At 73.0% G+C, this 55,738-nt stretch carries 52 protein-coding genes, 1 tRNA gene and 1 pseudogene (1 of these 54 cut by a window edge); 25 read left to right on the forward strand and 29 right to left on the reverse strand.

The window, feature by feature from the left end; all coding sequences use genetic code 11:
• Positions 1-290 precede the first annotated feature (290 nt).
• Both ACFYUZ_RS31155 and ACFYUZ_RS31160 read right to left on the reverse strand, forming a co-directional pair.
• Positions 291-2,783, reverse strand: a complete 2,493-nt coding sequence (locus ACFYUZ_RS31155; RefSeq protein ID WP_389314851.1) for a BTAD domain-containing putative transcriptional regulator — start codon at positions 2,781-2,783, stop codon at positions 291-293.
• Between the two features lie 63 nt (positions 2,784-2,846).
• Positions 2,847-4,025: a low temperature requirement protein A gene (locus tag ACFYUZ_RS31160; RefSeq protein WP_389314853.1), complete on the reverse strand. Its 1,179-nt coding sequence runs from the start codon at positions 4,023-4,025 to the stop codon at positions 2,847-2,849.
• Between the two features lie 370 nt (positions 4,026-4,395).
• Here ACFYUZ_RS31160 and ACFYUZ_RS31165 point away from each other — a divergent pair.
• Both ACFYUZ_RS31165 and ACFYUZ_RS31170 read left to right on the forward strand, forming a co-directional pair.
• Positions 4,396-4,746 (forward strand): annotated as a pseudogene (locus tag ACFYUZ_RS31165) (DUF6755 family protein); the annotation flags it as partial.
• A gap of 42 nt (positions 4,747-4,788) precedes the next feature.
• Complete coding sequence (locus ACFYUZ_RS31170; protein WP_389314855.1) at positions 4,789-5,004, forward strand: hypothetical protein; 216 nt, start codon at positions 4,789-4,791, stop codon at positions 5,002-5,004.
• A gap of 19 nt (positions 5,005-5,023) precedes the next feature.
• Here the strand turns inward: ACFYUZ_RS31170 and mscL are convergent, their stop codons facing one another.
• The 6 genes from mscL to ACFYUZ_RS31200 form a co-directional block, all read right to left on the reverse strand.
• Positions 5,024-5,542 carry a large conductance mechanosensitive channel protein MscL gene (gene mscL, locus ACFYUZ_RS31175; RefSeq protein WP_389314856.1) on the reverse strand — a complete coding sequence of 173 codons (519 nt, stop codon included), beginning with the start codon at positions 5,540-5,542 and terminating at the stop codon, positions 5,024-5,026.
• A 126-nt stretch (positions 5,543-5,668) separates the two neighbouring features.
• Positions 5,669-6,178 (reverse strand): hypothetical protein, encoded by a 510-nt coding sequence (locus ACFYUZ_RS31180; RefSeq protein ID WP_389314858.1) that lies wholly within the window; start codon positions 6,176-6,178, stop codon positions 5,669-5,671.
• Positions 6,179-6,331: 153 nt separating this feature from the next.
• A complete protein-coding gene (locus ACFYUZ_RS31185; RefSeq protein WP_389314860.1) occupies positions 6,332-7,177 on the reverse strand; it encodes an S-methyl-5'-thioadenosine phosphorylase in 846 nt (281 codons plus the stop codon).
• Positions 7,178-7,257: 80 nt separating this feature from the next.
• A complete protein-coding gene (locus ACFYUZ_RS31190; protein WP_389314862.1) occupies positions 7,258-7,584 on the reverse strand; it encodes an FmdB family zinc ribbon protein in 327 nt (108 codons plus the stop codon).
• A gap of 68 nt (positions 7,585-7,652) precedes the next feature.
• Positions 7,653-8,933: an MFS transporter gene (locus ACFYUZ_RS31195; protein WP_389314864.1), complete on the reverse strand. Its 1,281-nt coding sequence runs from the start codon at positions 8,931-8,933 to the stop codon at positions 7,653-7,655.
• Positions 8,934-9,185: 252 nt separating this feature from the next.
• Positions 9,186-10,754 (reverse strand): potassium/proton antiporter, encoded by a 1,569-nt coding sequence (locus ACFYUZ_RS31200; protein WP_389315182.1) that lies wholly within the window; start codon positions 10,752-10,754, stop codon positions 9,186-9,188.
• 214 nt (positions 10,755-10,968) lie between these two features.
• Here ACFYUZ_RS31200 and ACFYUZ_RS31205 point away from each other — a divergent pair, with 214 nt between their 5' ends.
• A complete protein-coding gene (locus ACFYUZ_RS31205) occupies positions 10,969-13,716 on the forward strand; it encodes a penicillin acylase family protein (protein WP_389314866.1) in 2,748 nt (915 codons plus the stop codon).
• Here the strand turns inward: ACFYUZ_RS31205 and ACFYUZ_RS31210 are convergent, their stop codons facing one another.
• Complete coding sequence (locus ACFYUZ_RS31210; RefSeq protein ID WP_389314868.1) at positions 13,717-14,310, reverse strand: 5-formyltetrahydrofolate cyclo-ligase; 594 nt, start codon at positions 14,308-14,310, stop codon at positions 13,717-13,719.
• Positions 14,311-14,414: 104 nt separating this feature from the next.
• Between ACFYUZ_RS31210 and galU the strand changes: the two genes are divergently transcribed.
• The 7 genes from galU (at position 14,415) to ACFYUZ_RS31245 (ending at position 19,754) form a co-directional block, all read left to right on the forward strand.
• Positions 14,415-15,326, forward strand: a complete 912-nt coding sequence (galU, locus tag ACFYUZ_RS31215) for a UTP--glucose-1-phosphate uridylyltransferase GalU (RefSeq protein ID WP_389314870.1) — start codon at positions 14,415-14,417, stop codon at positions 15,324-15,326.
• 4 nt (positions 15,327-15,330) lie between these two features.
• Positions 15,331-16,698 carry a gephyrin-like molybdotransferase Glp gene (glp, locus tag ACFYUZ_RS31220; RefSeq protein WP_389314872.1) on the forward strand — a complete coding sequence of 456 codons (1,368 nt, stop codon included), beginning with the start codon at positions 15,331-15,333 and terminating at the stop codon, positions 16,696-16,698.
• A 59-nt stretch (positions 16,699-16,757) separates the two neighbouring features.
• Entirely contained in the window at positions 16,758-17,243 is a 486-nt protein-coding gene (moaC, locus tag ACFYUZ_RS31225) for a cyclic pyranopterin monophosphate synthase MoaC (protein WP_030690225.1), read from the forward strand.
• Between the two features lie 92 nt (positions 17,244-17,335).
• The gene (locus ACFYUZ_RS31230) at positions 17,336-17,806 is read left to right on the forward strand and encodes a molybdenum cofactor biosynthesis protein B (RefSeq protein ID WP_389315184.1); all 471 of its coding nucleotides are present in this window, start codon (positions 17,336-17,338) and stop codon (positions 17,804-17,806) included.
• The gene (locus ACFYUZ_RS31235) at positions 17,803-18,414 is read left to right on the forward strand and encodes a GNAT family N-acetyltransferase (RefSeq protein ID WP_389314873.1); all 612 of its coding nucleotides are present in this window, start codon (positions 17,803-17,805) and stop codon (positions 18,412-18,414) included. Before ACFYUZ_RS31230 ends, ACFYUZ_RS31235 begins: the two co-directional genes overlap by 4 nt.
• 136 nt (positions 18,415-18,550) lie before the next feature.
• Complete coding sequence (glpR, locus tag ACFYUZ_RS31240) at positions 18,551-19,585, forward strand: gephyrin-like molybdotransferase receptor GlpR (RefSeq protein ID WP_389314875.1); 1,035 nt, start codon at positions 18,551-18,553, stop codon at positions 19,583-19,585.
• 95 nt (positions 19,586-19,680) lie between these two features.
• A tRNA-Ala gene (locus ACFYUZ_RS31245) sits at positions 19,681-19,754 on the forward strand.
• A 103-nt stretch (positions 19,755-19,857) separates the two neighbouring features.
• On the opposite strand, the gene ACFYUZ_RS31250 is transcribed toward ACFYUZ_RS31245, so the two are convergent.
• Positions 19,858-20,337 carry a GNAT family N-acetyltransferase gene (locus ACFYUZ_RS31250; protein WP_389314877.1) on the reverse strand — a complete coding sequence of 160 codons (480 nt, stop codon included), beginning with the start codon at positions 20,335-20,337 and terminating at the stop codon, positions 19,858-19,860.
• A gap of 50 nt (positions 20,338-20,387) precedes the next feature.
• Between ACFYUZ_RS31250 and xth the strand changes: the two genes are divergently transcribed.
• Positions 20,388-21,191, forward strand: coding sequence for an exodeoxyribonuclease III (gene xth / locus ACFYUZ_RS31255; RefSeq protein ID WP_389314878.1), 804 nt, complete (start codon positions 20,388-20,390; stop codon positions 21,189-21,191).
• 151 nt (positions 21,192-21,342) lie between these two features.
• On the opposite strand, the gene ACFYUZ_RS31260 is transcribed toward xth, so the two are convergent.
• Together ACFYUZ_RS31260 and ACFYUZ_RS31265 are read right to left on the reverse strand one after the other, a co-directional pair.
• Positions 21,343-21,708, reverse strand: coding sequence for a hypothetical protein (locus ACFYUZ_RS31260; RefSeq protein ID WP_389314880.1), 366 nt, complete (start codon positions 21,706-21,708; stop codon positions 21,343-21,345).
• 629 nt (positions 21,709-22,337) lie between these two features.
• Positions 22,338-22,958: a MerR family transcriptional regulator gene (locus ACFYUZ_RS31265; RefSeq protein ID WP_389315186.1), complete on the reverse strand. Its 621-nt coding sequence runs from the start codon at positions 22,956-22,958 to the stop codon at positions 22,338-22,340.
• Positions 22,959-23,193: 235 nt separating this feature from the next.
• Here ACFYUZ_RS31265 and ACFYUZ_RS31270 point away from each other — a divergent pair, with 235 nt between their 5' ends.
• From ACFYUZ_RS31270 to ACFYUZ_RS31285, 4 genes are all read left to right on the forward strand, one after another.
• Positions 23,194-24,714: a flavin-containing monooxygenase gene (locus tag ACFYUZ_RS31270; RefSeq protein ID WP_389314882.1), complete on the forward strand. Its 1,521-nt coding sequence runs from the start codon at positions 23,194-23,196 to the stop codon at positions 24,712-24,714.
• Positions 24,711-25,628 carry an alpha/beta fold hydrolase gene (locus tag ACFYUZ_RS31275; protein ID WP_389314883.1) on the forward strand — a complete coding sequence of 306 codons (918 nt, stop codon included), beginning with the start codon at positions 24,711-24,713 and terminating at the stop codon, positions 25,626-25,628. The genes ACFYUZ_RS31270 and ACFYUZ_RS31275 overlap by 4 nt, the downstream gene beginning before the upstream one ends.
• Positions 25,625-26,515, forward strand: coding sequence for an SDR family oxidoreductase (locus tag ACFYUZ_RS31280; RefSeq protein ID WP_389314885.1), 891 nt, complete (start codon positions 25,625-25,627; stop codon positions 26,513-26,515). Before ACFYUZ_RS31275 ends, ACFYUZ_RS31280 begins: the two co-directional genes overlap by 4 nt.
• Before the next feature lie 109 nt (positions 26,516-26,624).
• Complete coding sequence (locus tag ACFYUZ_RS31285) at positions 26,625-26,810, forward strand: hypothetical protein (RefSeq protein ID WP_389314887.1); 186 nt, start codon at positions 26,625-26,627, stop codon at positions 26,808-26,810.
• A 68-nt stretch (positions 26,811-26,878) separates the two neighbouring features.
• Here the strand turns inward: ACFYUZ_RS31285 and ACFYUZ_RS31290 are convergent, their stop codons facing one another.
• Positions 26,879-29,017 carry an FG-GAP repeat domain-containing protein gene (locus ACFYUZ_RS31290; protein ID WP_389314889.1) on the reverse strand — a complete coding sequence of 713 codons (2,139 nt, stop codon included), beginning with the start codon at positions 29,015-29,017 and terminating at the stop codon, positions 26,879-26,881.
• 115 nt (positions 29,018-29,132) lie between these two features.
• On the opposite strand from ACFYUZ_RS31290, the gene ACFYUZ_RS31295 reads away from it, so the two are divergent.
• Positions 29,133-29,633: a GNAT family N-acetyltransferase gene (locus ACFYUZ_RS31295; RefSeq protein WP_225803021.1), complete on the forward strand. Its 501-nt coding sequence runs from the start codon at positions 29,133-29,135 to the stop codon at positions 29,631-29,633.
• 60 nt (positions 29,634-29,693) lie between these two features.
• Here the strand turns inward: ACFYUZ_RS31295 and ACFYUZ_RS31300 are convergent, their stop codons facing one another.
• Positions 29,694-32,999 carry a S41 family peptidase gene (locus ACFYUZ_RS31300; protein WP_389314891.1) on the reverse strand — a complete coding sequence of 1,102 codons (3,306 nt, stop codon included), beginning with the start codon at positions 32,997-32,999 and terminating at the stop codon, positions 29,694-29,696.
• 163 nt (positions 33,000-33,162) lie between these two features.
• Here ACFYUZ_RS31300 and ACFYUZ_RS31305 point away from each other — a divergent pair, with 163 nt between their 5' ends.
• Both ACFYUZ_RS31305 and ACFYUZ_RS31310 read left to right on the forward strand, forming a co-directional pair.
• Positions 33,163-33,735, forward strand: coding sequence for a TetR/AcrR family transcriptional regulator (locus tag ACFYUZ_RS31305; RefSeq protein ID WP_389314893.1), 573 nt, complete (start codon positions 33,163-33,165; stop codon positions 33,733-33,735).
• Positions 33,736-33,846: 111 nt separating this feature from the next.
• On the forward strand, positions 33,847-36,006 hold the full coding sequence (locus ACFYUZ_RS31310) for an MMPL family transporter (RefSeq protein WP_389314895.1): 2,160 nt from the start codon (positions 33,847-33,849) through the stop codon (positions 36,004-36,006).
• Positions 36,007-36,033: 27 nt separating this feature from the next.
• Here ACFYUZ_RS31310 and ACFYUZ_RS31315 read toward each other — a convergent pair whose 3' ends face one another.
• Positions 36,034-36,396 carry an SsgA family sporulation/cell division regulator gene (locus ACFYUZ_RS31315; RefSeq protein ID WP_389314896.1) on the reverse strand — a complete coding sequence of 121 codons (363 nt, stop codon included), beginning with the start codon at positions 36,394-36,396 and terminating at the stop codon, positions 36,034-36,036.
• Positions 36,397-36,563: 167 nt separating this feature from the next.
• Here ACFYUZ_RS31315 and ACFYUZ_RS31320 point away from each other — a divergent pair, with 167 nt between their 5' ends.
• The 6 genes from ACFYUZ_RS31320 to ACFYUZ_RS31345 all read left to right on the forward strand — a co-directional run bounded on the left by ACFYUZ_RS31320 (position 36,564) and on the right by ACFYUZ_RS31345 (position 41,605).
• Positions 36,564-37,586: an energy-coupling factor ABC transporter permease gene (locus tag ACFYUZ_RS31320; RefSeq protein WP_389314898.1), complete on the forward strand. Its 1,023-nt coding sequence runs from the start codon at positions 36,564-36,566 to the stop codon at positions 37,584-37,586.
• 1 nt (position 37,587) lies between these two features.
• The gene (gene cbiQ / locus ACFYUZ_RS31325; protein ID WP_389314900.1) at positions 37,588-38,352 is read left to right on the forward strand and encodes a cobalt ECF transporter T component CbiQ; all 765 of its coding nucleotides are present in this window, start codon (positions 37,588-37,590) and stop codon (positions 38,350-38,352) included.
• Complete coding sequence (locus ACFYUZ_RS31330) at positions 38,349-39,098, forward strand: energy-coupling factor ABC transporter ATP-binding protein (protein ID WP_389314902.1); 750 nt, start codon at positions 38,349-38,351, stop codon at positions 39,096-39,098. Before cbiQ ends, ACFYUZ_RS31330 begins: the two co-directional genes overlap by 4 nt.
• Positions 39,099-39,240: 142 nt before the next feature.
• Positions 39,241-39,738, forward strand: coding sequence for a hypothetical protein (locus ACFYUZ_RS31335; RefSeq protein ID WP_389314904.1), 498 nt, complete (start codon positions 39,241-39,243; stop codon positions 39,736-39,738).
• A 56-nt stretch (positions 39,739-39,794) separates the two neighbouring features.
• Positions 39,795-41,000, forward strand: coding sequence for a serine hydrolase domain-containing protein (locus ACFYUZ_RS31340; RefSeq protein ID WP_389314906.1), 1,206 nt, complete (start codon positions 39,795-39,797; stop codon positions 40,998-41,000).
• Positions 41,001-41,098: 98 nt separating this feature from the next.
• Positions 41,099-41,605, forward strand: coding sequence for a YbaK/EbsC family protein (locus ACFYUZ_RS31345; RefSeq protein WP_389314908.1), 507 nt, complete (start codon positions 41,099-41,101; stop codon positions 41,603-41,605).
• Between the two features lie 9 nt (positions 41,606-41,614).
• Here ACFYUZ_RS31345 and ACFYUZ_RS31350 read toward each other — a convergent pair whose 3' ends face one another.
• From ACFYUZ_RS31350 to ACFYUZ_RS31395, 10 genes are all read right to left on the reverse strand, one after another.
• Entirely contained in the window at positions 41,615-42,232 is a 618-nt protein-coding gene (locus ACFYUZ_RS31350; RefSeq protein WP_389314910.1) for a LysE family translocator, read from the reverse strand.
• 118 nt (positions 42,233-42,350) lie between these two features.
• Entirely contained in the window at positions 42,351-43,976 is a 1,626-nt protein-coding gene (locus ACFYUZ_RS31355) for a multicopper oxidase family protein (RefSeq protein ID WP_389314912.1), read from the reverse strand.
• Entirely contained in the window at positions 43,973-44,353 is a 381-nt protein-coding gene (locus ACFYUZ_RS31360; protein ID WP_389314913.1) for a hypothetical protein, read from the reverse strand. Before ACFYUZ_RS31360 ends, ACFYUZ_RS31355 begins: the two co-directional genes overlap by 4 nt.
• A 168-nt stretch (positions 44,354-44,521) precedes the next feature.
• Entirely contained in the window at positions 44,522-45,925 is a 1,404-nt protein-coding gene (locus ACFYUZ_RS31365; RefSeq protein WP_389314915.1) for an MFS transporter, read from the reverse strand.
• Positions 45,922-46,914: a hypothetical protein gene (locus ACFYUZ_RS31370; protein WP_389314917.1), complete on the reverse strand. Its 993-nt coding sequence runs from the start codon at positions 46,912-46,914 to the stop codon at positions 45,922-45,924. Before ACFYUZ_RS31370 ends, ACFYUZ_RS31365 begins: the two co-directional genes overlap by 4 nt.
• A complete protein-coding gene (locus tag ACFYUZ_RS31375; protein WP_389314919.1) occupies positions 46,901-47,230 on the reverse strand; it encodes a darcynin family protein in 330 nt (109 codons plus the stop codon). Before ACFYUZ_RS31375 ends, ACFYUZ_RS31370 begins: the two co-directional genes overlap by 14 nt.
• 2 nt (positions 47,231-47,232) lie before the next feature.
• The gene (locus ACFYUZ_RS31380) at positions 47,233-48,144 is read right to left on the reverse strand and encodes a TauD/TfdA family dioxygenase (RefSeq protein WP_389314921.1); all 912 of its coding nucleotides are present in this window, start codon (positions 48,142-48,144) and stop codon (positions 47,233-47,235) included.
• A 37-nt stretch (positions 48,145-48,181) separates the two neighbouring features.
• Positions 48,182-49,732, reverse strand: coding sequence for an AMP-binding protein (locus ACFYUZ_RS31385; RefSeq protein WP_389314923.1), 1,551 nt, complete (start codon positions 49,730-49,732; stop codon positions 48,182-48,184).
• Positions 49,729-50,361, reverse strand: coding sequence for a thermostable hemolysin (locus ACFYUZ_RS31390; RefSeq protein ID WP_389314925.1), 633 nt, complete (start codon positions 50,359-50,361; stop codon positions 49,729-49,731). The genes ACFYUZ_RS31385 and ACFYUZ_RS31390 overlap by 4 nt, the downstream gene beginning before the upstream one ends.
• 164 nt (positions 50,362-50,525) lie before the next feature.
• Positions 50,526-51,182, reverse strand: a complete 657-nt coding sequence (locus ACFYUZ_RS31395; protein WP_389314927.1) for a TetR/AcrR family transcriptional regulator — start codon at positions 51,180-51,182, stop codon at positions 50,526-50,528.
• A 301-nt stretch (positions 51,183-51,483) separates the two neighbouring features.
• On the opposite strand from ACFYUZ_RS31395, the gene ACFYUZ_RS31400 reads away from it, so the two are divergent.
• Complete coding sequence (locus ACFYUZ_RS31400) at positions 51,484-52,296, forward strand: SDR family NAD(P)-dependent oxidoreductase (protein ID WP_389314929.1); 813 nt, start codon at positions 51,484-51,486, stop codon at positions 52,294-52,296.
• Positions 52,297-52,318: 22 nt separating this feature from the next.
• Here the strand turns inward: ACFYUZ_RS31400 and ACFYUZ_RS31405 are convergent, their stop codons facing one another.
• From ACFYUZ_RS31405 to ACFYUZ_RS31420, 4 genes are all read right to left on the reverse strand, one after another.
• Complete coding sequence (locus tag ACFYUZ_RS31405; protein ID WP_389314930.1) at positions 52,319-53,191, reverse strand: MerR family transcriptional regulator; 873 nt, start codon at positions 53,189-53,191, stop codon at positions 52,319-52,321.
• A gap of 66 nt (positions 53,192-53,257) precedes the next feature.
• Positions 53,258-54,109, reverse strand: a complete 852-nt coding sequence (locus ACFYUZ_RS31410) for an EamA family transporter (protein ID WP_389314932.1) — start codon at positions 54,107-54,109, stop codon at positions 53,258-53,260.
• Positions 54,106-54,603 (reverse strand): YbaK/EbsC family protein, encoded by a 498-nt coding sequence (locus tag ACFYUZ_RS31415; RefSeq protein ID WP_389314934.1) that lies wholly within the window; start codon positions 54,601-54,603, stop codon positions 54,106-54,108. The genes ACFYUZ_RS31410 and ACFYUZ_RS31415 overlap by 4 nt, the downstream gene beginning before the upstream one ends.
• 54 nt (positions 54,604-54,657) lie before the next feature.
• Positions 54,658-55,738, reverse strand: partial view of a penicillin-binding transpeptidase domain-containing protein gene (locus ACFYUZ_RS31420; protein ID WP_389314936.1) — the 3' portion only. 557 nt of this gene lie beyond the right edge of the window; 1,081 of the gene's 1,638 nt are visible here — the last part of the coding sequence; its start codon lies beyond the right edge, outside the window; it ends in the stop codon at positions 54,658-54,660.

Consider the following 55,738-nt stretch of genomic DNA (forward strand, 5'->3'; position numbering starts at 1 on the left):
GGACGGGTGGGCACACGGGACGGCGCCCTTCGCGGCGCCTCCGCGTTCCGCGCCTGGACCCGCACCACTTTGTGCGGCGCGCATCCGGTGCGGGTCAGGGCGCGGGAGCCTCTGGCGCCGGCAGGGGCGCCGTTCCGTTGTGCCCACCCGTTCCGCCCCGGCGGAACGATTGCCCACAACGGGGGGCGCGGGGGTGGGCACCGCCCCGGCGGAACGCATGCCCACAACGGGGCGCGGAGGGGTGGGCACCGCCCCGGCGGAACGACTGCCCACAACGGGGGCGGGGGCGTTCACCCCGGTAGGCCCGCTCGGCGGGACGTGGTCGCCGCCCGCGCGCGGTCGGCCGCCGCCGACGCGGCGTCCCCGGCGGCCTCGTGGACGGCGGCACGGCGGTGGAGCAGGTCGACGACGTCCTCGGCGACCCCCAGCGACTCGAAGAGTTCCAGGGCCTCCGCGAGCAGGGGCAGCGGTTCGGCGGTGTGCGCCGCCAGCCCCTCCAGCGCGGTCGCCGTCCCCCACCGCTCCCCGAGCGCCCGGAAACCGGCGAGGGCCTCTACGAAGAGGGCCTTCGAGGACGTCAGATGGGCGTGGCCCACCTGGCCGAGGGCGCGGGCCCAGGGGTCGTCGCCCATGCGGAGGCCCTCCAGGGGCCCTATGGACGTCGACCAGAGGAAGGCCGTGTACGGCTGCCCGAGCGGAGCCGTACGCGCGACGAGGAACTCCCTGGCCCGGTCCACGTGTTCGCCCTCCCGGAGGCCCGCCGCGAGGACGCACAGCGCGTACTCCTCGCCGAGTTCCGCCGTCGGCTCCACCCGGTCGAGGAGCTCCGCGACCGGCGCCGCCACCCGGCCCCGCAGCCCGCGCAGCCACCAGTACGGGCTGAGCGCGGCCACCAGCCGCAGACCGTCCTCGGGCGTGCCGCGCCGCAGCGCCGCCCGCAGGTTCGCGTCCTCCGCGTCCAGCCGGGCCAGCCACTCCAGCTGGTCGGGCCCGCGCAGTTCGGGATCGGCCGCCTCGGCGAGTTCCCGGTAGTACGCGTGGTGGGCGGCGATCGCCGGGTCCCCGTCCGGGAGCCGCTCGGCGGCGTACGCGCGGATCGTCTCCAGCATCCGGTACCGGCCGTCGTCCCGTACCTCCACCAGCGACTTCTCCACGAGCGAGGCCAGCGGGCCCGGGCCCGCCCCGCACACCCGGGCCACCGCCTCCGCCGTCGCGCCGCCCCGGAACACGGAGAGCCGCGCGGCCAGTTCCCGCTCGTCCGGTTCGAGCAGCGACCAGCTCCACTCGACCACGGCCCGCAGCGTCCGGTGCCGCTCCGGCGCGGTGCGGTCCCCGCGCGACAGCAGTTCGAACCTCTCGCCCAGGCCGTCCGCCAGCTCCTCCACGGACAGGGTCCGCAGGCGGGCGGCCGCGAGCTCGACGGCGAGCGGCAGCCCGTCGAGGCCCGCGCAGAGCTCCGCCACGCGCGCGTGGCCCGTGAATCCGGGCCGGACCGCCGCCGCCCGCCGCACGAAGAGATCCTCCGCCGCGTCCGGCGCGAGCGCGCCGAGCGGCAGCAGGGACTCCCCGGTGATGCCGAGCGCCTCCCGGCTCGTCGTCAGCATCCGCAGCCCCGGGCAGGCGGCGAGCAGCCGCCGTACGAGGAGCGCCGTCTCCGCGACGACGTGCTCGCAGTTGTCCACGATCAGCAGCACCGGCCGCCCGGCCAGGGCCGTTTCGAGCCGCGCCGCGCCCCGCACGCCGAGCGCCGCCGCGAAGGCCTCGGCGACCTCGACCGAGACGGGGCCCGTCCGCCCGTCCCCGCCGGGCACCGGCCCCGCGCCCCCGACCGCCCCCAGGTCCACGAACCTCACCTCACCCGGCAGCCCCGCGCCCACCTCCAGCGCCAGCCGGGTCTTGCCCGCGCCGCCCGGACCCACCAGGGTCACCAGGCGCGCGGCCGTCACCAGGGCGGCCAGCCGCTCCCGTTCCCGTTCGCGGCCCACGAAGACCGTCAGCGGCGCGGGCAGCGGCGGGCACGCCCGGTCCGGGACGGTCGTCCCGCCCCGCAGCACCTCCAGGTGCGCGGCGGACAGCTCCGGCGACGGATCGGCCCCCAGCTCCTCGGCGAGTGCCGTCCGCACCTCCTCGTACACGGCGAGCGCCTCCGCCTGCCGTCCCGCCTCGGCGAGCGCCCGCATCTGCAGCCCGCGCAGCCGCTCCCGCAGCGGCTGCTCCCGCACCGACCGCTCCAACTCCCTTACGAGTGCGGCCGGGTCCCCGCCGACGGCCAGCTCGGCGGCCGCCCACTCCTCCACGGCGTCGAGCCGCAGCGCGTCGAGCCGGGCCGCCTGGCCCGCGGCGAAGGGCGCGTCCCGCACGTCGGCGAGCGCCGGCCCCCGCCAGAGCCCGAGCGCCTCCCGCAGCAGGCCGGCCGCGCGGCCGGGGTCGCCCGCCGCACCGGCCCGCGCGCCTTCCCGGGCGAGCGCCTCGAAGCGCAGGACGTCCACGTCCGTGGCGGGGTCGCCGACGGCCAGCCGGTATCCGGCGGCCGAGAACTCGACCGCGACGCCCGGCGGGAGGGCCCGGCGCAGCCGCGAGACCTGGGCCTGGAGCGCGCCCTGGGCACCGGCCGGCGGTTCGTCCCCGTACAGCCCGTCGAGGAGCCGCTCCACCGGGACGGTCCTGCCCGCGTCGAGGAGGAGCCGGGCGAGCAGGGCGCGGACCTTGGGGCCGCCGGTGGCGGGCACCGGGGCGCCGTCGGCGCCGGTGACCGCGAGCGGTCCGAGGAGGCGGAAGATCATGTGCGGATTGTGTCCCGGCGGACGGCCGCTCCTCCACCCTCCGGTCGCCGGGGCCCGCAGGCCTCAGGCCGCGGTCCTCGCGCGCGTGCGGGGGTTGCGGGCGGTCAGGGTGACCCCGACGGCGACCGTGACCGCCGCGACGAGCCCGGCCGCGAGGACGGCCCAGCGGCCCGCGAAAGAGCACATCAGGATCGCCAGCGACGAGACCGGCAGGACCAGCTGCTGGGCGATGCCGACCTTGAAGTAGCGGGCGTGCAGCAGCCACACCGACAGCAGGAACACGGCCGAGGGGATCGTCACGGCGGCGGAGGCGGCGAGGGTGGAGATGTGGGCCTTGCCCACGGCCTGCTCGACGGCGATCTCCAGGCCGGCCCCGACGGCGGCGGCCGACGCGAAGATCACGTAGTGGCCGTAGCCCCACAGGAAGCCCTGGCGGCTGGAGGTCAGCCGGTCGTGGGCGGGCACGACGAAGTAGATCCACCAGGCGGCGAAGACCAGCAGCAGACCGCCCGCGGCGATCGGGAGCACCTCGCCGAGGGCGTCGTTCTCGATGATGCCGGTCTTCACGGCGACGGTCGCGGCGGCGACGGTCTCGCCCAGCACGATGATGGTGAACAGGCCGTACCGCTCGGCGATGTGGTGCGGGTGCCAGTTGCTGGGGGCGTCCTTCTCCGCGTACACCGGCACGGCCATCTCGGCGAGCGCCATGACCAGGAAGACCCACGGGCGGGCCGGCTCGGGCGCCAGGAGCAGCGCGAGCCAGCCGACCTGGACGGTGAGGACCCCGCCCGCGTACCGGCGGCACATCGTCCGCTCGGCCGGGTCGGTGGCGTGGTGGGCGGCGCGCAGCCATTGCGAGGCCATGGCGAGGCGCATCACGAGGTAGCCGAGGTAGACGACGAGGAAGTCGTGGTCGGCGAAGGCGCGCGAGACGCCGGCGGCGAGGACCAGCACGCCGGCGATCTGGACGAGGGTGACGACCCGGTAGAGGACGTCGTCGTTGTCGTAGGCCGAGGCGAACCAGGAGAAGTTCATCCAGGCCCACCAGATCGCGAAGAAGACCATCGCGTAGTTGAGGATGCCCTCGCCGGCGTGGCCCTCGGCGATCGCGTGCACGAGTTCGGCGCCGGCCTGGGCGACGGCCACGACGAAGCACAGGTCGAAGAAGAGCTCCAGGGGCGTGGAGGCCCGGTGCGACTCCTCGCGGGAGCGAGCGGTGAGGGGAAGGAACGGTTGTGTCATGCGCCCCAGCACAGCAGAAGGGGCGGCGGGCCCCTGCACGTGCCACGCCTTCCCGCCCCCCGGGCGGCTCGCCGCGGCCCGCGAGGTCTTCGCGGTCCGCGGTCCGGCCGCCGTCCGACCGGCTCGTCACGGGCCCGTACGCCCTCCGACGACCCGTCACCGGCCCGCCCGCCGGCCGACCGAACCGTCACCCGCGGGGTGGTCAAAACAGAACCAACCAGGTCATACGGTTTTACCGTGGCCGCGTGACCGAGCCACCGAAGACAGTCGAGCCGACCCCCGCGCCCGGCTCCGCCCCCGCTCCGGGCCCCGCACCCGGCGCCACGGCGGCCGACGGCCCCGCCCCCCGGCCCCCCGCTGTCGTGCGCCGTCGCGCCCGCCGGCGTACACCCCAGGCAGCGCGCAGCCGCGTCTGAACAGGCCCGTGCACGAGCGCCATCCCCAGATCCGGCCCACCAGCGGCTACGGCGACCCCCGGATCCGGCACACCGGGCCGGGCCCCGGGACGGGGACGGAACAGGAGCCGGAACGCTCCTCGAAGCTCTCGGCCCGCCTCGCGCTGGCGCTCACGGTCGTCATCGGCCAGCTGTGGGGCCTGACGATCGTGGTGGACGAGTGGATGGCGGGCGACACCGGCACCGCCTGGTGGGGCGCGGGCTTCCTCGTCCTGTCGTTCGCGGTGGTCCTGGGCCTGTGGCTGATCGACCCGAAGGACCGCTGATCAGGGGGGCGCGCGGCGGGCGGGCGGGCGTACCCTGAAGAGATGAGCACCGCCCCCGCCCACGGCCCGCGAGACGCGAAGCGGACCGGCACCGATCCCCAGAACACTCCGAAGCCGGTACTCGTCTTCGACGATCCGCTGGACCGGCAATCCGCGGACGACACGGACCGTGGGTGGGGCGAGCGGCCTCCGGCCGGCGGCGACAGCGCCGCCGACCTCGCGCGCTTCCTCGACGAGAAGCCGCCGCACCACCTCTGAAACCGGCGTGCCGCGCCGGTCAGGAGGTGGAGTGCGTCCCCGCCGCCCCACCGCCGGCGACCGTGGAGCCCGGGGTCGTGTTGTTCACGGGGCCGCGCTGGGCGACCAGGTGGTCGCGGATCTCCTTGAGCACCTCCAGCTCGCTGACCTCCAGGGTCTCCTGGACGCCCTCCTTCGCCTTCTCGTGCGCGGCGCGCTTGGCGAGGATCTTGGCCATCGGCAGGACCATGAGGAAGTAGACGACGGCCGCGGTGATCAGGAAGCTCAGCACCGCGCTGAGGACCAGGCCCCACTGGATCTGGATGCCCTGCATCTCGCCGTCGACCACCCGGCAGGGGCTCTTGAGGCAGGACGAGTAGCCTTCCAGGTCCTTCGTTCCGAAGGCGCCCACGAGCGGGTTGATGATTCCCTTGACCACCGAGTTCACGATGTTCGTGAAGGCGGCGCCGATGACGACCGCCACCGCCAGGTCGATCACGTTGCCACGCATCAGGAAGGCCTTGAAGCCTCCCAGCAAACTTTCCTTCTTCTCGGCCACCGGGGTGCCTTTCGTCGCGTGTGAGGTCGCGTGTGCCGCTGTGTGCGGAGCCATTAGGCCGTGAGCGGCACGAGGGCGTCCAATCCGTACACACGGGACGGTGACTTGACAGCGAGTCAGTGCGAATCAGCACACCGTCACCGCCAGTTGGGACGTGACACCGGCACCTGCCAGCTCCGCCGCCGTCGACCGCGGCACGGACAGGACGACGAGCGCCCCTCCGTCCGGTCGAGTCTCGTCGGGCCGGGGGACCTCCGCCACCCGGGCGCCCGTGGCGACCACCCGGGCCTCGCCCTCCCCGCCCGGCGCCGAGTGGGGCGCGGCGATCACGTCGACCCGGTCGCCGGGCCGCAGCAGCCGTACGGTGGCGGCGTCGGCGATCCGTACCGGCGCGGACACCAGGGGCACGGCGGCGGGCGGCCGCGCGCGAGCGGGCGCCGGCGGAGGGGGCGCGGCCGGGGCGCTCGCGTGCGCGACGGCCAGCGCGCCCGCCGTCAGGGCCAGGAGCAGCGCGGGTGTGCGCCGCCCCCGCCGGAGCGCCCTCCGCAGCCGGTGCCGGGCGCCCCGCACCCGCAGCGGCTCGAAGGCCGGCACCGCGCAGGGCGCGGGGACGGAGGAGGTGAGGGTCGTCGTCATGCGGAGTACCACCTGTCCGGTCGGGAGCCGTCGGAGAAGAACGCCCCCACTCTCCCGGCTCCGCCACCGCCCCGCTCCGGCCTGGGGATCACCCCGTGCCTGTGGACAACCTCCTCACCCCTGCGGGGGGTGGGGACGGCGCCCGCCGGTGCTCTACGGCAGCTCGATCCCCAGGTCCCAGCCGTCGTGCGCCCGGGTGCACAGGCAGTCCCGGTCCACCGTCGCCGGCAGGGCTCCGACCGCGTCGAAGAGCACCTCCCGCAGCCGTCCCACGTTCTCGCCGAAGACCCGCAGCACCTCGGTGTGGGAGACGCCGTCGCCGGTCTCGGCGCCCGCGTCCAGGTCGGTGACGAGCGCGAGCGAGGTGTAGCAGAGGCCCAGCTCGCGGGCGAGGACGGCCTCGGGGTGCCCGGTCATGCCGACGACGGACCAGCCGGCGGCGGCGTGCCACCGCGACTCGGCGCGGGTGGAGAAGCGGGGCCCCTCGACGACGACCATCGTGCCGCCGTCGACGGGTTCCCAGCCCCGTCCCCGGGCGGCCTTGACCGCGACCCGCCGTCCGTCCGGGCAGTAGGGGTCGGCGAAGGTCACGTGGACGACGTTCGGCACGGCACCGTCGGCCCGCCGCTCCCCGTCGAAGTAGGTCTGGGCCCGGTTCTTCGTGCGGTCGACCAGCTGGTCGGGCACGACGAGGGTGCCGGGCCCGTACTCCTCGCGCAGTCCGCCGACGGCGCAGGGCGCGAGGACCTGGCGCACGCCGACGGAGCGCAGCGCCCAGAGGTTGGCGCGGTAGTCGATCCGGTGCGGCGGGACGGTGTGGCCCCGGCCGTGCCGGGGGAGGAAGGCGACCTGCCGGCCGGCGAGCTCGCCGAGGAAGAGGGAGTCGCTGGGGCTGCCGTACGGGGTGTCGACGGGCACCTCGGTGACGTCTTCGAGGAACGAGTAGAACCCGGAGCCGCCGATCACGCCGATCTCCGCGTACACGTCATGGTTGGCCATGCCCGTCACCCTACGCAGGGCACGCGGAAACACCGAGGGCCCCGTCGCGCACGGCGACGGGGCCCTCGGGAAAGAGCGGGTCAGGCGGCCGAGCTCCCGGTGCCCGACGAGGACGTCGAGGAGGAGGAAGCGGTCGACGCGGCCGGCTTCGCGTCCGAGGACGACGAGGACGGCGTCGAGGACGGCGTGGTCGAGGACTTCGACGAGGCCGGCGAGCTGCTGGACGACGAGCCGCGGCTGTCGTTCCGGTAGAAGCCGGAGCCCTTGAAGACGATGCCGACGGCCGAGAACACCTTCTTCAGGCGTCCCTGGCAGCTGGGGCACACGGTCAGGGCGTCATCCGTGAACTTCTGCACCGCCTCGAGGCCTTCGCCGCACTCGGTGCACTGGTACTGGTAGGTCGGCACTTGACTTCCTCCTGGCACTCACACTCATCGAGTGCTAACGACGATCCATACTGACGTATTCCGTGGGATCAGTCCACCGTCACCGGCACGCGGTGACCGATGCCACGTGCCGCGACCCGGCTCGCCTCGCGCGGCCGCAGCCGCGAGCGCAGGGCGAGCAGCGTGGCCAGGGCGAGGGCCGTGCCCGCCATCGGCACCAGGAAACCGGTGCTCGCGCCGTGTGCGTCGGCGAGGCGGCCGGCGACCGTGACGGCCGCGGCCTGGCCGAGCGCGACGGCGCCGGTGAGCCAGGTGAAGGCCTCGGTACGGGCCGAGGCCGGGATCAGGGTCTCGACGATGGTGTAGCCGGTGATCAGGGCGGGCGCGATGCACAGGCCGACGACCAGGCCCAGGGCGCCGAGGAGCAGCACCGAGTGCGCGGTCCACAGCAGGGAGGCGGCGACGGTGAGGCCCGCGTAGCCCAGGATCAGGCGGCGGCGGGGGCCGGTCTTCCAGGCGACGGCGCCCATGGCGATGCCCGCGAGCATGTTGCCGGCGGCGAAGACGCCGTACAGCAGGCCGTTGGCGCCGGGGTTGCCGATCTCCTCGGTGAAGGCGGTGAGGGAGACCTGCATGCCGCCGAAGACGGAGCCGATGCCGAGGAAGGCGACGACGAGGACGCGGACGCCGGGGACGGAGAGCGCCGAGCGGCGGGGCTCGTCGCCGAGGTGGCCGGCCGCGGCGGACAGGCCGTGGGCGGGCTGGGTGGCGCGCTGCGCGGCGAAGAACAGGCCGCCGACGAGGGTGAGGGCGGCTTCGGCGATCAGGCCGGCCGCCGGGTGGACGCCGGTGCACAGGGCGGTGGCGAGGACGGGGCCGACGACGAAGGTGAACTCGTCCGTGACGGACTCGAAGGCGGCGGCCGTCGGCATCAGCGGGGTGCCGTCCAGCTTGGCGGCCCAGCGGGCCCGGACCATCGGTCCGACCTGGGGCACGGAGGCGCCGGCGGGGACCGAGGCCAGGAACAGCGCCCAGAGCGGGGCGCCGGCCAGGGCGAGGACGACGAGCAGGGAGACGGCGGCGGCGTGGACGAGGACGCCGGGGACCAGGACGGCGCGCTGGCCGAAGCGGTCGGCGAGCTTGCCGCTCTGGGGGGCGAAGAGCGCCATGGAGACGCCGGTGACGGCGGCGACCGCGCCGGCGCTGCCGAAGGACCCGGTGGTGTGCTGCACGAGCAGGACGATGCCGATGGTCAGCATCGCGAAGGGCTGCCGCGCGGCGAAGCCGGGGAGCAGGAAGGACAGCGCGCCGGGTGTGCGCAGCAGCTGCCCGTAGCCGGGCCGCTTGTCCGTGATGACCGTGGACGCCACGGTCCTTGCCTTTCTGCCGCCTGGTAGCGCGCCCCCTGCACGGTGGTGCGGGTGTCGCCGAGAGCTGTCCTCATGCGCGTTACTGCGGTAGATACCGGGCCGGCCCCACTGCGGAGGGGCGCCACGGCCGCCATACGGTCGCGCCAGCTCTGCGTCAGGCAGAGTTGGTTCGATCAGGTGTGCCTTCATGGTACAGGGAAGAGCGTCTTCCCGCCTGGGAAAACGCTCCTGCACCCTAATTAATGCCTGGGATTAACCCCGGGTTTCCCTGCGGCGGTCGCTGCCCGGCAGGTGGAAGCGACCGGTGGCGGCCGGCGCCGAGGCCGCCGTCGCGCCGCCGGTGCCGAGCCAGCCGGCGAGCTTGCCGCCCTGGCCCACGGCCCGCAGCCGCCGCTCGGTGGCGTCCCGCACCGGGTCGGTGGCGACGACGAGCAGTTCGTCGCCGTGCCGCAGGACGGTCGCGGGTCCCGGTACGAAGCTGGCGTCCTCCCGTACGACGAGGGTGACCGCGGCCCCGGCCGGGAGGCGCAGCTCGGCGACCTCGACGCCGTGCATCCGGGAGCCCTCCGGGATGGCGACGGAGAGCAGGTGGCCGCGCAGCCGCTCCAGCGGGGCGGACTCGACGCCGAGGTCGGCGGCCTCGGCGGGGTCGCCCAGCTTGAGGGCCTTCGCCAGCCAGGGCAGCGTCGGGCCCTGGACGAGGGTGTAGACGACGACGAGGACGAAGACGATGTTGAAGATCCGCTCGCTGCCCTCGATCTTCGACACCATCGGGATGGTGGCGAGGATGATGGGGACGGCGCCGCGCAGGCCGGCCCAGGACATCAGGGCCTGCTCCTGCCAGGGGATCCGGAAGGGCAGCAGGCTGACCAGGACCTCCATGGGCCGCGCGACCACCGTCAGGACGAGGCCGATGACGACGGCGGGCCAGAAGTCGTGGACGAGCTCGTGCGGGGTGACGAGCAGGCCGAGCAGGACGAACATGCCGATCTGCGCGATCCAGCCGAGCCCCTCGGCGAAGCCGCGGTTCGCGGGGGCGTGGGGCAGCTTGGCGTTGCCGAGGATCATCGAGGCCAGGTAGACGGCGAGGAAGCCGGAGCCGTGGGCCATGGCGCCGGCGGCGTACGCGACGACGGCGATGGCCATGACGGCGATCGGGTACAGGCCGGAGGCGGGCAGGGCGACGTGCCGCAGTCCGTAGGCGCCGATGAAGCCGACGGCGAGGCCGACGGCGACGCCGATGGCGAGTTCGAGGGCTATCTCCCCGACGAGGAGGTACCAGTGCTCGACGGGCCCGGCGGTGGAGAAGGCGACGACGAGGATGACGACGGGGGCGTCGTTGAAGCCGGACTCGGCCTCCAGGACGCCGGTGACCCGTGAGGGGAGGGGCACCTTGCGCAGGACGGAGAAGACCGCGGCGGCGTCGGTGGAGGAGACGACGGCGCCGATGATCAGGGCCTGCCGCCAGTCGAGGCCGACGAGGTAGTGGGCGCCGGCGGCGGTGACGCCGACGCTGACGGCGACGCCGACGGTGGAGAGGACGACCGCGGCGGGCAGCGCCGGCTTGATCTCCTTCCACTTCGTGCCGAGACCACCCTCGGCGAGGATCACGACGAGGGCGGCGTAGCCGATGACCTGCGTCAGTTCCGCGTTGTCGAAGGCGACGTTCCCGATGCCGTCCTGGCCGATGGCGACGCCGATGCCCAGGTAGAGCAGCAGGCTGGGGAGCCCGCTCCGGGAGGAGATCCGCACGGCCGCGACGGCCACGAGCAGGACGAGGGAGCAGACGAGCAGGAGTTCGTTGAGCTGGTGGACAGTCAGTGGCCGTTCCTTCCCCTCACGTGCGGCTGGATCGTTCCTCCAGCGGCCGGTACTTCGTTACCTTACCTAATCTTTAACGCTTTCTTGACGCTCCCTTTGCGTCTCCTCGCTCATCAGTACGGTTCTCTTCCTGACACCGCGTCCGGGCCGTCCGGACGCTGCGCCTAAGGTTGCTCCCGTACTCCAGGACCACCCTGCCCCTCGAAGGACAGCGATGCCCTCCAACACGACCGCGCCCCCCGGCAAGAAGACCGCCAAGAAGAAAGGGCGGCGCGCCCGCCTGCTCCTCCTCGTCCTGGTCCTCGCACTGGTGGTGGGCATCGGATTCGGCGGGTACTGGGGGGTAAGCACCGTCCGGGCCTCGTTCCCGCAGACGACCGGCGAGATCCGCCTCGACAGCCTCTCCGCCGACGTCGAGGTGAAGCGGGACGCGAACGGCGTCCCGCAGATCTACGCCGACAACGAGACGGACCTCTTCCGCGCCCAGGGCTACGTCCAGGCGCAGGACCGCTTCTACGAGATGGACGTCCGCCGGCACGTGACCGCGGGCCGGCTCTCCGAGATGTTCGGCGAGAGCCAGGTCGACACCGACGCCTTCCTGCGCACCCTCGGCTGGCGCCGCGTCGCGCAGGAGGAGTACGACAAGGTCCTGTCGCCGGAGACGAAGAAGTACCTCCAGGCGTACGCGGACGGCGTCAACGCCTATCTGAAGGACCGCGCCCCGAAGGACGTCTCCGTCGAGTACGCGGCGCTCGCCCTCACCGGCGACTACGCGATCGAGCCGTGGAGCCCGGTCGACTCGGTGGCCTGGCTCAAGGCCATGGCCTGGGACCTGCGCGGCAACATGCAGGACGAGATCGACCGCTCGCTGATGACGAGCCGACTGAGCGCGAAGCAGATCAAGCAGCTGTACCCGGAGTACCCGTACGCGCTCCACCAGCCGATCGTCGACAAGGGCGCGGTCGACGACGACGGGAAGTTCGACCCGAAGGCCGACGCGACCGAGGGCGACGGGACGACCACCGGGGACACCCCGGGCACGGGCCCCGGCGGCTCCTCCGGCGGCGTCTCCTCCCAGCTCGGCGCGCTCTCCGAGGTCCTCGACTCCGTCCCCGCCCTGCTCGGCCCCAACGGCAACGGCATCGGCTCGAACTCCTGGGTCGTCTCCGGGCGGCTCACCACCTCCGGCAAGCCGCTGCTCGCCAACGATCCGCACCTCGCGCCCCAGCTGCCGTCCCTCTGGTACCAGATGGGCCTGCACTGCCGCTCGGTCTCGGCCACCTGCCGCTACGACGTCGCCGGCTACACCTTCTCCGGCATGCCCGGCGTGATCATCGGCCACAACGACAAGATCGCCTGGGGCCTCACCAACCTCGGCGCCGACGTGACCGACCTCTACCTGGAGAAGATCGGCCCCGACGGCTACCTCGTCGACGGCAAGGTCAAGCCGTTCGTCAGCCGCGAGGAGACCATCAAGGTCGCCGGCGGCGCCGACCGCAAGATCACCGTCCGCTCCACCGGCCACGGCCCGCTCGTCTCCGACCGCTCCTCCGAGCTGGAGACGGTCGGCCAGAAGGCCCCCGTCGGCAACGCCGCCCCCGACCGCGGCACCGGCTACGGCGTCTCCCTCCAGTGGACCGCCCTCCAGCCGGGCAGGTCGATGGACGCGATCTTCGCGATCGACCGCGCCAAGGACTTCACCGCCTTCCGGGCCGCCGCGAAGAACTTCGAGGTCCCGTCCCAGAACCTGATCTACGCCGACACCGACGGCCACATCGGCTACCAGTCGCCCGGCAAGATCCCGCAGCGTTCCAAGGGCGACGGCACCCTGCCCGCGCCCGGCTGGGACTCCTCGTGGAAGTGGAAGGGCTACATCCCCTTCGAGCGGCTGCCCTACGAGTACGACCCGGCGCGCGGCTACATCGTCACCGCCAACCAGGCCGTCGTCGACGAGAAGACCTACCCCGACCTGCTCACCGAGGACTGGGGCTACGGCTCGCGCAGCCAGCGGATCAACGACCTCATCGAGTCGAAGACCAAGGACGGCGGCAAGATCTCGCCGGACGACATGCGGACCATGCAGACGGACAACCGCAGCGAGATCGCGACGCTGCTCAACCCGCTCCTGCTGAAGATCGACATCTCCGACCCGTACGTCCGCGAGGCGCAGAAGCTCCTGGAGGGCTGGGACTACACCCAGGAGCCCGACTCGGCCGCCGCCGCCTACTTCAACGCGGTCTGGCGCAACGTCCTCAAGCTCGCCTTCGGCAACAAGCTGCCCAAGGAGCTGCGCGCCGAGGGCGACTGCATCAACGTCCGCCCGGCCGAGGCCACCGGCCCGGTCGACGAACAGAACAAGCTCGTCCGCGAGTGCGGCGAGCGCGACCCCGACTCGGCGCAGCCGGACGGCGGCGACCGCTGGTACGAGGTGGTCCGCCCGCTGCTCAAGCAGGAGAAGAGCGAGTGGTGGGCCACCCCCGGCAACCGGCTCGACCCGGCCACCGAGACGCGTGACCAGCTGCTCGCCCGCGCCATGAAGGACGCCCGCTGGGAGCTGACCGCCAAGCTCGGCAAGGACGTCTCCACCTGGAGCTGGGGCCGGCTGCACCAGCTGACCCTGAAGAACCAGACCCTCGGCACCGCCGGCCCCGGCGTCGTGCAGCAGCTCCTCAACCGCGGCCCGTGGAACCTGGGCGGCGGCGAGGCGGCCGTCGACGCCACCGGCTGGAACGCGGCCGGCGGCTACGAGGTCATCTGGGTGCCGTCGATGCGGATGGTCGTCAACGTCGGCGACTGGGACAGGTCCCGGTGGATCAACCTGACCGGCGCCTCCGGCCACGCCTTCCACTCGAACTACACGGACCAGACGGACGCCTGGGCGAAGGGCGAGCTGTACGACTGGGCCTACGGCAAGGCGGCGGTCGACGCGGCGGCGAAGGACACGCTCACGCTGAAGCCCTGATCAGGGGCCGAATCGGGTGACCCCCTCCGGGGTCACCACCGCGTGCACGGGGTGGTCGTGCGGTTCCTCCGGGACCCGGGCGACCACCTCGTCCGCGTAGAGGAGCACCACCAGGGCCGGATCCACGCCCGCGCGTGCGAGCCGGGCGAGGACCCGGTCGTACGAGCCGCCGCCCCGCCCGAGCCGCATCCCGCGCCCGTCGACGGCGAGACCGGGCAGCAGCACGGCGTCGGCGGCGCACACCGCCTCGGGGCCGAGCCGGGGCCCGGTCGGTTCGAGCAGGCCGCGGCCGGCCTTCGCCAGCGCCCCGCGCCCCTCGTACGCCGCCCAGTCCAGGTCGTTGTCGGGCAGCAGGACGGGGAGCAGGACCCGCACCCCGCGCGCGTGGAGGGCGTCGAGCAGCGCGCGCGTGCCCGGTTCGCGGCCGACCGACACATAGGCGGCGACGGTGCCCGCCCCGGCGAGTTCGGCCAGTTCCATGCCCTGCCGGGCGAGGGATTCGGCCGAGTCCGCGAGGAACGCGGGGGTCAGCTCGGCGCGGGCGGCCAGAAGTCGGCTGCGCAGCATGGTCTTTTCGGACAACTCGGATGTCATGTCGGCCTCATGTGCATGTACGAAATTCTTGTAACTGTCTTTATGTGAAGGAAGTTAACCGAAGCCACATCTTCTTCTCATTACGAACGACTAAGGTTCACCGCATGAATCAGTCGCTCCCCAGGCTCGGCCGGATCAGCAAGGCTGTCATCCCCGCCGCCGGTCTCGGTACCCGCTTCCTCCCGGCGACCAAGGCGACGCCGAAGGAGATGCTGCCGGTCGTCGACAAGCCGGCGATCCAGTACGTCGTCGAGGAGGCCGTCGCGGCCGGGCTCTCGGACGTTCTGATGATCACCGGCCGGAACAAGCGTCCCCTGGAGGACCACTTCGACCGGAACTACGAGCTGGAGGAAGCTCTGATCCGGAAGGGCGACGGGGAGCGCCTCTCCAAGGTCCAGGAGTCCAGCGACCTGGCCACCATGCACTACGTCCGCCAGGGCGCCCCGCGCGGCCTCGGCCACGCCGTGCTCTGCGCCGCCCCGCACGTCGGCGACCAGCCCTTCGCGGTGCTCCTCGGCGACGACCTGATCGACCCGCGCGACCCGCTGCTCGCGCGGATGGTGGACGTCCAGGAGCGGGAGGGCGGCAGCGTCATCGCCCTGATGGAGGTCGAGCCCTCGCAGATCCACCTCTACGGCTGCGCGGCGGTCGAGGGGACCGCCGACTCGGACGTCGTGAAGGTGACGGACCTGGTCGAGAAGCCGGACCCGGGCGAGGCGCCCAGCAATTACGCGATCATCGGCCGTTACGTGCTGGACCCGGCCGTCTTCGAGACGCTGCGGGAGACCGAGCCGGGCCGCGGCGGCGAGATCCAGCTGACCGACGCGCTGCAGAAACTCGCCTCGGACGAGAAGATCGGCGGCCCGGTGCACGGCGTCGTCTTCAAGGGGCGCCGCTATGACACCGGTGACCGCGGGGACTATCTGCGTGCCATTGTCAGACTCGCGTGCGAACGTGAAGATCTGGGACCGGACTTCCGGGCCTGGCTCCGGAGATACGTCAGCGAGGAGATGTAGCACCTTGAGCAGCAGCGCGGCACCGTCGCCGTCCCACGGCGACCACGACCAGCACGACCACGGGCACGGCCCCGCGGACCCCTGCGCGGGCCCGGCCCGCGGCCTGTGGTCGGTGGACGAGCACCTCGCCGACATCCTCGCGACGGTCGCCCCGCTCGAACCGATCGAGCTGCAACTCCTCGACGCCCAGGGCTGCGTCCTCGTCGAGGACGTGACGGTGCGGGTCGCGCTGCCCCCCTTCGACAACAGTTCCATGGACGGGTACGCGGTCCGGGTCGCCGATGTCGCCGGTGCCACCGAGGAGTTCCCCGCCGTCCTCACCGTCATCGGCGACGTCGCCGCGGGCGCCGGGGCCCTGCCGGAGGTCGGCCCCGGCCAGGCCGCCCGGATCATGACCGGGGCCCCGCTGCCGCCCGGCGCCGAGGCCGTCGTCCCCGTCGAGTGGACCGACGGCGGCACGGGCGGAGGCGCGGCCACCGGCATGACCGCCGCGAGCGCCGCCCCCGAGGGGGCCGGCGGAGAGGTCCGGGTCCACCGGGCCGCCGAGGCCGGCGCCCACGTCCGCAGGGCGGGCAGCGACGTGCGGGCCGGGGAGCTCGCCCTGGAGGCGGGCACGGTCCTGGGGCCGCCGCAGATCGGCCTGCTCGCCGCGATCGGCCGGGGCACCGTGAAGGTCCGCCCCCGCCCCCGGGTCGTCGTCCTCTCCACCGGCAGCGAGCTCGTCCAGCCCGGCGAGCCGCTGGGCGAGGGCCAGATCCACGACTCCAACAGCTTCGCGCTCGCCGCCGCCGCGCGGGACGCCGGCGCCCTGGCCTACCGGGTGGGGGCCGTCGCCGACGACGCGGAGTCGCTGCGCGCCACCATCGAGGACCAGCTCATCCGGGCCGACCTGATCGTGACTACCGGCGGGGTGAGCGTCGGCGCGTACGACGTGGTGAAGGAGGCCCTGACCGCCGACGGGCAGGTCGACTTCCGCAGGCTGGCCATGCAGCCGGGCAAGCCGCAGGGCTTCGGCGCGATCGGCGCCGAGCAGATCCCGCTGCTCGCCCTCCCGGGGAACCCGGTCTCGTCGTACGTCTCCTTCGAGCTGTTCGTGCGCCCCGCGATCCGCGCGCTGATGGGCGTCGAGGACCTGCACCGGCCCACGGTGCGGGCGGTCCTCGCCGCCGACGGGGCCCTGTCGTCCCCGGCCGGCCGCCGCCAGTTCCTCCGCGGCACGTACGACCGGGAGGCGGGCACCGTCACACCCGTGGGCGGTGCCGGTTCCCACCTGATCGCGGCCCTCGCCCACGCGGACTGCCTGCTCGTGGTCCCGGAGGGCACGGAGAGCGTGGAGCCGGGCGCCGAGCTGGAAGTGGTCCTCCTCGGCTGAGGGGGCGACGCTGGAGGTACGGTGTCGTCCTTCACACAGCGACCGGGAGTGTCACGGCCATGAGCACGCAGCAAGGTCTCACCCACATCGACGAGGCGGGCGCGGCCCGCATGGTCGACGTATCGGCGAAGGACGTCACGTCCCGCACCGCCCGCGCCAGCGGCCGGGTCCTCGTCTCGCCGCGCGTGATCGAGCTGCTGCGCGGCGAGGGCGTCCCGAAGGGGGACGCGCTCGCCACCGCCCGCATCGCCGGGATCATGGGCGCCAAGAAGACCCCGGACCTCATCCCGCTCTGCCACCCGCTGGCCGTCTCGGGCGTCACGCTGGACCTGGCGGTCACCGACGAGGCGGTCGAGATCCTGGCGACGGTGAAGACCACGGACCGCACGGGCGTCGAGATGGAGGCCCTCACGGCGGTCTCGGTGGCGGCCCTGACCGTGGTCGACATGATCAAGGCGGTCGACAAGGGCGCGGTCATCTCCGACGTACGGGTGGAGGAGAAGACGGGCGGCAAGTCGGGCCACTGGACGAGGGCCGAGGCGTGACGCGCGCGGGCCGGGTGGCCGGAGCGCACGAGCACGAGCACGAGGCGCCGTCCGGCGCGCCCGAGGAGGTCCCCGCGGCGGCCTACCGCGCGCTGGTCGTCACCGCCTCCAACCGGGCATCGGCCGGGGTGTACGAGGACAAGGGCGGTCCGCTGATCGCCGAGGGCCTGGCCCGGATGCGCTTCGCCGTGGACGGTCCGCAGGTCGTCCCGGACGGGGCGCCGGTGGAGGCGGCCCTGCGCGCCGGGGTCGCCGCCGGGTACGACCTGATCGTCACCACCGGCGGCACGGGCATCTCGCCCACCGACGAGACCCCGGAGGCGACCCGTCGGGTCCTGGAGCGGGAGATCCCGGGCATCCCGGAGGCGATCCGCGCGTACGGCCGGGGGAAGGTCCCGACGGCGGCGCTCTCGCGCGGTCTGGCCGGGGTCGCGGGCTCCACGCTGATCGTGAACCTGCCGGGGTCCCCGGGCGGGGTGCGCGACGGGCTCGCCGTCCTGGAGCCGCTCCTGCGCCACGCCGTCGACCAGATCCGCGGCGGCGACCACCCGAGAGCGACGTGATCCCGTCCTGGCCGGTGGTCCTCGTCGACGGCGAGGTGCTGCTCCGACCGATAAAGATGCGCGACCAGGCGGCCTGGCGCGAGGTGAACCGGCGCAACCGCGAGTGGCTGCGGCCCTGGGAGGCGACGGTTCCGCCGGCGCCTCCGGGCGCTCCGGTCGCGCAGCGTCCCACGTACCGTCAGATGGTGCGCCACCTGCGGTCGGAGGCGAACGCCGGCCGGATGCTGCCGTTCGTGATCGAGTACCGGGGGAGGCTCGTCGGCCAGTTGACGGTGGCCGGGATCACCTGGGGCTCGATGTGCTCGGGGCACGTGGGGTACTGGGTGGACAGCGAGGTGGCCGGGCGCGGGGTGATGCCGACGGCGGTCGCGCTCGCCGTCGACCACTGCTTCCGGGTGGTCGGGCTGCACCGCATGGAGGTGTGCATCCGCCCGGAGAACGGGCCGTCGCGCCGGGTGGTGGAGAAGCTCGGCTTCCGCGAGGAGGGCCTGCGGCCCCGCTATCTCCACATCGACGGCGCGTGGCGGGACCATCTGGTCTTCGCGCTGACGGCGGAGGAGGTGCCGGAGGGGCTTCTGCGGCGCTGGCACCACACGAGAATGCAATAAGTGTTCGAATTTAATCGTCAGTTGGCGTCAATCGATCTGAACAATCACAAAAAAGTTCAGTGATATCAGCCAGATCGTGCGACACACCGGGCCAATTGGCCGATGCGTGTTACGGAACCCCTCTACCGTGTGAAGCGTGAGCAGCAGCGGCCTCATCTACGCAGTCATCGTCGGGGCCTGGGCCGCCTACTTGGTGCCGATGTGGCTCCGCAGGCAGGACGAGCTGAACGAAGCCCGTCCGACGGAACGCTTCAGCACCGCCATCCGGCTGCTTTCCGGACGGGCGGGCATGGAGCGCCGGTACGCCAAGGAGCTCAAGCAGCGGGACCTTGCGGCGGAGGGACCGACGCCCGACGTGGACCCGGACGCGGAGACCGAGCATCTGAGCTCGGTCGACGTCCGGGCCTTCTCCGCGCCCGCGGCCAGGACGGAAGCGCGCCTGGAACTCCCGGAACCCGGCCCGGAGCCGGCCCCCGGCCCCGCACCGGCCCGGCCCGCCCCCGGCGCCGCCGAGCGCGCCCGCCGGGGCAAGGTCCTCGCCCGGCGCCGCCGGACCACGACGCTCCTCTTCGCCGCCTTCACCCTCGGCGCGGTCGTCGCGGCCGTCGGCGGCGTCGCCTTCCTGTGGGCCCCGGCGGTCCCGGCGCTGCTCCTCAGCGCGTACATCGTGCACCTGCGGATCCAGGAGCGGCGCCGCTTCGTGTACGTGATGGACCGGCGGCGCGCCGAAGCGGCCGCCGCCCGTCTGCGCGAGAGCCGCCGCCCGGTCCCGACCCCGGAGCCGGAGGCCGACCCGGCCCCGGTGGCCCCGGCGGTCTCGCCGCAGGAGGCGGACCGGCGCGCCCTGGTCGAACAGACCGACCACGCGGAGTGGGTGGACCAGCAGCGCGAGCGCGGGCCGGCCCGCGGCGACAGCTGGGACCCGGTCCCGGTGCCGCTCCCCACGTACGTCACCGCCCCGGTCGCCCCGCGCGCCACGAGCGGCATCGACATCACGGACCCGGAGACCTGGAGCGCGGCCCGCTCCTCCACGGCGGCCGACCCGACCCCCGCCCCGTCCCCGGCGCCCCGCCAGCGCCCCGCCCAGCCCCGCCGCGGCCGCGACCACGGTCGCACCCCGCTCTTCGACCAGTACGCGGACGAGGACCGCCCCCGGGCGGCCAACGAATGACCCCGGCCGGGGGCCCGCGACGGCCCCCGGCTGACCTGGGACGGAAGCGATTTTTGTTCTTCCCGATCGGGATGCTAATGTTTCACACGTCGCAAGGGCCTGTGGCGCAGTCTGGTAGCGCACCTCGTTCGCATCGAGGGGGTCTGGGGTTCAAATCCCCACAGGTCCACAGACACGGAGATCCCGTCCGATCGCAAGATCGGGCGGGATCTCTGCTTTCCCCGGGGACGGCGCACCGGCCCGCGCTTGTTGAGCGCGGGTCAGCGGCGGCCTCAGACCAGGGGCTTCGCGAAGCAGCGGCTGCTGGGGTAGTGGCGGTAGTGGCCGAACTTGGCGCAGGGCTCGTAGCCGCTGGAGGCGTAGAGGGCGATGGCCTCCGGCTGGGCGGTGCCCGTCTCCAGGACCATGCGGACGCGGCCGGCGGCGCGGGCGTCGGCTTCGAGGGCCGCGAGGATGCGGCGGGCCAGTCCCAGGCCGCGGGCCTCGGGTATCACGTACATGCGCTTGAGCTCGGCGTCGCCGTCCGCGTAGCCCTCGTCGTTCTCGTCCTGGGTGCGCCAGCCGCCCGTGGCGACCGGCCGGCCCTCGGGGTCGTACGCGAGGAGGTAGAGGCCACGGGGCGGGACGAACATGCCGGCGTCCAGCGGTGTGACGTCGCCCTCGTCGCCGTAGCGGACGGCGTACTCGGCCTGCACCGCGTCGTTGAGTTTGACGGCGTCCGGGTGGTCATAGGGCGTGGGCTGGATGTTCATACAATGAATCGTATATGTATGCGATCGCCGGGTGTCGGTATTCTCCCGGGATGCTCACCGTGACCTCCGTGAATGTCAATGGCCTCCGCGCCGCCGCCAAGAAGGGCTTCGTCGAGTGGCTGGCCGGCACCTCCGCCGACGCCGTCTGCCTCCAGGAGGTGCGCGCCGAGGAGGCGCAGCTGCCCGCCGGGGTGGGGGCGCCCGAGGGCTGGTTCACCGTCCACGCACCCGCCGCCGCCAAGGGCCGCGCCGGCGTCTCCCTCTACACGCGCCGCGAGCCCGACGCCGTGCGCATCGGCTTCGGTTCCGCCGAGTTCGACTCCAGCGGCCGGTACGTCGAGGCCGACCTGCCCGGCGTGACCGTCGCCAGCCTCTACCTGCCCTCCGGCGAGGTCGGCACCGAGCGCCAGGACGAGAAGTACCGCTTCATGGGCGAATTCCTGCCGTACCTGAAGGAGCTCAGGACCCGGGCCGCCGCCGACGGGCGCGAGGTCGTCGTCTGCGGCGACTGGAACATCGCCCACCGCGAGGCCGACCTCAAGAACTGGAAGGCCAACAAGAAGAACGCCGGGTTCCTCCCCGAGGAGCGCGAGTGGCTGAGCCGGGTCCTCGACGAGGGCGACGGGGGCTACGTGGACGTCGTGCGGCGGCTGCACCCCGAGCAGGAGGGGCCCTACTCCTGGTGGTCCTACCGCGGACGCGCCTTCGACAACGACACCGGCTGGCGGATCGACCTGCTCGTCAGTTCACCTCGCCTGGCCGAGCGGTGCGTGAAGGCGTACGTGGAGCGGGCGGCGAGCCACGCGGAGCGGTGGAGTGATCACGCACCCGTGACCGCCGTGTTCGACGTGTAGTGACCGGCAGCGGGCTCGGGCCCTCGATCGCCCGGCAGATCGTGGCGGACCATCAGGGAGCCGTCGAGGTGGCGTCCGGGATGGGCGCGGGGTCCGTGTCCACGGTGGTGCCGCCGGCCCCGCGGGGCGGGGCCGGCGACCGAGCGCGGGATCAGCAGGGAAGGCTGGACCCGTAACCGTTCAGCAGGTTGTCCTTGATCCAGCCCCCGACGCCGGTGGTGTTGTCCTGGACGTGCGACCACGTGCCGTCCTGGCCGGCCACCCAGCAGTGCAGGGTGAGGCTGTGGCTCGCCTGCGCCTGGCCGAGCGAGACGCACTCGGTCGTCGGGCCGGTGCGGATGTTCACGCCGTCCGTGTTCGTGCTGCCGGCATGGCCGTCCCGGTTCGACCAGCCGGGGGTGGAGCAGGCGGTCGCGCCCTCCGGCGCGGCCACCGCCGCCGTGGTCGGCAGGACAAGGCCGCCGGTGGCCGCGACGGCACCGACGGCCACCGCGGCGAGCTTCGTCCGAAGACGCATCGATCTCTCCTGAACTCCTGGTCGTTCCCGTCCGGCGCTGCGCGGGACGGGCCGGTTCGTTCGAGCGCGGGGAAAGAATTGCCCGACGGAGAGAATGCGTTCAATGGGAGGCCGCCGCGGCGGCTGCTTTTCGGCGATGCGTTTCCGGCGGGGCCGGGGAGGCGCTTCAGGACTGTCGGGCGCGGCGCGGGAAAACGCCGGCCACCTCCGGTCGCCGGGATTCCGGAGCCGTGACGGGGAGCGGAGGAAGGGGGAAAGGACTTCCGGTCCGCCGGATTCCCCGATTCCGTCCCGCGGGAGACGACGGGAAGCGGCCATCGGGGCGCGGGGCGGAACCCCGGCCAGGTTGGCCGCTTCCCGAGGGCGCGTCAGGTGCCGGCGGGGGCCGCCGTCGGCGGCAGACGGCCCGCCCGTACCGCCGGCCGGAGCCCCGCGAGCATCCCGATCACCAGCGTCGCCCCCGCCCCGGCCGCCGTCGCCCACACGGGGGCGACCGTCGGCCGGCCCCGGCCCGGCGCGTGCGCGGCGGGCGGACCGGCGGTGGGGCCGGGGTCGTGAGGAACCGTCGAAGAACCCGTCAGGCGATCATGAGGGCGTCGGGAGGGGCCGCACGAGGGGCGGCGGGCGTCTCAGGGGGTCTCGCGCAGGTGCCGGTCGAGCGCCATCGACAGCTCGGCCTCCACCACGCTCTTGGCGAGCGGGCGCAGCCTGTCCAGATCGTCCTCGGCCGTGTGGGCGCGCAGGAGTTCGGTGAAGAGCGCGGCGAGGGCGTCGGCGTGCTCGCGGACCCGGGCGCCCGCCTTGAGGACCTCGGCGAGGGGGACGCCCTCCCGGACCAGGGCGGCGGAGACGTCGAGCAGCCGGCGGCTGATGTGGATGATCTCCTCGCCGTCGGTGACGAGGTAGCCGAGGTCGAGCGCGGCGGCGAGGTTCTCGGCGGTGACCTCGCCGGCGAAGTGGTCGGCGAGCTCCTCGGGGGTGAGGCGGACAGGCTCCTCCTCGGAGGGGGCGGGGAGGGCGAGGACCTCGCGGACGCCCCGGCCGCTCTCGAAGGCGGTGGTGAGGTCGGCGATGCCGTTGAGGGTGTGGCCCCGCTCCAGGAGGGCGGCGATGGTGCGCAGCCGGGCCAGGTGGTTGTCGTCGTACCAGGCGATCCGGCCCTCGCGGCGGGGCGGCGGGATCAGTCCGCGCTCGCGGTAGAAGCGCAGGGTCCGCACGGTGATGCCGGCGGCGGCGGCGAGCTCGTCCATGCGGTACTCGCGGGGCCCGGGTGTGCCGTCGCCCGTGCCGCCGTTCGCCGCCTCGCGCGGGTCGTCCTGTGCGCCCGTCTCGGGACGTGATCCTTCTGCCACAGCCGCAAGCCTATGTTGTACCGCCGGTAACTTTCCCTCGTCGTACCCCTACCGCTCGGTATGGAGCTGCTCTACAGTCCCGACTGTGCCAGTGATTGCTGGCGGAATCTTGGCCGGGCGCACGGGAGGCGGCATGGCGAAGCACGAGCACGTACGGGTGGCGGTGATCGGGTCGGGATTCGGCGGCATCGGGGCCGCCGTCCGGCTCCGCCGCGAGGGGATCACCGACTTCGTCGTCCTGGAGCGGGCCGACTCGGTGGGCGGCGCCTGGCGCGACAACAGCTACCCCGGCTGCGCCTGCGACGTCCCCTCCCACCTCTACTCCTTCTCCTTCGCGCCCAACCCGGACTGGCCCCGCACCTTCTCCGGACAGCGCCACATCCGCGCCTACCTGGAGCACGTCACGGACACCTTCGGGATCCGTCCGCACCTCCGGCTGAACCACGAGATGCTGAAGGCGCGGTGGGACGCGGAGGCGCTGCGCTGGGAGATCGAGACCAGCGGCGGCACCTTCAGCGCCGAGGTCCTCGTCTCCGCCGGCGGGCCGCTCTCCGACCCCCGGATCCCCGACATCCCGGGCCTCGCCGACTTCCCCGGCAAGGTCTTCCACTCGGCCCGCTGGGACCACGACTACGACCTCCGGGGCAAGCGCGTCGCCATGGTCGGCACCGGCGCCTCCGCCATCCAGATCGTGCCCGAGATCCAGCGCGAGGTCGGCAGGCTCACCCTCTTCCAGCGCACGCCCCCGTGGGTCATGCCCCGCATGGACCGCGCGATCAGCGGCGCCGAGCGCTGGCTGCACCGCACGCTCCCCGCCACGGCCACCCTGCGCCGGGGCCTCCTCTGGGGCATCCGCGAGCTCCAGGTCGGCGCCTTCACCAAGCACCCGGGCGAGCTGGGCCTGGTCGAGAAGCTCGCCAAGGCCAACATCGCCCGGTCCATCAAGGACCCGGAGCTGAGGGCCAAGCTGACGCCCTCGTACCGCATCGGCTGCAAGCGCATCCTGCTCTCCAACACGTACTACCCGGCGCTCGCCCGGCCCAACGTCGACGTCGTCGCCGCCGGGCTGCGCGAGGTCCGCGGCTCGACCGTGGTGGCCGCCGACGGCACCGAGACCGAGGTCGACGCGATCGTCTTCGGCACGGGCTTCCACGTCACCGACATCCCGATCGCCGAGCGCGTCGTCGGCGCCGAGGGGCACACCCTCGCCGAGTCCTGGAAGGACGGGGTCCAGGTGCTGCGCGGGGCCACCGCCGGCGGCTTCCCCAACCTCATGATGATCATCGGGCCGAACACCGGCCTCGGGAACTCCTCCATGATCCTCATGATCGAGTCCCAGCTGAACTACATGGCCGACTACCTCCGCCAGCTCGACCTGCTGGGCGGCCGCACCGCCCTCGCCGTCCGCCCCTCCGCGGTGAACGCCTGGAACCGCAAGGTCCAGGCCCGGATGGAGCGGACCGTGTGGAAGGCGGGCGGCTGCGACAGCTGGTACCTCGACGCCAACGGCCGCAACACCACCCTGTGGCCGGGCACCACGGCCGAGTTCCGGCGCGAGACCCGGCAGGTCGACCTCTCCGAGTACGAGGTGGTCCGCGCGTCCGAGCCTGCCTCCAAGCCCGCCCGCACCCGGAAGAAGGAGACCGCCAAGTGACGCTCCAGAGCCTTCCCGCGCCCCGCGCGCTCACCGCCGTCTCCGCCGACGGTTCCCCGATCCACGTCGAGGTGTACGGTCCCGAGGGCGCGCCCGCCGTGGTCCTGTCCCACGGCTGGACCTGCTCGATCGCCTTCTGGGCCGAACAGATACGGTCCCTCGCCGCCGACCACCGGGTCATCGCCTACGACCAGCGCGGCCACGGCCGGTCCCCGGTGCCCGCCGCGACCGGCGGCTCGGGCTACTCGACGACGGCGCTCGCCGACGACCTGGAGGCGGTGCTCGCGGCCACCCTCGGTCCCGGCGAGCGGGCCGTCCTGGCCGGCCACTCCATGGGCGGCATGACGATCATGGCGGCCGCCGGGCGGCCCGGCTTCCGGCAGCACACCGCCGCCGTCCTGCTCTGCTCCACGGGCCCCTCGCGGCTGACCGCCGAGGCCACCGTCGTACCGCTGCGGCCCGGCGGGCTGCGGAGCCGGCTGACGGCGGCCGTCCTCGGCGCGAAGGCACCGCTCGGCCCGGTCAACGCCGTGTCGAAGAAGATCCTGAAGTACGCGACGATGGGCCCGGGTTCGGCGCCGGAGCGGGTCGAGGCCTGTGCGCGGATCGTGCACGCCTGCCCGCGCGGCGCCCGGTACGGCTGGTCGCAGGTCCTGGCCGGGCTCGACCTGGAGGCGGGGCTGCGGGAGCTCCGGGTGCCGTCGGCCGTGCTCGTCGGCACCGCCGACCGGCTCACGCCGGCCGTCCACTCCCGCGCGATGGCGGAGGCGCTGCCGCACTGCACGGGGCTCGTCGAGCTGGCCGGCATGGGCCACATGACGCCGGTGGAGGCCCCGGAGGCCGTCACCGCGCAGATCCGCGAACTGACCCTCACGTACCTGGGCGTGAAGGAGAACGAGGAGGCAGGGGCATGAGCAGGGTGAGCCTGGAAGGACAGGTCGCGGTCGTCACCGGCGGGGCCCGGGGGGTCGGGGAGCTCCTCGCCCGCAAGCTCTCGGCGCGCGGCGCGAAGATCGCCCTCGTCGGCCTGGAGCCGGAGCAGCTCAAGGAGGTCGCCGGGCGGCTGCACACGGAGGCCGACTGGTGGCACGCCGACGTCACCGACCACGAGGCGATGGCCCGGGTCGCGGCGGAGGTGAAGGAGCGGTTCGGGAAGGTGGACATCGTCGTCGCCAACGCCGGCGTGGCGGCGGGCGGTCCGTTCGTCGACTCCGACCCGGTCGCCTGGCGGCGCGTCATCGAGGTCAACCTCATCGGCGGCGCCGTCACCGGCCGGGCCTTCCTGCCCGTCCTCATGGAGTCGCGCGGGTACTTCCTCCAGATCGCCTCGCTCGCCGCGATCACCCCCGCCCCGATGATGACGGCGTACTGCGCCTCGAAGTCGGGCGTCGAGGCCTTCGCGCACAGCCTGCGCGCCGAGGTCGCCTACAAGGGCGTGAAGGTCGGCGTCGGTTATCTGTCCTGGACCGACACGGACATGGTGCGGGGCGCGGACCAGGACGACGTGATGAAGGAGCTGCGGCAGCGGCTGCCGTGGCCCTCGAACCGCACGTACCCCCTGGGCCCGGCCGTCGACCGGATCGTGGCGGGCATCGAGCGGCGCTCGGCCCATGTGTACGCCCAGTGGTGGCTGCGCGGGATGCAGTCGGTCCGCGGCTATCTGCCGAGTCTGATCGCCACGGTGGGGCAGCGGGAGATGCGGCGCTTCGAGCCGCGCCTGGGCTCGGTCTCCAAGGGACTGGTGGGCGCGGGCGGGGCGGCCGACGAGCAGGCGCGGGCGGAGGGCCCCTCCGCGCGGTAGCCCTCCGTAACTGATCGAAATGCGTGGAATGTTCGCTCGTGCGAGGCTGGTCGAGGCCGGAGGGGCACCCCGCCCCCGGCCCCCCTCACCCGTCTAGGAGTGAACTTTCATGGGCATGAAGGACCAGATCAAGGGCAAGGCGCAGGACCTCAAGGACGAGGCCAAGCGGGCCTCCGGCAGGGCGAAGGACGAGGCGTCCGAGCGTGCCTCCCAGGGCCGCGAGCGCTCCGACGAGGAGAGGCGCCGGCTCCAGCAGGAGGCCCAGGACCGCATGGGCCAGGGCCGCGACGCCTGACGTCGGCCTGTCCTTGAAGGAGGCGCACCCGGGAGACCGGGTGCGCCTTCGCGCGTCCGCGCGGAAGGTCAGGCGACGCCGTCGTACGGACCGTCGTAGGGGGAGGTCAGGACCGCGCCCTGCGGGCCGAGGAACGGGGCCTGCCAGTTGCCGGTGCCGCGGTAGAGGTACTGGCCCTGCGCGCCGAAGCCGACCAGGTCGGGGCGGCCGTCCCGGTTCGCGTCACCGACGCCGACGAGGTGCTGGTAGGTGTTCCAGCCGCCGCCGATCCGGGTCCGGGCGGCGAAGGTGCCGTCGCCCTTGCCGAGGTAGAGCCAGAGGACGCCGGCCGCGTCCCGGGCGACCAGGTCTCCGGCCGGTCCGCCCGCGATGTCGCCGACGGCGGCCAACTGGTTGTAGACGCCCCAGCCGTAGCCGATCTTCTTGCGGGCGGCGAAGGGGGTCGTGGCGGCGCCGGTGCCTTTGTGCAGCCACAGGTCGCCGGCCTTGTCGAGGCCGACCAGGTCGGCCCGGCCGTCACCGGTCAGGTCGCTGCCGCCCGCGAGCTGGTTGTAGACCTGCCAGCCGCCGCCCACGCTGATCCGGGGGGCGAAGCCGCCACGGCCGTCGCCCTGGTGCAGCCAGAGGACGCCCGTCCTGTCCCGGGAGACGAGGTCGGCGACGGGCGAACCGGCGACGTCCCCGGTGACCTCGATCCGGTCGTAGATCTGCCAGCCCGGTCCGATCAGCCGGCGCTCGTAGGCCTTGAGCTGGTCGTTGTACGTGGTGTTCGCACGCCACAGCCGGCCGGAGGTGTCCCTCAGGAAGACATCGGGGGAGCCGTCGTCGTCGAAGTCGTGCGGCTTGGGCGTGCGGGTGGCCGTGAACGAACCGGTCGCGATCGCGGCCGGGCCGATGAAGTTGGTGGGCTGGGCGGTCAGCTCCCACGTGTAGTCGCCGTTGTACGAGCCCTGCCACTCGAAGGTCGTCTGCGTGGTGTCCTGCGGGTAGTCGTAGGCCCTGTAGTCCGCCCCGGTCCGGGTGTGCCACACCCTGAGCTGCACGTTCGCGCCGGGCCGGGACAGGGTCCAGGTGAACTTCGCCTTCCCGCCGTTCTTGTCGAGGTCGACCGTGGCGGGCACGTCGTTGCCCGTGATCTGCAGCGCGGTGGACTCACCGGTGCTCGCCACCAGGGTGACGGCGGGGGCGTCGTCCCCCGTCGCCGTGATCTTGTACATGCCCTCGCCCTGGGCGACGCTGCCGCCCCGCACGTACAGGCTGCCGTCGCCGGCCGTGGCGGCCGAGGTCATGTGGTCGAGCAGCTTCGTCTTCGTCTTCGTGGCCAGGTGGTACGCGGTGACGGGGCCCAGCGGGGTGTAGTCCTCGAAGGCGCCTCCGGCGCCGTACACGACCCAGCCGCCGACCAGGCGGACCAGGAACTCGCCCTGTACCGGCTGCTCGACGGGCACCTCCTGGACGGCTTCGGTGGCCCGGTCCATGACGAAGACCGCCGCACGGGTGTTGGCGTCGCCCTTGGCCCAGGCGACGTGCGTCGCGGAGACGGCGCTGAGCGTGGCGCCCGCGGGGAGGTCGAAGCCCTTGCCGATCGTGTCGGTGGCGAGGTCGAGCAGCGCCCATTTCCGCACGCTGTCCACGGTGAACTGGACCAGGGCGTCGTCGGGGGTGCCCGGCTGGATCGTGACGGCGGTGGCGCCGGTCGGCAGGCCCGCCACGTGGCCTGTGCCGCCCGCGATGGTGTGCTTGAGCAGGTCCGTGCCGTCGGTGGTGAAGACGGCGTCCGCGGCGGAGCCGACGTACGTGGACTTGTTCGTCAGCGGGTCGAGGGCGACCTCGCGGATCCCCATCGTCGTCAGGTCCCGGAGCGTGACCTTGTAGTGCTCGGCGAAGACCAGGAAGTCGTTGGTCCGGGTGGACCGAAGGTACGTACGGCTGCCGTAACCGGACGCGGTGCCGCCCGCGTACCAGGCGAAACGGGTCTGGAGCCCGTCCGCGGAACGGGTGAGGAAGCCCTTCACACCGGCGTCGGCCAGCTTGTGACCCTTCGGGAACGGGATCGGCGCCGTGGCGGTCTGTGCCGTGACGGCCGCCGTCCCTGCCACGGGGGCGGCGCTCGCCGGGACGGCGAGGGCGCCCGCGCCGAGGGTGACGGCGAGGACGGTGGAGACGGCGGCGACCAGCCGCCGGCGCGTCGAGCGAGCACGAGGCACGTTCGGATTCCTCTTTCTCCTGAACACCGGCGCACTCCGCGCCACACCCGTTCAGACCTGCGGCGGGCCGAAAAGTTGTACGCGTCCGGCGGCGGATCTTCGTACGGTGGCGGGCATGGCCGTACTCGAGAGACTCCGACCCGATCACGCCCCCGCCCTGCTCGCCTTCGAGCGGGAGAACCGGGGGTTCTTCGCCGCGCGGGTGCCCGACCGGGGCGACGCGTACTTCGAGGAGTTCGACGACAGGCTCCGGGAGCTGATCGAGGCGCAGGAGGCGGGGGAGATCCACTTCCATGTGCTCGTCGCCGAGGGCGGGGAGATCGTCGGCCGGGTCAACCTCGTCGAGGTGGACCCCGTCGCGGGCAGCGCCGAGCTCGGCTACCGCCTCGCCGAGAAGGCGACCGGACGGGGGCTCGCGACCCGGGGGGTGCGGGAGGTGTGCCGGCTGGCCGTCGAGGAGTACGGGCTGAGCCGGCTCACCGCCGTCGTGACCCTGGGCAACGACGCGTCGAGCGCCGTGCTCGCCCGCGCCGGGTTCGGGGCCGTGGGCGGGGTGACGCTCGACGACGGCGAACCGGGCACCGCGTACGAGCTGGAACTGGCTCCGGTCTCCTAGGCCGTGTCCGGAAAGTCCCGGCTGCCCTCCGGGCAGACGGCGTTACTTTCCGGACACGGCCTAGCCGTTCTCCGGCCTCGGCGGCAGTTTCGGGCGGGAGCGGTCCGGGAGGGACTCGTAGCCCGGGGGGCTCGCCGCCGGGGTCTCGTCGAGGAGGGCGAGGGCGACGTGGACCGCGTCGTCGAGCTGGGCGTGCCGGCCCTCGGCCCAGTCGAGGGGGGTGCGGAGGATCGCGAGGTCGGGTTCGACGCCGTGGTTCTCCAGGGACCAGCCGTATTCGGGGAACCAGGCCGCGTTCATCGGCACCGTGATCTGGGTGCCGTCGCCGAGCCGGTGGCGGCCGGTCATGCCGACGACCCCGCCCCAGGTGCGCTGCCCGACGACGGGACCGAGGCCGAGGAGCTTGAAGGCGGCGGTGATCATGTCGCCGTCGGAGGAGGTGGCCTCGTCGGCGAGGGCGACGACGGGGCCGCGCGGGGCGTTGGAGGCGTAACTGACGGGCTGGGCGTTCCGGGTGAGGTCCCAGCCGAGGATCCGGCGGGTCAGTTTCTCGATGACGAGTTCGCTGATGTTCCCGCCGGCGTTGCCGCGGACGTCGACGATGAGCGCGGGCCGGGAGACCTCCATGCGCAGGTCGCGGTTGAACTGGGCCCAGCCGGAGCCGCCCATGTCGGGGATGTGGAGGTAGCCGCAGCGCCCGCCGCTGACCTCGCGGACGACCGCACGGCGCTTGGCTACCCAGTCCTGGTAGCGCAGGGGGCGCTCGTCGATGAGCGGGACGACGGCGACGCGGCGGGCGCGCCCCTCGCCCTCGGCGGGGGTGAAGGTGAGCTCGACGGTGGTGCCGCCGGTGCCGGAGAGCAGTGGGTACGGGCCGGCGACCGGATCGACGGGCCGGCCGTCGACGTGGGTGAGGACGGCGCCCTCGCGGATGCCGGTGCCGGCGAGCGGGGAGCGGGCCTTGGAGTCGGAGGACTCGCCGGGCAGGATGCGCTTCACGGTCCAGCCGGCCTCGCGGGGCACGAGGTTGGCCCCGAGGAGGCCCATGGGCCGCTGGTAGTGCGGCGGGCCCTCGTTGCGGCGGGCGGGGGTGACGTACGCGTGGGAGGTGCCGAGTTCGCCCATCACCTCGCGGAGCAGGTCGGCGAACTCGTCGGGGGAGGCGACCCGTTCGACGAGGGGGCGGTACTGGTCGAGGACGGCCGTCCAGTCGACACCGCCCATGTCGGGCTCCCAGAAGTAGGCGCGGACGATCCGCCCGGCCTCGTCGAAGGCCTGCCGCCATTCGGCGCCGGGGTCGATCTCGTGCAGGATGCGCCGCAGGTCCAGGTAGACGGTGGAGTCGCCGTCGCCGGGCTCGGTGGCGGGCACGGCCCGCAGCTCGCCCTCGTCGGCGACGACGAGCCGGGTGCCGTCGCCGCTGACCGCGAACCAGTCGAGGTCCTTGGCGAGTTCGCTCCTGCGGGCCTTGGTGATGGAGAAGTGCTCCAGGGTGGGCTTGCCCGAGGTGTCGGCGGGATTGGCGAAGGTCTCGCCGAGCGCGCCCGAGATGGGCCAGCGCAGCCAGACCAGGCCGCCGCCGCTGACCGGGTGCAGCGCCGAGTACTTGGAGGCGGCGACCGGGAAGGGCGTGACCCGGTCGGGCAGCCCCTCGATCTCGACGGTGACCGTTCCGTCGGCGTTCTCGGTGTCGTCGTCGGCGGGGTCGAGGCCGCCGGCCGCCGGGCGCCCGTCGGGGAGGAGCGCGAAGGGGGAGGGCGTGGCGGAGGAGAGCGGGACGAGGTAGGGGCGGCAGCCGAGCGGGAAGGACAGGTCGCCGGTGTGCACGTCGTACACCGGGTCGAAGCCGCGCCAGGAGAGGAAGGCGAGGTAGCGGCCGTCGCGGGTGAAGACCGGGTTCTCGTCCTCGAAGCGGCCGTTGGTGACGTCGACGACGGTGCGGGGGCCGGAGCCGGAGATCCGGGCCATCTTGATGGAGCGCAGGGAGCGCCCGATGCCCGGGTGGGACCAGGTCAGCCAGTCGCCGTCGGGGGAGAAGGCGAGGTCGCGGACGGGTCCGTTGACGGACCTGATCAGCTCGGTGACCTCGCCGTCGGACTCCTCGGTGGCGTCGAGGAGGAGGAGCCGGCCGTCGTGGGAGGCGATCGCGAGCCGCTCGCCGTCCGGGTCGGACACCAGTTCCTCGACCCGGCCGAGGTCGCCCGAGGCGAGCCGGCGGGGCGGCCGGTCGCCGCTGGCGCGCGGCAGGTAGGCGACCTCGACGGCGTCCTCGCCCTCGGCGTCGGTGACGTAGACGACCTGGCCGCTGCTGCCGAGCATCTCGGGGAGCCGGACGCGGACGCCCGGGGTGTCGACGATGGTGCGGGCGGGGCCGTCGCGGTGGGTGAGCCAGTAGAGGCTGCCGCGCACGGAGACGGCGGAGGCCCGGCCGGTCTCGTCGACGGAGACGGCGTCGACGTGGTGGGCGGCCGGCACCTGGTAGGAGCGGCGGCCGACGCGCTGGCCGCCGAGCCGCACCTCCAGTCGGCGGGGGCGGGAGTCGGCGGTGAGGGCGTCGACGATCCACAGTTCGCCCGCGCACTGGTAGACGACCCGGTGCCCGTCGCTGGAGGCGTGCCGGGCGTAGAAGTCGTCGTGGTCGGTGTGGCGGCGCAGGTCGGTGCCGTCGGGCAGGCAGGAGTAGAGGTTGCCGATGCCCTCGTGGTCGGAGAGGAAGGCGATCCGGCCGTCGACGACCATGGGGGCGTCGAGGTGGCCGCCGATGTCGGGCAGCAGCCGCTCCCCGTGGAGCCAGAGGCGGCCGGTGGCGCCGCCCCGGTACCGCTTCCAGGAGGCCGGTTCGTGCGGCGGCTTGCCGGTGAGGAGGAGCGTGCGGCGCTCGCCGCCGTTCTCGCAGATCGCCGGGTCGTCGGTGAGGGCGATGTCCGAGACGGGGCCCCAGGGCATGCGGAGGCCGGGGGAGCCGTCGGTGGGGACGGTGTAGGCCCAGGAGTAGTACGAGAAGGGCTGCCCGTGCGAGGAGACGGCGAGGATGTCGGAGCGGCCGTCCTTGTCGGGGGGCGTCCAGCCGCAGACCCGGGTGTCGGTGGAGCCCCAGTAGGAGAGTCGCCGGGCGGTGCCGCCGTCTATGGGGACGAGGTGGATCTCGGGGTCGAGGCTGCGCCAGTTCGTGTACGCGATGTGCCGGCCGTCCGGCGAGAAGCGCGGGTGGCCGACCCGCGTCCGGTCGACGGTGAGGCGCCAGGCCCGGCCGGGGCGGTGGCCCTCGGGGGCGAGCGGGGCGATCCACAGGTCGTCCTCGGCGGCGAAGCACAGCAGGTCGTCGTGGAGGTGCGGGAAACGGAGATACGCGACGTCGTCACTCACCTGTTCATGCTTTCCGCGGAGCGGGGGCGAGGCAACTCGTACGTGTATGCGGGCGTCCTGGGGGATGTGGCCCACGACACGTACGAAACGGTTTCGTTTCGCTGAGGGGATGGGTATATCGTCGTGGTGTACGAAACCGTTTCGTTCGGATCGGAGACCGGCCATGGCTCGCAGCAGACTCACTCCCGAGCGGGAGTCCGAGCTGTACGGGGCCGTGCTCGACCTCCTCCGCGAGGTCGGCTACGACGCCCTCACCATGGACGCCGTCGCCGCCCGCACCCACTCCAGCAAGGCCACCCTCTACCGCCAGTGGGGGAGCAAGCCCGAGCTGGTCGCCCGGGCGCTGCGGCACGGCAAGCCGGTCGACATCACCGAGATCGACACCGGATCGCTCCGCGGCGACATCCAGGAGATGCTCGACCGGACCGACGACTGCCAGATGGACAAGGACGCCGCGCTGATGCGGGGTCTCGCCCATGCCGTCCACACCAACCCCGAACTGCACCGGGCGCTGCGCGAGCTGCTCATCGAACCCGAGATGAACGGCCTCGACGAGGTGCTGCGCCGAGCGGTCCGCAGGGGCGAGGTCGACGCCGACAACCCGGCGCTCAAGCTCGTCCCGCACATGCTGATCGGTGCGTTCATCGCCCGGCCGCTGATCGAGGACCAGCCGGTCGACCGCGCCTTCCTCAGCGCCTACTTCGACGCCGTGGTGCTCCCCTCACTCGGCGCCTGATCCCGCCCCACCTTCCTGCTCCACCGCTTCGCTCCACCTGACGACGCACCGCTCACGCCGTCGGGCCGGCTCCCCATGCCCTGTCCCACCCCACACCGGGAGTACGCCCCCGTGGCCACGTTCCTCTACAAGCTGGGCCGCACCGCCTTCAGGCGCCGACGGCTCGTCGCCCTCCTCTGGGTGGCGCTCCTCGCGCTCGCCGGCGTCGGTGCCGCCACCGCTTCCACCCCCACCTCCAGCTCCTTCTCGATCCCCGGCACCGAGGCCCAGCGCGCCTTCGACCTGCTCGAAGAGCGCTTCCCGGGCGCCGGAGCCGACGGGGCCACCGCCCGCGTCGTCTTCAAGGCCCCCGAGGGCGAGAAGATGACCGACCCGGCCCACAAGGCCGTCGTCGAGGAGACCGTCGCCGCGCTCAGGTCCGGCTCGGACCAGATCGTGCAGGTCGCCGACCCGTACACCGCGCACGCCGTCTCCCAGAACGGATCCACCGCCTACGTCTCGGTCTCCTACAAGGTCAACGCCATGGAGCTGACCGACGAGACGCGCGAGGCGCTCAGGCAGGCGGGAGAGAACGCGCAGGGCAAGGGCCTGACCGTCGAGGTCGGCGGCGACGCCCTCCAGAGCATGCCGGAGCAGGGCGCGAGCGAGGCCATCGGCATCGTCCTCGCGGGCATCGTGCTCGTCATCACCTTCGGCTCGCTCGTCGCGGCCGGGCTCCCGCTGCTCACCGCGGTCATCGGCGTCGGCATCGGCGTCTCGACGATCACCGCGCTCGCGAACGTCCTGGACCTCGGCACCACCACCTCCACGCTCGCGTCGATGATCGGCCTCGCCGTCGGCATCGACTACGCCCTCTTCATCGTCTCCCGCTACCGGGCGGAGCTCGCCGAGGGCCGCACGAAGGAGGAGGCCGCCGGGCGCGCGGTCGGCACGGCCGGATCCGCCGTCGTCTTCGCCGGACTCACCGTCGTCATCGCCCTGGTGGGCCTGGCCGTCGTCAACATCCCGATGCTGACGAAGATGGGCTTCGCCGCCGCCGGCACGGTCGTGATCGCGGTCCTCATCGCGCTCACCCTCATCCCCGCCCTGCTCGGCTTCGCCGGCGACAAGGTCGTCAGCCGCAAGCAGCGCAAGGGCACCGCCGAGGTGAGCGACAAGCCCAACGGCGGTACCCGCTGGGCCCGCTTCGTCATCCGCCGTCCCCTGATGGTGCTGATCGTCGGCGTCCTCGGCCTCGGCGCGATCGCCGTGCCCGCCGCCTCCCTGGAGATGGGCCTGCCGGACGACGGCGTGAAGCCCACCTCCACCACCGAGCGCCGGGCGTACGACGCGCTGTCCGACGGCTTCGGCCCCGGCTTCAACGGTCCGCTGCTCGTCGTCGTGGACGGCGACAAGGCGACCGCCGACCGGACGGTCTCCACGATCAAGGGCCTCGGAGGCTGGGCGGCGGTCACCCCGGCGACCCCGAACAAGGCCGGCGACGCGGCGATGATCACCGTGGTCCCGAAGGACCGGCCGTCCTCGACCGCCACCGAGGGCCTGGTCCACGACATCCGCGACGCCACGGGCGACGAGGTCCTCGTCACGGGCGCCACCGCGATGAACATCGACTTCTCGCAGAAGATGAACGACGCGCTCGTGCCGTACCTGGCGCTCGTCGTCGGCCTCGCCTTCGTGCTCCTGACCCTCGTCTTCCGCTCGGTCCTCGTCCCCCTGAAGGCGGCCCTCGGCTTCCTGCTCTCGGTGGTCGCGGCCCTCGGCGCGGTCGTCGCGGTCTTCCAGTGGGGCTGGCTCGGCGGCCTCTTCGGGGTCGAGCAGACCGGCCCGATCATGTCGATGATGCCGATCTTCATGGTGGGCGTGGTCTTCGGCCTGGCGATGGACTACGAGGTCTTCCTCGTGACCCGGATGCGCGAGGCGTACGTGCACGGCCAGCGGCCCGGCGAGGCGATCGTGACCGGCTTCCGGCACAGCGCCCGGGTGGTCACCGCCGCCGCGGTGATCATGATCGCGGTCTTCTCCGGCTTCATCGGCATGGACGACCAGATGGTCAAGATGATCGGCTTCGGCCTGGCCGCCGCCGTCCTCTTCGACGCCTTCGTGGTCCGCATGGCGATCGTCCCGGCCGTCCTGGCGCTCCTCGGCCGCAAGGCCTGGTGGCTGCCGAAGTGGCTGGACCGGATCCTGCCGAACGTGGACGTGGAGGGCGAGGGGCTCGCCGGGTCCGCGGGTGGGCCCGGCGCGGCGAAGCCGGACCTCGTGAAGGTCTGATCCCCGCCCGGTTCCGTACGGACGCCGTCAGTGCGTCGTCATCGACGACGTGCCGGCGGCGTACGTGTGCTTGAGGAAGCGCAGCAGGGCGGTGGTGTCGAACTGCACGACCGTGACCCCGTCGTCCTGGTGGAGCTCCACGACCGTCTGCACCCGGCCGCACGGCCAGACGCCGATGTCGCCGCGGCGGGTCGGGGTGCGCATCCCCGTCTCCAGGACGGCGCGTGGGAAGGACCACTCGACGGCGCCCGGGAAGACGAAGCGGACGGTTCCGGGGGAGTGGTCGGGGTCGTAGCGCAGGGCCACGGGGACCGGGCGGGAGAGGGGGGCGTCGCTGATGATGCGCCCCTTGGCATGGTCGTCGATCACGTGTTCGTCTACGGCGGCCATGGTGACTCCTCACCTTTTGTCCTCTTGTCTACCAATGTCCCACTCCTTCCCGACGGGCGCACGGCGCATGCGTGGACGACCGGGAGTGTGGGCGGGCTCACGCGCCGGGGTTATGTGACCGATGCGCTCTTGCAAGCCCTTCGCAAGAGCGCTCTATCATTTCGAACGTGCATGTACCTGACGGATTCATCAACGCCCCCGTATCGGCCGCCGCCGGTGTCGTCGCCGCCGGCGCCGTCGCCGTCGGCCTGCGCGGAGCCCGCCGCGAACTGGACGAGCGGACGGCGCCCCTCGCCGGGCTCGTCGCCGCCTTCATCTTCGCCGTGCAGATGCTGAACTTCCCCGTCGCCGCCGGCACCAGCGGCCACCTCCTCGGCGGGGCGCTCGCCGCGATCCTCGTCGGGCCCTGGACCGGCGTCCTGTGCATCGCCGTCGTCCTGCTCATGCAGGGCATCCTCTTCGCCGACGGCGGCCTCACCGCCCTCGGCGTGAACATCACGGTCATGGGCGTCGTCACCGTCGTCGTCGCCTACGCGCTCTTCCGCGGCCTGGTCCTCGTCCTGCCGCGCACCCGCCGCTCGGTGACCGTGGCCTCGTTCGCCGCCGCGCTCGTCTCCGTCCCGGCCGCGGCCGCCGCCTTCACCCTCATCTACGCGATCGGCGGCACCACCGACGTCCCCGTCCCCAAGGTCCTCACGGCCATGGTCGGCGTGCACGTCCTCATCGGCGTCGGCGAGGCCGTCATCACCATGCTGACCGTCGTCGCCGTCGTCGCCGTCCGCCCCGACCTGGTGTACGGCGCCCGCGGCCTGACCGCGCCGCTCAAGCTCCGCGTCGACGGCGAGCTCGTCGACGCCGTCCCCGCCGCCCCGGCGGCCGGCGGCTCCCCCAAGAAGCTGTGGATCGGCGGCGTCGTCACCGCCCTCCTCCTCGCCGGCTTCGTCTCCTTCTACGCCTCCGCCAGCCCCGACGGCCTGGAGAAGGTCGCCGCCGACCAGGGCATCGACAAGAACGTCGAGGAGCACGCCGCCGCGAACTCCCCGCTCGCCGACTACGGCGTCAAGGGCGTCGAGGCCCCCCGCCTCTCCGGCGGCCTCGCCGGCGCGATCGGCGTCGGCGCCACCCTCGCCGTCGGCACCGGCGCCTTCTGGGTCGTGCGCCGTCGCAAGACCGCCGCCCTGGAGGCCTGACGTGGGAGCGGGGCACGCGCACAAGCTCTACCGGCACGGGCACTCGCCCGTGCACGAGCTGCCCCCGCACACCAAGCTCGCCGCCGTCCTCGGCTTCGTCGTGGTCGTCGTCTCGACGCCCCGCGAGGCCGTCTGGGCCTTCGCCCTCTACGCCGCGCTCCTCGCGGCCGTCGCGGCGAAGGCCCGGATCCCGGCGGGCTTCCTGCTCAAGCGGCTGCTCATCGAGATCCCGTTCGTCGCCTTCGCGCTGCTCATGCCCTTCGTGGTCCCCGGCGAGCGGACGACCGTCCTCGGCCTCTCGCTGAGCGTCCCCGGCCTGTGGGGCGCCTGGAACGTCCTCGCCAAGGGCACCCTCGGCGTCGCCGCCTCCGTGCTCCTCGCCTCCACCACCGAACTGCGGGCCCTGGTCCTCGGCCTCCAGCGCCTCAAGCTGCCGCCGCTGCTCGTCCAGATCGCCTCGTTCATGATCCGGTACGGCGACGTCATCACCGACGAGATGCGCCGCATGTCCGTCGCCCGCCGTTCGCGCGGCTTCGAGGCGAAGGGCGTCCGCCACTGGGGCGTCCTCGCCAAGTCCGCCGGCGCGCTCTTCATCCGCTCGTACGAGCGCGGCGAACGCGTCCACCTCGCCATGGTCAGCCGCGGCTACACCGGCACCATGCTGGTCATCGACGAGGTGACCGCCACCCGCGCCCAGTGGGCGCGGGCCGCCGCCCTGCCGCTCACCGCACTCCTGATCTGCCTCCTCGGATGGACGACCACATGACCACCCCGCCGCCCTCCCTCGACGTCTCCGGCCTCGCGTACGCCTACCCCGACGGCCACCAGGCCCTCTTCGGCGTCGACCTGACCGTCGGGCGCGGCGAGCGCGTCGCCCTGCTCGGCCCGAACGGCGCCGGCAAGACGACCCTCGTCCTCCACCTCAACGGCATCCTCACCGGCGGCGCGGGCACCGTCACCGTCGCCGGGCTGCCCGTCGGCAAGAAGCACATGGCCGAGATCCGCCGCAAGGTCGGCATCGTCTTCCAGGACCCCGACGACCAGCTGTTCATGCCGACCGTCCGCGAGGACGTGGCCTTCGGCCCGGCCGCCGCCGGCGTCCGGGGCGCCGAGCTCGACGCCGTCGTCCGCAAGGCCCTCGACCGGGTCGGCATGGCCGAATTCGCCGACCGGCCCCCGCACCACCTCTCCTTCGGGCAGCGCCGCCGGGTCGCCGTCGCGACCGTCCTCGCCATGGAGCCCGAGATCCTCGTCCTCGACGAGCCCTCCTCCAACCTGGACCCGGCCTCGCGCCGCGAACTCGCCGACATCCTCAGGACGCTGGACGTCACCGTCCTGATGGTCACCCACGACCTGCCGTACGCCCTGGAGCTCTGCCCGCGCTCGGTGATCCTCAGCGAGGGCGTCATCGCCGCCGACGGGCCGACCGCCGGGATCCTCGCCGACGAGGAGCTGATGGCCCGGCACCGCCTGGAGCTGCCGTTCGGCTTCGTGCCGAGCTCCGTCGCCTGACTTTGGTCCGACCGGCTGGATGTGCCGGTGGGTCATGCCGGGACGCTCCGTGCGGTGGTGGAGCCGGGGTTATGAAGGGAATCGAACGGAATCGGATGAAAGTTCGCCATCCGGTCATTCCCCTCACACCAGGAGACGCATGATGCGCCCCATCAGAGCCGCCTGTCTCGGCGCGGCCACGCTGGTCACCCTTCTCACCTGCACCTCTGTCGCGGCCGGCGCCGCGACGGACACCGATTCCGCCCAGGCCGGGAGCAAAGCCCGGACCATCACACTCCGGGCCGAGGTGAAGGAACTGACCCGCATCCCCGACACCGGCGGCCCCGTGCAGGGCAATCGGGCCATCGCCCGCTCGGACCTCTCCCTCTTCGACGACCCGACGCGCACCAAGATCGGCGAGAGCCACGTCGTCTGCACCACCACCCGGGGCGGCGCCGACGAAGCGGAGCAGTGCGTCGCGACCTACGTCCTCCCGGACGGCCAGCTCACCGTGCAGGGGATGTACTTCGACTACCTCGACCAGGGGCCCTTCGACAACGCGATCACCGGCGGCACCGGGAAGTACGAAAAGGCTCGCGGCTCGGTCCACTCCGACCCCGTCCAGCCGGGCGTGAGGCGCTTCACGATCCACCTCGTCTGACCGCCCCCGGCGTCCACCTGACCCCGGAATCCGGCCGTCCCTCCTCGCGTTGCACCATGGGAACCGGTCGTACGAGAGAGAGTGTGGGTCAGGTGGACGTCCAGGGCACGGTGGCGGCGGGCTGGGAGCCCGTCAGGGACGCGTTCCTGCGCAACTTCGAGCAGCGCGGCGAGCGCGGCGCGGCCGTCGCCGTCCACCGGGACGGCGTGAAGGTCGTCGACCTGTGGGCGGGCAGCCGCGACGCCGACGGCACGGACCCGTGGACCGCCGACACCGCCCAGGTCGTCCGCTCGGCCACCAAGGGCGTCGCCGCCGCCGTCCCCCTGCTGCTGCACCAGCGCGGACTGCTCGACCTGGACGCCCCCGTCGCCACGTACTGGCCCGACTTCAAGGCCCACGGCAAGGACCGGGTGACCGTACGGCAGCTCCTCGCCCACCGGGCCGGGGTGCCCGTCCTCGACCGGCCCCTCAGCCTCGCCGAGGCGGTCGACCTGTCGACGGCGACCGGGGCGATAGCCGCCCAGGCGCCCGTCTGGGAGCCCGGCACCGCCCACGGCTACCACGCCCACACCTTCAGCTGGCTCCTCTCCGGCCTGGTCCACCGGGTCACCGGCCGCACCATCGGCCGCTGGGTCGCCGAGGAGATCACCGGCCCCCTCGGCCTCGACCTGTGGATCGGCCTGCCCGACGCCGAGGCCCACCGCGTCGGCCGGCTCGGCCCCGTCGAGGAGGTCGACCCGCCGGGCGGCGGCGCGCTCAAGCTCCGCCCCAAGCGCTCCGTCACCGAGGCCTACCAGGACCCCGGGTCCCTCACCCGCCGCGCCTTCGGCGTCATCGACCCCAAGCCCGACGAGAACGACCCCGTCTACCGGGCCGCCGAACTCCCCGGCTCGGCCGGTGTCGCCACAGCCCGCGCCCTCTCCCGCTTCTACGCCGCCGCCCTCGGCCCCGTCGACGGCACCGAGCGCCTCTTCGCCCCCGCCACCCTGACCCTCGCCCGTACGGAGGAGTCCGCGGGCCTGGACAAGGTGCTGCTCGTCGGCACGCGCTTCGGCCTCGGCCACATGCTGCACGGCCCGGCCTCCCCGCTCCTCGGCCCGTCCTCCTTCGGCCACCCCGGCCGCGGCGGCTCCCTCGGCTTCGCCGACCCGGACGCGGGGATCGCCTTCGGGTACGTCACCAACGGCATGCGCAGGACGGTCACGGCCGACCCGCGCGCCCAGGCGCTGGTGCGCGCGGTCCGCTCGGTGACGGAGGCCTGAGGCCGGCGGCCCGGGTGTCGCGCGGCTCCGGCGCCCGGTCGACGGGCGTAGGGTCAACGGGCCCGAGCAACCGACCACTTGAAAGCCGGAGGAACCGCATGACCACGGACGCCACGGACCTCGCCGGGGACACGTACGGGAAGCTGCTCGCCCTGCTCGACGAGCGCGGCGCGGCCTACCGGGTGATCGAGCACGCCCCCGAGGGCGCCACCGAGGCGGTCAGCGCGCTGCGGGGCCACGCGCTCGACCGGGCGGCCAAGTGCATCATCGCCATGGTGAAGATCGGCAAGAAGGAGAAGCGCTTCGCGCTCGTCGTCGTGCCGGGCGACCGGCGCGTCGACCTCGCCGCCGTGAAGGCGCTGTACGGCGGCACGTACGTCTCCTTCGCCTCCCCGGAGATCGCCGAGGAGCTCGCGGGCTCCCCGAGCGGCACCGTCCTCCCCTTCGCCTTCGACGAGCGCCTCGAACTCCTCGTCGACCCCGACCTGTTGGAGCACCCGGAGTTCTTCTTCAACGCCGCCCGGCTCGACCGCTCCCTCGCCCTCTCCACCGAGGACTACCGGGCGATCGCCGAGCCGCGCGTCGAGCGCGTGTCCGCCGCCTGACCGGCGGGGTCAGGCGACGGCCGGCGTGAGCGCCAGGACCATCCCGAGCCCGACGAGCACCGTCCCGATCACCTTGTTGAGCACGGCCTGCTTCCGCAGCAGCCGGGCGCGCAGGCCCTGCTGGGAGAAGAGGACCGCGGCGAGGCCGAACCACACCAGGTGCGCGAACGACATGAACAGGCCGTAGCCCACCTGCTGGAGGACGGGGGTGTCGGCGCTGACGACCTGGGTGTAGGTGCTCAGCACGAAGAGCATGGTCTTCGGGTTGAGCGCGTTCGTCAGGAATCCGGTGCGCAGCGCCCCCGCCCTCGACAGGCCGGCGCCCTCCGACAGGTCGATGTCCACCTGGGACTTGGCGACGAAGGTCTTGTACCCGATGTAGACCAGGTACGCGGCGCCGATCAGCTTCATCGCGGTGAACAGCATCGGCGAGCGCGACACCAGGAGGCCCACGCCCAGCATGGTGTACGTGACGTGGACGAGCACGCCCGCCGCGATCCCGACCGCCGCGAGGACGCCCGCCGCCCGCCCGTACAGGTAGCTGTTGCGGACGGTCATGGCGAAGTCCGCCCCGGGACTGATGACAGCCAGGACGGTGATGACCGCCACGGCTATGAGCTGACCCATGAATCCCCCACCCCTCGACGAGAACTGCGAACGTAGTCGATCACCGAGGGGCGGCGCGAGGGCGAGGTGACGCAGTCGGCGCACCGGCGCACGGGGCGGCCCGCCGCGCGCGTACGGCTCACACCACGCGGAAGTTGGCCATCATGGCCATGTCCTCGTGCTCCAGGTTGTGGCAGTGGAGCATGTAGCGGCCCCGGTGCCCGGCGAAGCGGGCGAGGACCTCGACCACCTCGTACGGGCGGACGTCGACGGTGTCCTTCCAGCCGGCGTCGGCGGCCCGGGGCGGCTTGCCGTCCCGGGTGAGGACCTGGAAGTGCGCGAGGTGCAGGTGCACCGGGTGGTGGAAGTCGCTGGTGAAGCGCCAGCGCTCCACCGTTCCCAGGCGGGGCTCGGCCAGCACCTCGGAGGTGGAGAAGGGGCGTCCGTTGACCGTCCACATGGCCCGCTCGTCCTCCGAGCCGGTGCGCCGGAAGTCGAACTGCCGGACGTGGACCGCGTCCGACGGGTCCAGGGCCCCGGCGGTCGACGAGAGCCGTGTCGGCACGTGGGCGTCGTCCCGCTCCCGGCGGGTGACCCGGAAGCGCATCACCTGACGCATCCGGCCCCTGCCGAGGGTGTTGACCAGGGTGACCTCGGTGCCGACCGGGTAGCCGGAGAAGTCGACGACGACGTCGTAGCGTTCGCCGGGCGAGACGGGGACGTCCTGGAGCCCCTGCGGCCGGCCGAGCAGACCTCCGTCGCTGCCGACCTGGGTGAAGGGAACGCCCTGCCGCGGGCCGGGCTCCAGCGCGAGACGGTAGCGCCGGGCGTTGGAGCCGTTGAGGAGACGGAACCGGTAGCGGGTGGCCGCGACGTCGAGGACGGGCCAGGGGGCGCCGTTGACCAGCTGCACGTCCCCCAGGACGCCGTCCATGTAGTCCGCGTGCACCCCTGGTTCACCGGTGCAGGTGGGGTCCTTGGCGGGGTAGCGGAAGTCTCCGTCCGCCTCGAAGGACCGGTCGCACAGCAGCAGCGGCACGTCCTTCTCCCCCCGGGGCAGCGGGAGCCGCTCCTCCTCGTCGTCATGGACGAGGAAGAAGCCCGCGAGTCCGCGCCAGACCTGCGGGGCGCTGAAGTCCATGCGGTGGTCGTGGTACCAGAGCGTGGCCGCGCGCTGCTCCAGGGGGTATTCGTACGCCTTGGAGCCCGGCGAGAGGTGCCAGTCGGAGGCCGGGGCGTGCATGGTGTGGCCGGACGTGCCGGACGTGCCGGGGGCGCCCCGGCGGAGCTTCCGGCCGCACAGCTCCGTGGGGACCACCAGGTCCGTCGGATAGCCGTCGGAGTCCGGCGGGGTGACGCCGCCGTGCAGGTGCGTGGAGGTGGGGACGGGAAGGGAGTTGAGGACCCGGACCACCGCCTTGTGGCCGGTGCGGCCGGTGAAGGTGGGGCCGGGGAAGATGCCGTCGTACCCCCAGATCGTCGTCCTGCGCCCGGGGATGATCTCGACCGACGCCTCCCGCTGCTCGACGTCGAAGTGGTCCACGCCGTTCTCGCGCCCGGTCGGGCGGGCCGTCGGCGGGATCGGCAGCTCCACCGCGAACTGCGGGGCCGGCTCGCCCCTGCTGGCCAGCACCGTGCCGGTGGTCTCCCCGGTGAGACGGGCCCAGGCGACCGCGCCGGCGGTGGTCGCCGCGACCCCCGCGCCGGCGGCGGCTCCGAGGAAGCGCCGACGGCCCATGGACCCGCGTGCCGTCGCCTCCCTCATCGGGATCCCTCCCCGCGCACGGCACGGGGCGAGGCGAACGCCCAGTACGCCAGGGCCACCGCGATCCCGAAGATCGTCATGCCCAGCGGGACGTGCCCGCCGAGCTCCCGGGCCTCGCCGAGGTCGTGCTGCACGCCGACCACCGCGACGAGGACGACGGCGAGCAGCACGGGCCAGCCGCTCCTGTGCGCCGCGCGCCACACGAGCACGGTCGCCGCGCACTCCAGCACGGCCAGCCCGCTCAGCAGCTGCGCGTTCGCCGCGTGCCAGGTCAGCAGGGCGACGTCGCCGGTGACGAACAGACCGGCGAGGGCGGCCTGGAGCAGGGCGTCGAGCAGGAACAGCACCGAGAGGACCCGCAGTGAGACACCGCCCACCCGGCCCCATCCGCCTCCTCGCGGCGCGGGCGCGCTCGGGTGCGGCGAGGGCGTGCCCCCGGGCGCGGGACTCTCCGTCGTGGTGATCATCCAGGGCTTCCGATCGGTTCTGGACGCGCCGGGGCCTGCGGCCGGTCCGGCCGCAGGCCCCGAAGCGGGTCCGTGCTGTCAGTGCGTCGTCCTGCGCTGCCGGGGCGCGGTCAGCGCGGGAGCGAGGACGGTCAGCGCGACGAGGACGGTCAGTGCCCAGAAGGCGCCGTTCTCGGAGTGCGACGAGGTGACCAGTACGGCGGACAGGGCGGCGATGCCGTTGACGCCCACCGCCGAGCCGATGTTGCGCAGCATGGTCGCGGCGGACGTCGCCACACCCAGCTGCTCGGCGGGAGCCTGGTCCTGGAGCAGCGCGAGCGTCGCCGCGGTGACGGCGCCCGTGCCGAGTCCGGCCGTCGCCCCGGCGAGCCAGGGGAGCGCCCCGGTCGCGCTGCACACCGTGCTGGCCAGCAGCGCCAGCGAGCCGACGGCCATCGGAGGCCGGTAGCCGTGCTTGGCGACGACACCGCCGGTCACCGCGCTGCCGAGCACCCAGCCGACCGCCGAGAGACCGACGATCACGGCGATCTTCGTCGTCGACGCGCCGTGCGCGGCGAGCCGCACCGGCAGCACCGTCACCGTCGCGTACATCACCACGACGGCTCCGACGGTCGCCAGCGCCGCGCCCGCGGAGGGCGTCCGGCCGAAGACCTGCCGGGGGACCAGCGCCCCGCCGAACCGGCGCAGCAGGGCCAGGGCCACCAGGCCGACCAGCACGGCCGCGACCGTGCCGATCGCACCGAGCCCCAGCGAGGATCCCTGGAGGCCGATGAGCAGGAGCACGGATCCGCCGGTGACCAGGGCGTACTCCGCGGCCGGGAAGCCGCGGGACGGCTGCCGGCCACCGGAGTCCGCCGGGTTCGCCGTCCCCTTCGGGAGGGCGACCAGCACGACGAGGGCGACCACGACGCACAGCGGCACGTTCATGAAGAACACCCACCGCCAGCCCCAGGCCTCGGTGACGGCGGCGCCGATGACGGGGCCGAGCACGGCGGCGATGCCCCAGACCATGCTCAGCATGCCCTGTGCGGCGGCACGGCGCTCGGGGCCGTACAGCCGTCCCACGAGCACGTAGCTGGAGACGACGATCGCCCCGGCGGCCAGGCCGTGCAGGACCCGCGCCGCCACCAGGACGCCGAACGATCCGGCGAGCCCGGCCGCCGCGGAGGCGGCCAGGAACGCCAGGGTCGCGCCCACGGCGAGCACCCGGTCGTCGAGCCGGTCGGCGATCCAGCCGGCCAGCGGCGTACCGGCGACCTGGGCGAGCATGAAGCCGGAGACCAGCCAGGCGTAACCGCCGCCGGAGCCGCCGCCGACGTCCGAGAGGACGTCGGGCAGCACCGTGCCCATGACGGTGGCGTCCATGGCGGCGAGGAGCAGAGCGAGGACGGCGGCGGCGACGCCGGCCTTGCTCGTCGCCGCGCCGGACCGCGACGTCTCCTGCCCCGTGGAGTAGTCGGCGCCGACCGCGGACGAGGTCACTGGGTGCTTCCCGCCACGCTCGGCACGGCCGCGGACGGCAACCGGCCTTCGGCGCTGTGGACGCGGTCGACTCCCGTGAAGTCCGTTATCAGCCGGCGCAGTTCGTCGTCCAGCACCTCGTCCACGGTGTGCAGCGTGCCGTCGGGCGCGAAGATCTTCTCCGCGAAGCCCAGCGTCATCCTCAGCTGCACCGCCGCCGAGGGGTTCCCGGTGACGAAGTCGATGCCGAGGGCTTCGGCCGTGGTCTCCTGGAAGGCCATGGCGAGGCGGCGGTTGAGGTCCTCGATCTCGGCGAGGAGCACGCGGACGCGGGCCTGCTGCTCGTCGGTCAGGGCCGGGTAGAGCATCTTCATCGCCACGTGGTCGATCTTCACGTGGCGCGCTTCGTCCAGGCCGTGGGTGTGCAGCAGCCGGGTGAAGAAGCGGGCGCGCTGCGGGTCCAGGCTGTCGGTGCGGTGCTCGAAGACCGTGATCACGGACTCGCCCACGTAGGCCGAGCAGCACAGCGCCACGAGCTTCACATAGGGGTGGTCGTCGGTGCGGAAGACGTCGAGCCGCTCGTCGAACAGGGCCTTGTGGATCCGGGGCTCGATGCCGGTGAGCGCGCGCACGTAGCGGTAGAACGTGTTGGCGTGCTGGATCTCCTCCGCCGCGAAGCACGAGAGCGCGTTGTGCAGCTCGTGCCCCACGTTGACGGGGTCGCGCAGGTCGTGCAGCTCTCCCATGACCAGGGCCATGACCGTGCTGACGTGACGCTCGATCTCGGCGAGCTGGGCGAGCTCCTTGGTGATGTAGGCGACCGACTCCGCCTCGTGGCCCGGCTCTCCGTAGACGATGGTGGAGAGGTGGGCCAGCTCGACGGGGGTGTTGGCCTCGGACCAGTCGAAGGCGTTCGGGTGGAAGGTGTTCACGTGCGCCAGCCGCGTCACCGAGTCCAGTTCGCGGCGGACGTCCTCGGCGATGCCGGCGAACTGGTCAGGCGTTGTCATTCTCGTACTCCTTGTAGCCGTCCGGGACGCCGATGGTGATGTCGTGGATGCGCACCCAGCCGCGTGCGATGAAGTCGCTGTCCCGCAGGCCCTCGATGAAGTAGTAGTACGCCTGGAGGTCTTCGGTCTCGATCAGCAGGAAGTCGGAGTACTCGGCGCTGAACGCCTCCGCGTCGAAGTGACGCACGGACAGCCGGTCGACGTACGGGCCGACGATCTCCTTCTCGAAGACGTCCTCGTACGTGCGGCGCTCGTCCCTGCTGAGCCGCAGCCACGCCGGGTCGAACTGGTAGCGGATGATGATGCCGTACTTCATGGTCAGCTCCTCGCGTAGCTCTGCGAGTTGAGAATGGTGCGGTCGGGGTCGGTGATGGCCCGTCGGCCGTGCATGACCCGGGAGTTGTCGATGAGGACGATGTCGCCGTCCTCCCACTGGACCTCCTCCGTCACGGCCTCGGTGACCTCCGTGTACTCGGCGACGATGTCGTCCGGTACGGGAGAGCCGTCCGCGAAGCGGATGTCGGGGGTCTCGTAGTTGAAGGACGGGCCGAGCAGGCTGTTGGCCCAGGCCGTGCGGCTGGACCACTTCGTCGGGTGGGCGGCGTACACCTGGTAGTCGTAGTGCAGGCTGCCGTCCGGGTTCTCGGTGAACTCGACCTTGGAGCCGGGGTTGGCCTGCTCGTACAGGTCGGCGACGGACATGTCGTCGGGGCCGCGCCCGTCACCGGCCATGAACGCCGCCAGGCGTCGCCACAGTTCGGCGGGGACGGTCCGGGCGTAGCGGATCGGCTGGGCGGTGAAGGTCTCCTTCGCCCGGTCGGAGAGCGCGTCCCAGACGCGGTAGCCGTCGCAGACGGTGGTCTGCGAGCCGGACTCGGCGGCCTTGACGCAGTGGAACCAGAGGAGTTCGGGCGCGTACGGGGTGCCGCCGTTCTCCAGGTGGAGCCCGATCGGGTCGTGCCCGGAGTCGACCTTCTGCGCGGCGGAGCCGTGGAAGACCCGGGCGGGGTCGAGCGTGGTGCGCGAGCTGTACCGGTGCACCAGTTCGTTGAAGTCCTCGACCGACGGTCCGAAGCCGCGGATCACCAGGTGCCCGGCGTCGGCCAGCAGGCCGTCGAGGCCGGCGTCGAAGAGCTCGCCGAAGCCGGCGCCGTCAGGGTGCGGAGTGATCAGCATGCCGTCGCCGTCGCCTATGGACGTGAGACGGAGGCTGTTCTGTGCGGTTGTCATGTCATCCCCCATGGACGTGATCGGTGGTCGGTGGCGGTCAGCGGGCGCGGGCCGGTTCGGCCCGCACGATCTCGTCGAAGATCAGGTCCCGCCTGGGGCGGCCGGTCACGGTGAAGTACCGCTCCCGCAGCCGCGTCTCGTCCGGCAGCACGACGAAGCGCTCGGGGCGGTCGGTCTCCGCGAGGTGCTCCGCCGCGTACGCGCGCGCCTGCCGCTCCACCTCGCCGTCGGCCGCCGCCCCGGCGTCCGAGGTGACGAGGACGGCGACGAGGTACTCCATGCCCTCGCCGAACAGCACCGCGTCGACGACGCCGGGGCAGGTGCGCAGACGGCCCTCGACCCACTCGGGTGAGACGTTCCGTCCGTGACCGGTGATGATCACGTTCTTCAGCCGGCCGAGGATGCGGATGCTGCCGTCCGGCTCGATCTCGGCGCGGTCGCCGGTGTGCAGCCAGCCGTCCTCGTCCACGGGGCGGCTGGTCGGGTCCTCGACCGTGTAACCGGCGAAGAGCGAGGTCGACCTGACGAGCAGTTCCCCCTCCTCGGAGAGCCTCACCTCACAGTGCGGCAGGGGCCGGCCGACCGTGCCCGGCCGCCAGTGGTCCGTGGTGTTCCACGAGACCACCGAGCTGTTCTCGGACAGGCCGTAACCCTCGTGGATCCGCAGGCCCGCGGCGTCCAGCCGGCGCAGCGCGGTCGCGTCGACCGGGGCGCCTCCGGCCATCAGGAACGGCCGCCGTCCGGGCCCGAAGACCACGTCGGCATCGGCGCCCGACCCCCGTACGGCCTTGTCCAGGGCGCTGACCACCGCCGGCGGCAGCACGGCCGCGGTCGGCTCTCCCGCCCGCAGCCACAGCAGCGCGTCGTCGGCGCGGGAGCCGGCGGTGCCGAGGAGCGAGACGGACTCCGGGAGCAGGACCATGCGGCCCCCGCGGACCATCGGCAGGTACACCGCGGTCACCTGCTCGATCAGCAGGCTGAACGGCACGAGCGAGAGGTAGCGGTCGAAGATCCCGGGCGGGCAGACGGTGTCCAGGGACTCCAGGAGCGCACCGAGGCCCGCCGCGCGGATCTTGACGCCCTTGGGGGCGCCCGTCGTGCCCGAGGTGTGGATGACCTTGATGATCCGGTCCTCGGCGGACTGCTCCGGAGCGTCCGTGCCGTCGGGCTCCTCGCCGGGTCCGTGCGCGTCTCCGGGATCGACGCGGATCACGGTGGCCGAGGTGTCGAGTCCCCACTGCCCGAGCTTTTCCGCCCCGGCCGCGTCGGCCAGGCAGACGGGCACGTCGCGCAGGAGCGAGGCGGCCTGCTCGCCGGAGAAGGCGAGCGGGACCGGTACCTCCACCAGTCCTTCGAGGAGCAGCGCGAGGTCGGCGGCCACCCACTCGGGGCCGTTGCCGGCGACCAGGCCGACGGAGGTTCCCGCCGGCACGTCCAGCGCGCGCAGTTCGCGCCGGATCCGGCCGCTCCACGCCCGCATCTGCGCGTAGGTGAAGGTCTCCGCGGGCGATCCGTCGGCGGAGAGCCGTTCGACGAACGTCCTGTCCTGGTTCGAGGGCGCGTGCAGCGCCGTCAGGACCGCCTTCATCGGGCACCCGCCGTCTCGGGGGCGCGCTGCCCCCAGGTCACGGCCATGTGGTAGCCCAGCTCCGCGCGCTCGCTGATCTCCGCGCCGAAGTGGCGGAGGTCGACGTAGCCGGCGGTGGGGGCGGTGTCGTAGTACGTGCCCCAGCGTCCTTGCTGCTCGGGCGGCAGGAGGTCCTCGCGGGCCGGGGCCACGGGCGTGAACCTGATGCCGATGCGCGCCAGCATGGCGGCCAGCGGACCGGTGATCGTGCAGAGCGCGTATTCGGCGCCGTTGCACCAGCAGAAGGCGGGCAGCATCCGCAGCAGGGCCAGTCCGGCTCCCGGCTCGACGGAGGCCAGCGGCCCGACCTCGACCAGACCGGTCGGCTCGCAGTCCTCGCCGACGCGTTCGGCGATGGCGTCGGAGGCGCTGCCCCCGAAGTAGTTCTCTATGAGGAGCCCCCGCGACCCCCCATAGGTGAGCCCGGCACAGGCCACCGGTGCCGCGCCGGATTCGTCCGGGCTCAGCGCGATGAAGCAGTCCGGTGTGGGCTGGATGTGGGCCTGGTAGTCCCGCGCGTAGCGCGTACGCGCCAGATCGGCACAGGCCTCCCACAAGGCACTGCCTCGTCGGGCGATGGTGATGCGCATATCCCCTCCGTTCGCATCCGCCCGCCCTGAGGGGGCAGGCGTGGACCACGTTATGACCACTGGTCATTCTTTGACAAGTGGTCATTTAGATCTTGGCGGATGCGCCGCGGCGGAGCGTCGGCTTCCGATCGCGCGGTGATGACGGAGCGTGCTTCCCGTGGGGGTTACGTGGAGGAGCTCTCGATGATGTCCGTGACGACGTCCTGGATGGAGGTCAGCTCCTCGACCTCCAGGCGCGGCCAGCCGAGCCCCTGCACCATGGAGGCCAGCACCAGCAGGCGGTTCCGGGGGTCTCCTTCCGCGGCCCACAGGAACCGCCGCGACAGCAGGTGCATCGCCGCGTAGCCGAGGATGTAGGAGCGCAGGGCGTCCACCGCGACGGCCGGCGAGACGTGCGGATTGCCGTACGGCCCCTCGGCCACCGCGCGCTCCACGACGGAGCCGACCACCTGCGCCATCTGGGCCTCGACCAGGTCGCGCCGCTTCAGCCGCGCCTCGGAGGCGGCCGCGCACACCGCGTCGGTGCGGGCGGTGATGCTGCACTCGAACAGGGCGGGGTCCACCTCCGCGTGCCGCATGTAGGCGAGCATCAGTCCGTAGAGCGCCTGGACCCCGTTCCACGCCAGATCGGCGACGGCCTGGTAGTAGCGCAGCTGGCGCCGCGCGCTCTCCGCGGACAGCTCGATGAGCAGGTCCTCGCGACAGGTGAAGTGGTTGTAGATGGTGCCCTTGGAGTATCCGGCCTCCGCGGCCAGGCGCCCCAGGGTCAGGTTGTGGAACCCCTCCCTCTCGATCATCTCCAGCGCGAGCAGGACCAGCATGTGGTCACGCTCCGCTACTTCTTTAGCTTTCCTTTGCACGGTACGCATGGCGTCAGTATGAGCGACCGGGAGTCGTTAGTCGACTGGTAGTCAAAAATCTGGTCAAGTTCGGAACCGAAGAGGCAGGTCGCCGACCGAGCCCGTGCGGGGGTCGTGAGGCGACTCTGCCGCGCGCCCGGGCCCAGCGCGAATCGGCCCCCCGCCGCGCCCCGCGCCTCCCGGCCCCGGACCACCGCGAACCGGGCACCCCGACGACCGCACCGGAGCCCTGACGGGGTGCGGGATCTGCTGGGATGGGCCCATGGATCTCAGCGAGCGGTTCGAGGGGTACGCGGTACTGGTCACGGGCGCGGCGCGCGGCATCGGCGCGGCCACCGCCCGGCGGTTCGCGGCGGAGGGCGCGCGGGTCCTCGTCACGGACATCGACGAGGAGGCGGCCCGGAGGACGGCCGGGGAGCTCCCCCGGGCGGTGGCGCTGCGCTGCGACGTCGGCGACCGGGCGTCGGTCGACGCGGCCGTCGCGCACGCCGTGGAGACCTTCGGCGGCCTGGACGTCCTCGTCAACAACGCGCTCGGTCCCGTCGCCCCCGACCGTGACCGCTTCGAGGACGAACCGGACGAGATCTGGGCCCTCCAGCACGACGTCACGTTCATGGGCGCCGTCCGCTGCTCCCGGGCGGCCATGCCGCACCTCGCGGCGGCCGGCGGGCGCGGGGCGATCGTCACGATCGGCTCGGTCAACGCGGAGGCGGACTTCGGCGGCCACGCGTACAGCGCGGCCAAGGCCGGCCTCGCGTCCCTCACCCGCACCCTCGCGGGCGACGCGGCGCCGCGCGGGGTGCGGGTCAACCAGATCAACCCGGGCACGATCGCGACCACGGCCTGGGCGGGCAAGGAGGCCGACCTCGCGGCCCTGGCCGCCCGCGTCTACCCCCTGGGCCGGGTCGGCACCCCGGAGGACGTGGCGGCGGCGGTGGCCTTCCTGGCCTCCACGGACGCCTCCTGGATCACGGGCACGACCCTCCGCGTCGACGGCGGCCTGCTCGCGGTGAACACCCACTTCGGGGAGGTGCTGGGCGACGGCCCGGGCCTGTCAGACCCGGACCCGGTCTAGGGCCTGTCTTTCGGATCAGGCCCTAGGCCGCGGCGAGCGCGCGCAGGGTCCACTCGACGGCAGGGGCGCAGCTCTCCGGGGGGACCCATCCGTTGACGACGGCGAGCAGCCGGAGGTACCGCTCGCGCCGGGGATCGACGAGCCCGTGGAGCTGTTCCTCGGTGCAGTGGTCGAGAACGCCCCGCACGAAGGGCTCGGCCTCGGGCGAGAGGGGATCGACCCCGGCGTCGAGGGCGGGCCCGACGAGCTCCCGCACGACGGCGGCGACGCCGGGACGAGGAACGCCCCGGAACCCCGCCGCCACACCCTCCACGGCCTCCCGCAGGGACGACCGGAACCCCGGGTCCCGGCACAGCTCGGCGAGCTCGACCCAGGCGCGGATCTGCTCCGGCTCGGGATCGTCGGGCAGTTCGGGTGTCATCGACCGCCGGACCCCGGCGAAGAGGGGTTCGGATCCGAGTCCCCCGAAGACCGAGTCGAGGAAGTCCCCGACGAGGAGCCGTCGTTCGTTCTCGGAAAGCCGGGCGAGCCTGTGCATGAGTTCCGTCTCCTCGGGAGTCGATCCGCGCGAGGCCACCGCCGTCAGGACCGCCCGCCGCAGCCGCAGCGCGGAGATCTGCACGGCGAGCGCCTCGGCATGCGCCGCGGCGACCTCCGGCAGCGAGACCTCCCGGTCGAGCACCCGCCGGATCGTCGGCAGGTCGATCCCCAGGTCCCGCAGGGTCCGGACGAGCGCGAGCCGCGCGAGGGCGTCGGCGCCGTACAGCCGGTATCCGGCGGCACTGCGGCCGGCGGGCCGCACGATCCCCTCATCGGAGTAGTACCGCACGGTCTTCACCGACACCCCGCCCCGCCGTGCCAGCTCCCCGATCCCCCACCAGGTGTCCTCTTCCATGACCCCACCCTGGGGTCTCCCCCTACGGGAGACGCAAGCCCGCGGCCGAGCCCGCGTCGGCGGACCTCACCCCGCGTGCAGCATCAGCCCGATCCCCACCACCATCAGGCCCGCCGCCGCGACCCTCGGGGCGCCGAAGCGTTCCTTGAAGAAGAGGGCGCCGATGGCCGCGCCCACGATGATGGAGGACTCGCGCAGGGCGGCGATCGGGGCCAGGGGGGCCTTCGTCTGGGCCCACAGCACGAGGGCGTACGCCGCGACCGAGAGGACCGCGCCGAGCAGGCCGCGTGCCGCGTACGGGCGGAGCTGGGGGAGGAGCGCCGCGCGGCGGGTCCAGAGGGCGTACGCCGGGATCGCCAGGCCCTCCAGGACCATCAGCCACCCGATGTAGCCGAGCGGGGTGCCGGAGGCGCGGACGCCGACGCCGTCCACGACCGTGTACAGGGCGATCGACAGGCCCGTCGCGCCCGCCGCGAGCAGCGCGGGCCAGTGCGGGCGGGCGTCCTTGCCCCGGATGCCCCACAGGGCGAGGCCCGTCAGGCCCGCGCAGGCCACCGCCACCCCGAGCAGCTGCCAGCCGTCCGGCACCTCGTGGAGGAGGACCGCCGCGAGGACGGTCACGACCAGCGGGGCCGTCCCGCGCGCGATCGGATACATCTGGCCGAAGTCGCCGAGGCTGAACGAGCGCATCAGCAGGGCGTAGTAGCCGATGTGCAGGAGCGCCGACGCGAGCAGGTACGGCCACGCCCCCGCCGCCGGAAGCGGCGCGAAGCAGGCCAGGACCGCGCCGACCAGCGCCCCGCCGCCGGAGATCAGCGTGAAGGAGAGCAGCTGGTCCTTGATGCCGTGCGCGATCGCGTTCCAGCCGGCGTGCGTGACGGCCGCGACGAGGACCGCGAGCGTGACGAGCGGCGTCACGCGGACGGCTCGCGGACGTCCACCAGCGTGCCGCCGGCGTGTGCGACCAGCGTCTTCGGGTCCATCGCGAAGACCGTGTGCGGGGTGCCCGCCGCCGCCCACACCACCGGGTGGTCGAGGACGCCCCGGTCGGCGAGGACCCGCGTCCTGGTGCGGTGCCCGAACGGCGGGACGCCCCCGATCGCGTACCCCGTCGTCTCCCGGACCGTCTTCGCGTCCGCCCGGGTCACCTCCTCCGCGCCCAGCTCCTGCCGCACCCGCTCGACGTCCACGCGCGAGGCGCCGTCCATCAGGACGAGGACCGGCACCCCGTCGGCCGCGAAGACCAGCGACTTCACGATCTCCGCGACCTCGCAGCCGATGGCGTCGGCGGCCTGCCGCGCGGTGCGGGTCTCGTCCGGGAACCGCCGGATCTCGACGTCGAGCCCCAGCTCCCGAAGGGCGGCGGCGAACTGCGGGTGGGCGGCGGAAGCGGTGTCCTCGTCAGTCGTCATGGCCCGCACGCTAGCGGTCGGTGTACGGGCCACGCGACCGGGTTCCGGCGGGGATCACCCCGCCTTCAGCACCTGCGCCACCACCGGGCCCGCCGCGTCGCCGCCGTGCCCGCCCGCCTGGACGACGGCCGCCGCGGCCAGGTCGCCCGAGTAGCCGGTGAACCAGCTGTTCGACGTGGACTGGCCGTCGACCTCGGCGGAACCGGTCTTGGCGCCCTTCGGCGACGGCACCCCCGCCATCGCCTCCGCCGCCGTACCGTTCGTCGCCGCCGCCTTCATCATCCGGCGCAGCCCACGGGCGACCTCGCCGGGGAGCGGCTCCGCCGTGGCGAACTCGCGGTCGTCGAGGTCCCGCGCCACCAGGTAGGGCTGGAGGAACCGGCCGTTCTTCGCGGTCGCGGAGAGCGAGGCGACGTTCAGGGCGCTCATCGTGATCTTGCCCTGACCGATGTACGAGGCGGGCGTCTCGCTGCCGGCCGATTCGGGGACGCTGCCGTCCGAGGCCTGGACGCCGATGTTCCACTCCTCGCCGATGCCGAACCGGTTGCGGGCGGTGGTGCCGAGGGCGGTGTCCGCGACGCCCTTGTCGCTGAGCTTGCTGATCGCCTTGATGAAGGCGGTGTTGCAGGAGCGGCGGAACGCGTCGGTGAGGGTGCCGTCGGTGATGCTGAACCGCTTGAGGTTCTGGAAGGTGGCGCCCCGCGACATGACGTCCGGAGGACACTCGACCTTGGTGTCGGGCGTGGCCAGACCGTGCTCCATCATCATCGCCGCCGTGACGATCTTCATGGTGGAGCCGGGGGCCTGCTGGCCCTGGAGCGCGGTGTTGAACTCCCTGGCCGGGCTGTTGGCGACGGCCCGTATCGCCCCGGTGGACGGCTCGACGGCGGCCACCGAGGCGGAGCCGTACCCCTTGACGGCCTTCTCCGCCGCCGCCTGGACGTCCGCGTCGATGGTGGTCTTCAGCGTGCCCGGCCTCCCCTTCCGCAGGACGAGCAGGGGGGTGTCGGCGCCGCCCGCGCCGCCCGAGTCGATCCAGGTCTCGACACCGGCGGTGCCGTCGACCTTCGCCCCGTACCGCTTGCGGAGTTCGGCCAGGACCGGCCCGAGCGAGGGGTACTTCTCCGCCGTCAGC

Source organism: Streptomyces sp. NPDC004266 (assembly GCF_042874095.1).
In the GTDB taxonomy this organism is placed as follows: domain Bacteria; phylum Actinomycetota; class Actinomycetes; order Streptomycetales; family Streptomycetaceae; genus Streptomyces.

Coding starts and splice junctions, on each gene's coding strand:
- ACFYUZ_RS31395 (WP_389314927.1), bottom strand. CDS start 51,182: ATGCTGGTCCTGCTCGCGCTGGAGATGATCGAGAGGGAGGGGTTCCAC.
- ACFYUZ_RS31210 (WP_389314868.1), bottom strand. CDS start 14,310: ATGACATCCGAGTTGTCCGAAAAGACCATGCTGCGCAGCCGACTTCTG.
- ACFYUZ_RS31285 (WP_389314887.1), top strand. CDS start 26,625: ATGGGCATGAAGGACCAGATCAAGGGCAAGGCGCAGGACCTCAAGGAC.
- ACFYUZ_RS31355 (WP_389314912.1), bottom strand. CDS start 43,976: ATGAGGGAGGCGACGGCACGCGGGTCCATGGGCCGTCGGCGCTTCCTC.
- ACFYUZ_RS31330 (WP_389314902.1), top strand. CDS start 38,349: ATGACCACCCCGCCGCCCTCCCTCGACGTCTCCGGCCTCGCGTACGCC.
- ACFYUZ_RS31385 (WP_389314923.1), bottom strand. CDS start 49,732: ATGAAGGCGGTCCTGACGGCGCTGCACGCGCCCTCGAACCAGGACAGG.
- ACFYUZ_RS31370 (WP_389314917.1), bottom strand. CDS start 46,914: ATGACAACGCCTGACCAGTTCGCCGGCATCGCCGAGGACGTCCGCCGC.
- xth (WP_389314878.1), top strand. CDS start 20,388: ATGCTCACCGTGACCTCCGTGAATGTCAATGGCCTCCGCGCCGCCGCC.
- ACFYUZ_RS31295 (WP_225803021.1), top strand. CDS start 29,133: ATGGCCGTACTCGAGAGACTCCGACCCGATCACGCCCCCGCCCTGCTC.
- ACFYUZ_RS31270 (WP_389314882.1), top strand. CDS start 23,194: ATGGCGAAGCACGAGCACGTACGGGTGGCGGTGATCGGGTCGGGATTC.
- ACFYUZ_RS31205 (WP_389314866.1), top strand. CDS start 10,969: ATGCCCTCCAACACGACCGCGCCCCCCGGCAAGAAGACCGCCAAGAAG.
- ACFYUZ_RS31400 (WP_389314929.1), top strand. CDS start 51,484: ATGGATCTCAGCGAGCGGTTCGAGGGGTACGCGGTACTGGTCACGGGC.
- ACFYUZ_RS31250 (WP_389314877.1), bottom strand. CDS start 20,337: ATGAACATCCAGCCCACGCCCTATGACCACCCGGACGCCGTCAAACTC.
- ACFYUZ_RS31415 (WP_389314934.1), bottom strand. CDS start 54,603: ATGACGACTGACGAGGACACCGCTTCCGCCGCCCACCCGCAGTTCGCC.
- ACFYUZ_RS31350 (WP_389314910.1), bottom strand. CDS start 42,232: ATGGGTCAGCTCATAGCCGTGGCGGTCATCACCGTCCTGGCTGTCATC.
- galU (WP_389314870.1), top strand. CDS start 14,415: ATGAATCAGTCGCTCCCCAGGCTCGGCCGGATCAGCAAGGCTGTCATC.
- ACFYUZ_RS31260 (WP_389314880.1), bottom strand. CDS start 21,708: ATGCGTCTTCGGACGAAGCTCGCCGCGGTGGCCGTCGGTGCCGTCGCG.
- ACFYUZ_RS31345 (WP_389314908.1), top strand. CDS start 41,099: ATGACCACGGACGCCACGGACCTCGCCGGGGACACGTACGGGAAGCTG.
- ACFYUZ_RS31340 (WP_389314906.1), top strand. CDS start 39,795: ATGGGAACCGGTCGTACGAGAGAGAGTGTGGGTCAGGTGGACGTCCAG.
- ACFYUZ_RS31390 (WP_389314925.1), bottom strand. CDS start 50,361: ATGCGCATCACCATCGCCCGACGAGGCAGTGCCTTGTGGGAGGCCTGT.
- ACFYUZ_RS31380 (WP_389314921.1), bottom strand. CDS start 48,144: ATGACAACCGCACAGAACAGCCTCCGTCTCACGTCCATAGGCGACGGC.
- ACFYUZ_RS31305 (WP_389314893.1), top strand. CDS start 33,163: ATGGCTCGCAGCAGACTCACTCCCGAGCGGGAGTCCGAGCTGTACGGG.
- moaC (WP_030690225.1), top strand. CDS start 16,758: ATGAGCACGCAGCAAGGTCTCACCCACATCGACGAGGCGGGCGCGGCC.
- ACFYUZ_RS31155 (WP_389314851.1), bottom strand. CDS start 2,783: ATGATCTTCCGCCTCCTCGGACCGCTCGCGGTCACCGGCGCCGACGGC.
- ACFYUZ_RS31180 (WP_389314858.1), bottom strand. CDS start 6,178: ATGACGACGACCCTCACCTCCTCCGTCCCCGCGCCCTGCGCGGTGCCG.
- ACFYUZ_RS31405 (WP_389314930.1), bottom strand. CDS start 53,191: ATGGAAGAGGACACCTGGTGGGGGATCGGGGAGCTGGCACGGCGGGGC.
- ACFYUZ_RS31265 (WP_389315186.1), bottom strand. CDS start 22,958: ATGGACGAGCTCGCCGCCGCCGCCGGCATCACCGTGCGGACCCTGCGC.
- ACFYUZ_RS31375 (WP_389314919.1), bottom strand. CDS start 47,230: ATGAAGTACGGCATCATCATCCGCTACCAGTTCGACCCGGCGTGGCTG.
- ACFYUZ_RS31170 (WP_389314855.1), top strand. CDS start 4,789: ATGAGCACCGCCCCCGCCCACGGCCCGCGAGACGCGAAGCGGACCGGC.
- ACFYUZ_RS31335 (WP_389314904.1), top strand. CDS start 39,241: ATGCGCCCCATCAGAGCCGCCTGTCTCGGCGCGGCCACGCTGGTCACC.
- ACFYUZ_RS31280 (WP_389314885.1), top strand. CDS start 25,625: ATGAGCAGGGTGAGCCTGGAAGGACAGGTCGCGGTCGTCACCGGCGGG.
- ACFYUZ_RS31315 (WP_389314896.1), bottom strand. CDS start 36,396: ATGGCCGCCGTAGACGAACACGTGATCGACGACCATGCCAAGGGGCGC.
- ACFYUZ_RS31160 (WP_389314853.1), bottom strand. CDS start 4,025: ATGACACAACCGTTCCTTCCCCTCACCGCTCGCTCCCGCGAGGAGTCG.
- ACFYUZ_RS31185 (WP_389314860.1), bottom strand. CDS start 7,177: ATGGCCAACCATGACGTGTACGCGGAGATCGGCGTGATCGGCGGCTCC.